General features: G+C 46.3%; 48 protein-coding genes, 1 tRNA gene, 1 rRNA gene, 1 pseudogene and 1 riboswitch. Of the genes and pseudogenes, 27 read left to right on the top strand and 24 right to left on the bottom strand.

Translation table 11 applies throughout. The features are described 5' to 3' along the window. The 4 genes from rrf to L5M51_RS21495 all read left to right on the top strand — a co-directional run. Window positions 1–85: ribosomal RNA gene (gene rrf / locus L5M51_RS21510) — 5S ribosomal RNA — on the top strand; the annotation flags it as partial. A 36-nt stretch (window positions 86–121) separates the two neighbouring features. Beyond that, window positions 122–198 (top strand) — tRNA-Asp (locus L5M51_RS21505). A 379-nt stretch (window positions 199–577) separates the two neighbouring features. Next, a complete protein-coding gene (locus L5M51_RS21500; RefSeq protein ID WP_063885021.1) occupies window positions 578–1,090 on the top strand; it encodes a DUF1993 family protein in 513 nt (170 codons plus the stop codon). Window positions 1,091–1,501: 411 nt separating this feature from the next. After that, window positions 1,502–1,699, top strand: coding sequence for a hypothetical protein (locus L5M51_RS21495; protein ID WP_006079715.1), 198 nt, complete (start codon window positions 1,502–1,504; stop codon window positions 1,697–1,699). A 97-nt stretch (window positions 1,700–1,796) separates the two neighbouring features. Here the strand turns inward: L5M51_RS21495 and L5M51_RS21490 are convergent, their stop codons facing one another. The 7 genes from L5M51_RS21490 to L5M51_RS21460 all read right to left on the bottom strand — a co-directional run bounded on the left by L5M51_RS21490 (window position 1,797) and on the right by L5M51_RS21460 (window position 6,366). Then, window positions 1,797–2,273, bottom strand: a complete 477-nt coding sequence (locus tag L5M51_RS21490; RefSeq protein ID WP_263174566.1) for a GNAT family N-acetyltransferase — start codon at window positions 2,271–2,273, stop codon at window positions 1,797–1,799. Window positions 2,274–2,372: 99 nt separating this feature from the next. Next, window positions 2,373–3,689 carry a sensor histidine kinase gene (locus tag L5M51_RS21485; protein ID WP_263174565.1) on the bottom strand — a complete coding sequence of 439 codons (1,317 nt, stop codon included), beginning with the start codon at window positions 3,687–3,689 and terminating at the stop codon, window positions 2,373–2,375. Window positions 3,690–3,694: 5 nt separating this feature from the next. Next, window positions 3,695–4,354, bottom strand: a complete 660-nt coding sequence (locus L5M51_RS21480; protein ID WP_173242637.1) for a response regulator transcription factor — start codon at window positions 4,352–4,354, stop codon at window positions 3,695–3,697. Then, entirely contained in the window at window positions 4,354–4,620 is a 267-nt protein-coding gene (locus L5M51_RS21475; RefSeq protein WP_173242639.1) for a PepSY domain-containing protein, read from the bottom strand. The genes L5M51_RS21480 and L5M51_RS21475 overlap by 1 nt, the downstream gene beginning before the upstream one ends. Further along, window positions 4,613–5,176, bottom strand: a complete 564-nt coding sequence (locus tag L5M51_RS21470; protein WP_173242641.1) for a diacylglycerol kinase — start codon at window positions 5,174–5,176, stop codon at window positions 4,613–4,615. The genes L5M51_RS21475 and L5M51_RS21470 overlap by 8 nt, the downstream gene beginning before the upstream one ends. A gap of 102 nt (window positions 5,177–5,278) precedes the next feature. Beyond that, on the bottom strand, window positions 5,279–5,725 hold the full coding sequence (locus L5M51_RS21465) for a DUF1924 domain-containing protein (RefSeq protein ID WP_263174562.1): 447 nt from the start codon (window positions 5,723–5,725) through the stop codon (window positions 5,279–5,281). 53 nt (window positions 5,726–5,778) lie between these two features. Beyond that, entirely contained in the window at window positions 5,779–6,366 is a 588-nt protein-coding gene (locus L5M51_RS21460) for a cytochrome b/b6 domain-containing protein (protein WP_263174560.1), read from the bottom strand. A gap of 216 nt (window positions 6,367–6,582) precedes the next feature. On the opposite strand from L5M51_RS21460, the gene L5M51_RS21455 reads away from it, so the two are divergent. Next, window positions 6,583–7,047: a DUF2809 domain-containing protein gene (locus L5M51_RS21455; RefSeq protein ID WP_263174558.1), complete on the top strand. Its 465-nt coding sequence runs from the start codon at window positions 6,583–6,585 to the stop codon at window positions 7,045–7,047. Window positions 7,048–7,130: 83 nt separating this feature from the next. Next, window positions 7,131–7,634, top strand: a complete 504-nt coding sequence (locus L5M51_RS21450) for a hypothetical protein (RefSeq protein WP_263174556.1) — start codon at window positions 7,131–7,133, stop codon at window positions 7,632–7,634. A gap of 165 nt (window positions 7,635–7,799) precedes the next feature. On the opposite strand, the gene L5M51_RS21445 is transcribed toward L5M51_RS21450, so the two are convergent. Next, on the bottom strand, window positions 7,800–9,320 hold the full coding sequence (locus L5M51_RS21445) for an aldehyde dehydrogenase family protein (RefSeq protein WP_198781395.1): 1,521 nt from the start codon (window positions 9,318–9,320) through the stop codon (window positions 7,800–7,802). Between the two features lie 380 nt (window positions 9,321–9,700). Here L5M51_RS21445 and L5M51_RS21440 point away from each other — a divergent pair, with 380 nt between their 5' ends. The 4 genes from L5M51_RS21440 to L5M51_RS21425 all read left to right on the top strand — a co-directional run bounded on the left by L5M51_RS21440 (window position 9,701) and on the right by L5M51_RS21425 (window position 15,254). Further along, window positions 9,701–11,602: a sigma-54-dependent Fis family transcriptional regulator gene (locus tag L5M51_RS21440; protein ID WP_263174550.1), complete on the top strand. Its 1,902-nt coding sequence runs from the start codon at window positions 9,701–9,703 to the stop codon at window positions 11,600–11,602. A gap of 281 nt (window positions 11,603–11,883) precedes the next feature. Continuing rightward, window positions 11,884–13,404: a catalase gene (locus L5M51_RS21435; protein ID WP_317629958.1), complete on the top strand. Its 1,521-nt coding sequence runs from the start codon at window positions 11,884–11,886 to the stop codon at window positions 13,402–13,404. Between the two features lie 177 nt (window positions 13,405–13,581). Continuing rightward, window positions 13,582–14,097 (top strand): ankyrin repeat domain-containing protein, encoded by a 516-nt coding sequence (locus L5M51_RS21430; protein ID WP_263147890.1) that lies wholly within the window; start codon window positions 13,582–13,584, stop codon window positions 14,095–14,097. A gap of 176 nt (window positions 14,098–14,273) precedes the next feature. Next, window positions 14,274–15,254: an MDR family oxidoreductase gene (locus tag L5M51_RS21425; protein WP_263147886.1), complete on the top strand. Its 981-nt coding sequence runs from the start codon at window positions 14,274–14,276 to the stop codon at window positions 15,252–15,254. Between the two features lie 93 nt (window positions 15,255–15,347). Here L5M51_RS21425 and L5M51_RS21420 read toward each other — a convergent pair whose 3' ends face one another. Both L5M51_RS21420 and L5M51_RS21415 read right to left on the bottom strand, forming a co-directional pair. Further along, a complete protein-coding gene (locus tag L5M51_RS21420) occupies window positions 15,348–16,724 on the bottom strand; it encodes an ATP-binding protein (protein WP_251073464.1) in 1,377 nt (458 codons plus the stop codon). Next, window positions 16,712–17,398, bottom strand: a complete 687-nt coding sequence (locus tag L5M51_RS21415; RefSeq protein ID WP_105251061.1) for a response regulator — start codon at window positions 17,396–17,398, stop codon at window positions 16,712–16,714. Before L5M51_RS21415 ends, L5M51_RS21420 begins: the two co-directional genes overlap by 13 nt. Window positions 17,399–17,682: 284 nt before the next feature. On the opposite strand from L5M51_RS21415, the gene L5M51_RS21410 reads away from it, so the two are divergent. The 4 genes from L5M51_RS21410 to L5M51_RS21395 all read left to right on the top strand — a co-directional run bounded on the left by L5M51_RS21410 (window position 17,683) and on the right by L5M51_RS21395 (window position 20,367). After that, window positions 17,683–18,192, top strand: a complete 510-nt coding sequence (locus L5M51_RS21410) for a Spy/CpxP family protein refolding chaperone (RefSeq protein WP_106648427.1) — start codon at window positions 17,683–17,685, stop codon at window positions 18,190–18,192. Window positions 18,193–18,243: 51 nt separating this feature from the next. Then, window positions 18,244–19,134 (top strand): cation diffusion facilitator family transporter, encoded by an 891-nt coding sequence (locus L5M51_RS21405; RefSeq protein ID WP_105251063.1) that lies wholly within the window; start codon window positions 18,244–18,246, stop codon window positions 19,132–19,134. Window positions 19,135–19,148: 14 nt separating this feature from the next. Beyond that, a complete protein-coding gene (locus L5M51_RS21400) occupies window positions 19,149–19,601 on the top strand; it encodes a hypothetical protein (RefSeq protein ID WP_263174546.1) in 453 nt (150 codons plus the stop codon). Between the two features lie 208 nt (window positions 19,602–19,809). Then, entirely contained in the window at window positions 19,810–20,367 is a 558-nt protein-coding gene (locus L5M51_RS21395; protein WP_263174544.1) for a porin family protein, read from the top strand. A 138-nt stretch (window positions 20,368–20,505) separates the two neighbouring features. Here the strand turns inward: L5M51_RS21395 and glnG are convergent, their stop codons facing one another. The 8 genes from glnG to L5M51_RS21355 all read right to left on the bottom strand — a co-directional run bounded on the left by glnG (window position 20,506) and on the right by L5M51_RS21355 (window position 27,898). Then, a complete protein-coding gene (gene glnG / locus L5M51_RS21390) occupies window positions 20,506–21,918 on the bottom strand; it encodes a nitrogen regulation protein NR(I) (RefSeq protein ID WP_263174542.1) in 1,413 nt (470 codons plus the stop codon). 38 nt (window positions 21,919–21,956) lie between these two features. Continuing rightward, complete coding sequence (glnL, locus tag L5M51_RS21385; protein ID WP_263174541.1) at window positions 21,957–23,003, bottom strand: nitrogen regulation protein NR(II); 1,047 nt, start codon at window positions 23,001–23,003, stop codon at window positions 21,957–21,959. Between the two features lie 153 nt (window positions 23,004–23,156). Beyond that, window positions 23,157–23,663, bottom strand: coding sequence for a DUF4124 domain-containing protein (locus L5M51_RS21380; RefSeq protein ID WP_263174538.1), 507 nt, complete (start codon window positions 23,661–23,663; stop codon window positions 23,157–23,159). A gap of 204 nt (window positions 23,664–23,867) precedes the next feature. Next, the gene (locus L5M51_RS21375) at window positions 23,868–24,494 is read right to left on the bottom strand and encodes a glutathione S-transferase family protein (protein ID WP_263174536.1); all 627 of its coding nucleotides are present in this window, start codon (window positions 24,492–24,494) and stop codon (window positions 23,868–23,870) included. Window positions 24,495–24,627: 133 nt separating this feature from the next. Beyond that, window positions 24,628–25,320, bottom strand: a complete 693-nt coding sequence (locus L5M51_RS21370) for a type 1 glutamine amidotransferase domain-containing protein (protein ID WP_263174535.1) — start codon at window positions 25,318–25,320, stop codon at window positions 24,628–24,630. 59 nt (window positions 25,321–25,379) lie between these two features. Next, window positions 25,380–26,537, bottom strand: coding sequence for an iron-containing alcohol dehydrogenase (locus tag L5M51_RS21365; RefSeq protein ID WP_263174534.1), 1,158 nt, complete (start codon window positions 26,535–26,537; stop codon window positions 25,380–25,382). 173 nt (window positions 26,538–26,710) lie between these two features. Beyond that, complete coding sequence (locus tag L5M51_RS21360) at window positions 26,711–27,307, bottom strand: TetR/AcrR family transcriptional regulator (RefSeq protein WP_263174533.1); 597 nt, start codon at window positions 27,305–27,307, stop codon at window positions 26,711–26,713. A gap of 279 nt (window positions 27,308–27,586) precedes the next feature. After that, the gene (locus L5M51_RS21355; protein WP_219254978.1) at window positions 27,587–27,898 is read right to left on the bottom strand and encodes a pyrimidine/purine nucleoside phosphorylase; all 312 of its coding nucleotides are present in this window, start codon (window positions 27,896–27,898) and stop codon (window positions 27,587–27,589) included. A gap of 358 nt (window positions 27,899–28,256) precedes the next feature. Between L5M51_RS21355 and L5M51_RS21350 the strand changes: the two genes are divergently transcribed. Next, complete coding sequence (locus L5M51_RS21350) at window positions 28,257–30,212, top strand: methyl-accepting chemotaxis protein (protein WP_263174531.1); 1,956 nt, start codon at window positions 28,257–28,259, stop codon at window positions 30,210–30,212. Window positions 30,213–30,353: 141 nt separating this feature from the next. On the opposite strand, the gene ovoA is transcribed toward L5M51_RS21350, so the two are convergent. Then, on the bottom strand, window positions 30,354–32,468 hold the full coding sequence (gene ovoA / locus L5M51_RS21345) for a 5-histidylcysteine sulfoxide synthase (RefSeq protein ID WP_263174529.1): 2,115 nt from the start codon (window positions 32,466–32,468) through the stop codon (window positions 30,354–30,356). Window positions 32,469–32,833: 365 nt separating this feature from the next. Between ovoA and L5M51_RS21340 the strand changes: the two genes are divergently transcribed. After that, on the top strand, window positions 32,834–33,229 hold the full coding sequence (locus tag L5M51_RS21340) for a hypothetical protein (RefSeq protein WP_105251074.1): 396 nt from the start codon (window positions 32,834–32,836) through the stop codon (window positions 33,227–33,229). 39 nt (window positions 33,230–33,268) lie between these two features. Here the strand turns inward: L5M51_RS21340 and L5M51_RS21335 are convergent, their stop codons facing one another. Then, window positions 33,269–33,451: a hypothetical protein gene (locus tag L5M51_RS21335; RefSeq protein ID WP_105251075.1), complete on the bottom strand. Its 183-nt coding sequence runs from the start codon at window positions 33,449–33,451 to the stop codon at window positions 33,269–33,271. 361 nt (window positions 33,452–33,812) lie between these two features. Between L5M51_RS21335 and L5M51_RS21330 the strand changes: the two genes are divergently transcribed. From L5M51_RS21330 to L5M51_RS21315, 4 genes are all read left to right on the top strand, one after another. Beyond that, a complete protein-coding gene (locus L5M51_RS21330; RefSeq protein ID WP_263147868.1) occupies window positions 33,813–34,664 on the top strand; it encodes a PfkB family carbohydrate kinase in 852 nt (283 codons plus the stop codon). A 314-nt stretch (window positions 34,665–34,978) separates the two neighbouring features. Then, entirely contained in the window at window positions 34,979–36,439 is a 1,461-nt protein-coding gene (locus tag L5M51_RS21325; RefSeq protein WP_263174527.1) for a diguanylate cyclase, read from the top strand. A gap of 135 nt (window positions 36,440–36,574) precedes the next feature. Further along, entirely contained in the window at window positions 36,575–37,270 is a 696-nt protein-coding gene (locus L5M51_RS21320; protein ID WP_168826415.1) for an MOSC domain-containing protein, read from the top strand. Window positions 37,271–37,306: 36 nt separating this feature from the next. Beyond that, complete coding sequence (locus L5M51_RS21315; protein WP_105251079.1) at window positions 37,307–37,663, top strand: DUF4870 domain-containing protein; 357 nt, start codon at window positions 37,307–37,309, stop codon at window positions 37,661–37,663. Between the two features lie 76 nt (window positions 37,664–37,739). Here the strand turns inward: L5M51_RS21315 and L5M51_RS21310 are convergent, their stop codons facing one another. Further along, window positions 37,740–39,656 (bottom strand): methyl-accepting chemotaxis protein, encoded by a 1,917-nt coding sequence (locus tag L5M51_RS21310; protein WP_105251080.1) that lies wholly within the window; start codon window positions 39,654–39,656, stop codon window positions 37,740–37,742. A gap of 348 nt (window positions 39,657–40,004) precedes the next feature. Continuing rightward, entirely contained in the window at window positions 40,005–41,654 is a 1,650-nt protein-coding gene (locus L5M51_RS21305; protein ID WP_131525127.1) for an electron transfer flavoprotein-ubiquinone oxidoreductase, read from the bottom strand. 247 nt (window positions 41,655–41,901) lie between these two features. Further along, window positions 41,902–42,035, top strand: a riboswitch (molybdenum cofactor riboswitch). Between L5M51_RS21305 and moaA the strand changes: the two genes are divergently transcribed. From moaA to L5M51_RS21270, 7 genes are all read left to right on the top strand, one after another. Further along, on the top strand, window positions 42,023–43,003 hold the full coding sequence (moaA, locus tag L5M51_RS21300) for a GTP 3',8-cyclase MoaA (protein ID WP_105251082.1): 981 nt from the start codon (window positions 42,023–42,025) through the stop codon (window positions 43,001–43,003). It overlaps the preceding riboswitch by 13 nt. Window positions 43,004–43,099: 96 nt before the next feature. Continuing rightward, the gene (moaC, locus tag L5M51_RS21295; RefSeq protein ID WP_006079755.1) at window positions 43,100–43,576 is read left to right on the top strand and encodes a cyclic pyranopterin monophosphate synthase MoaC; all 477 of its coding nucleotides are present in this window, start codon (window positions 43,100–43,102) and stop codon (window positions 43,574–43,576) included. A gap of 23 nt (window positions 43,577–43,599) precedes the next feature. Continuing rightward, window positions 43,600–43,851: a molybdopterin synthase sulfur carrier subunit gene (gene moaD, locus L5M51_RS21290; protein ID WP_006079756.1), complete on the top strand. Its 252-nt coding sequence runs from the start codon at window positions 43,600–43,602 to the stop codon at window positions 43,849–43,851. 1 nt (window position 43,852) lies between these two features. After that, the gene (gene moaE, locus L5M51_RS21285; RefSeq protein WP_168826423.1) at window positions 43,853–44,320 is read left to right on the top strand and encodes a molybdopterin synthase catalytic subunit MoaE; all 468 of its coding nucleotides are present in this window, start codon (window positions 43,853–43,855) and stop codon (window positions 44,318–44,320) included. A 79-nt stretch (window positions 44,321–44,399) separates the two neighbouring features. Continuing rightward, entirely contained in the window at window positions 44,400–45,203 is an 804-nt protein-coding gene (modA, locus tag L5M51_RS21280; RefSeq protein ID WP_113941348.1) for a molybdate ABC transporter substrate-binding protein, read from the top strand. After that, on the top strand, window positions 45,203–45,883 hold the full coding sequence (gene modB, locus L5M51_RS21275) for a molybdate ABC transporter permease subunit (RefSeq protein ID WP_219255078.1): 681 nt from the start codon (window positions 45,203–45,205) through the stop codon (window positions 45,881–45,883). Before modA ends, modB begins: the two co-directional genes overlap by 1 nt. Next, entirely contained in the window at window positions 45,864–46,967 is a 1,104-nt protein-coding gene (locus tag L5M51_RS21270; protein ID WP_219254995.1) for an ABC transporter ATP-binding protein, read from the top strand. Before modB ends, L5M51_RS21270 begins: the two co-directional genes overlap by 20 nt. Before the next feature lie 40 nt (window positions 46,968–47,007). Here L5M51_RS21270 and L5M51_RS21265 read toward each other — a convergent pair whose 3' ends face one another. After that, window positions 47,008–47,826 carry a response regulator gene (locus L5M51_RS21265; RefSeq protein WP_263174522.1) on the bottom strand — a complete coding sequence of 273 codons (819 nt, stop codon included), beginning with the start codon at window positions 47,824–47,826 and terminating at the stop codon, window positions 47,008–47,010. A gap of 216 nt (window positions 47,827–48,042) precedes the next feature. Beyond that, a pseudogene (locus L5M51_RS21260) lies at window positions 48,043–48,272 on the bottom strand (IS4 family transposase); the annotation flags it as partial.

Here is a 48,272-nt window from a genome sequence, read left to right as displayed (position 1 = left end):
ATCCCATCCCGAACTCAGAAGTGAAACGCAAACGCGCCGATGGTAGTGTGGGGTCTCCCCATGTGAGAGTAGGTCATCGCCAAGCGCCTAATTTAGGTTAACGTGTAGACGTTAACCTAAAGGAGCGGTAGTTCAGTTGGTTAGAATACCGGCCTGTCACGCCGGGGGTCGCGGGTTCGAGTCCCGTCCGCTCCGCCAACATTAAGAGATAAGCCTCATCGAAAGATGAGGCTTTTTTCGTTATGGCGTCGCGGATAATTCGTGTCAGTGACGCACATGCTTCGAGCTCGAAGCACATGGTTATCGTCATACCCAGCCATCCCAATTCCTACGAGTGTACGTTATTGTTATTCGGATCAGTCCGAGATAATTTTAATCTCTTAGCTTGTAGCTGACGCTCTATCCCTACAGGTAACGTCTATCTTTTTCTTGTCCTAATTGACTTAATATCGTTTATATTGAAGTATTTATTATTAAGCAGATACTTAAATTCCAAGAATGATTGAAATTGAGTAATTTGCCCCAAGATCGTCTTAAGTGCTGCAGTTTTGTAGCGTCCATCAATGAGGTCTATGCCATGCTTTATGATTTAACGGTTGTACAATTTAGCAAGATGCTGAAAAATTTAAGCGTTATTCTTGAAAAAGGCGAATGCTTCGCAAACCTCAAGAAAGTTGATATGGCGGTTCTTTTAAACTCACGTTTAGCGCCGGATCAATTCAATCTTATTCGCCAAGTTCAAATTGCCTGCGATACTGCCAAAATTGGCGTAGCACGTTTGACTGATAACTTAGATACAGTGCCAAAGCATGATGATAGCGAGACGACGCTGGCTGAGTTGCAAGCGCGTATTAGCTCAGTTTTGGATTATTTAGCAACGTTTAAAGCGGATGATTTTGCTAATGCGGCCACGATCCATGTCTCACAACCACGATGGGAAGGAAAATATCTTACAGGTTATGAGTTTGCCATTGAGCATGCTATTCCGAACATTTACTTCCATGTAACAACAGCCTACGCGATTTTGCGCCACAACGGTGTTGAAATTGGCAAGAAAGATTACCTCGGCGCTATGCCATATAAGTCGTAAATCTAGGCTAGATGTAGTACTGTTGCGTAGCCTAATTGTTGCGCAGCAGCGTTTTGCCGCTTGAGCTTACCAACCTTTCTGCATTACCACCTGTTCTTTCTCTACCTATGTTATGCCGCTTTGTCGCTGGAAATTTAGGACTCGTTAGGGTTCTGTTACGCTGATGAAGTCAATCAATACTCAGTTTTTCATTTCGACCTTACGTCTCGATTATTTTTATCCTGTTAGCATGTGATTTAATTTTGTTGGCTTAGGTAAATGATATGGGCCGTAAGTTTATGAGTCGCCAAATTATCTATTACTTAAATAGTGAATGGCGAATTGACTCATTATAAAGATGACCTGTTTGTTCGTTTTGAACAGGGATTTACTGGAAGAGCCTATTTAAGGTTCTAATTAAAGGAGTTAGCTATGTCTATCGAATCTCAAGCCGTCGAGAGTCCAACTGATGCAACGACAACTAAGAGCAAGAAAGCAAAAAAAGCCGCCATTACTAGTGGTTTGCGCCTCAAAGACAAGTTGACCCAAGACACTCGCCGCCGAATTGAAATTCTGCACGAGCAACGCCAACTATCCAATCGTTTCGGTGTGGATATTGAAATTGACTAAAGCCATTGGCTTGTCGCTAAGTATTGGATATCACATTTAGATATTTAGCCCGCATGTACAGCTTCACGACGTCCGTCGTGGAGCTTGCTCTCTTAACTTAGTAACTTTGCTGACTCAATTTATACTCCATTATCGTGACCAACTCGCCCTTATAATCTTCCAGTGAAATAATTGACCAACCCAGCGATCGATAAAAATCGGCTTTATCTGCAGTAAATAAATAGATTTTCTGTAAACCAATCGCTCTAGCATGCTCAATGACGGCATTGACTAGCAACTTACCTAATCCTTTATTTCGATGGTCTGCATTCACATACACATTGGCGAGCCACGGGCTTAAGTCAGTTCGGCTGTCCATATCTGCGATGATCAATGAAGATGATCCCATCACTTGATTTGCCTGTTCGCAGATAAACATCTTGGGGATGGCGGCGTCAGTTAAATACTCGTTCATTTCCTCAATCAACGTAGTGACAGAAGCATCCGCAGAACTCAAATGTGCCCATGCTTGATGATGCCACTCCGCCAATTGTGGAATGTGCTGCGGGGCCGATTTTAGGTCGATAACTTTCATATAAATCTCTAGACTGATTGCTGAAAGGGGGAATGGGCAAATTATACCCTCTATTGGCTTGCATGAACTCAGTGGGCACAGGCCGAGTGAGTATACCGTTTAACTCGGGAGCGGCAGAAATACGCTGGCTTTAAGCCCGCCTTGTTTCGCATGGCTAAAACCGAGCTCGCCCTGATAACTGTCGACGATATCTTTGCAGATAGATAATCCTAAACCATGGCCCTGGATGCTTTCATCTAGCCGAATGCCGCGCTCAATGATAACGGACAGCGCGGCATCGGAGACGCCTTCGCCATCATCGCTGACTATGATCCCATAACCTGCGGTGGGAGCCGTTTGATGCACTATACGGATCTCAATGTTCTTGCGGCTATGCTTGCAGGCATTATCCAGCAAGTTGCCTAAGAGTTCGAGTAAGTCATCCCGATCAAACGGCATCACTAAGCCGCTCGCGTAATGGCTATGAATAATGCGGTCTGGGTAAATACGCTGCATTACTTTGATTAGCGGCGCAAGATCGTCATCGAGCACGGTATAACGCCCTGGAGTGGACAGGCCGACAATCTTAGTGCGCTTAAGCTCTCTCTCGATGATGTGGTGCAGGTTTGCGAGCACCTTGCTGCCCTCACTCCGCTGTTCTGGTGGAAGGCTTTCTAGGTAGGACTGCAGCCCTTGTAACGGACGTTTCATTTCGTGGGCTAAGTTACCCAAGGCATTACGGGAGCGTTGTACTCGCTGGCCCAATTGATTGACTAAACGATCTATCTCTTCGATCAGTGGGACTATCTCGCTTGGCACTTGGTCAGGATTGATTTCTTGCCCTTGGGTGCGCATTTGCCGTATAGCTTCTGGCATCTGCTCTAAGGGTTTAAAGCCGCGTTTCAGTAGCTGATACTGCGCCATTAATAGAATAACAATCGTGAGCAACACGGCTGCGCTGGCAAAGGCTAAAAATTGCACTTGGGTTTGTTCGAGCTCGCTGATGTCTTCTGTCACCCACAAAGTAACTAATTGGTCATCTTTGATAACGGCCTGACTGAACATCAGCCAATGTTCTTTGCCGATAAACTCAGTGGCTTGGCGTTGTTCACCAGCGGTCAGCTTAAGCATGTTTACGTTATGGTCGAATAGGGAGCGTGAGCGCAGAGTTTGCTCGCCGATTTGAATCGCAAAATAATGCCCAGAATTAACCCTGTGGTACACATTGGGTAAACGGTCGGTGGTGAGCGCCCATGTGCCATCGGGATTATGATTCAGGGCGGAGATCAGGCTGTCGGCATCGTGTTGTAGACGCGAAGCGACAAAGTCTTGGGTTAATACTTGGATACCTTGGTACAGAAAATACAGTAACAACACCATGGCAAAGGTGAGCGTGATCAGCAGATTGCGCGTCAGATAACCCTTGAGTGAATACACGCCTTTTACTCCTTGAGTCGATAACCTTGGCCGCGGCGGGTTTCGATATAATCCTTGCCTAAGCGCTGGCGCAGGCGGTTGACGTACACTTCGATGACATTGCTGTCTTTGATTTGATCTTCTTCGTAAATGCGTTCACTGAGCTCTGACTTAGAGACGATCTTGCTGGGATTGACCATTAAGTAATGCAGCAGACGATATTCAAGCTTAGTCAGTTCTATCACTTCACCATCAACATTGGTGACGGCTTGTTTGTCGACATCGAGGGAGACGCCTGCATGCTGCAACATATTGTCGGCACGGCCAAAGTGGCGGCGGATCAACACTTCGAGCCTTGCGAGTAGTTCTTCAATGTGAAAAGGCTTGCCGAGGTAATCATCGGCACCCGCCTTGAGGCCATCGACTCGCTCGTGCCAAGCATCGCGGGCGGTGAGGATCAGCACTGGCATGGCTAAGCCTTTTTGTCGCCATTGGCCGAGGACTTGTAGACCGGGTTTGCCGGGTAAACCGAGATCGAGGATCACGGCTTCGAAGTTTTCTTCTTCGCCTAAAAAGGCGCCATCAATACCGTTATCGGCGTGCTCGACGGTATAACCCGCCTTGTTAAGGGCGGGAATGAGGCGCGCGACCAGATCGGTATCATCTTCAATCAATAGCAAGCGCATCAGTCGACCTTTTCCTTTAGCCACTCGCCGGTTTTGGCGTCAATCTTGATTTCATACACTATGCCATCGTCACGAAGGATTTCGAGCTCGTAGATGATCCTTCCATGTTTTTGCTCGACTTCGAGATCGAGCAACCGTCCCTTTAGCCGTGATTCATAGCGTTGCATTATGGTGTCGAAGGGCAAAACTTTGCCCTCCTTAACCCACTCGACCACCTTGCTGGAAAGATCATCGTCGTGGGCATCAGTGCTTGGACTGCTAATCATCCCAGCGGCCAAAACCAGGAATATTAACGGTATCTTCATCGAATATGCCCTTCTCTGCGAGGTTGTGACAATTGCTGCATTGACTGAATGAGCCGACTTTGGGGTTATCTTGCACCATACGTCTGGGGATCTCATCGTGTTTGCCAATAAAAAATGCCTGTTCTGTGATCTTCTGCGGCCCAGAACCTACGAGCAGCGGCGTGCTGTTTTTCATCACCTTACCATTTTGCGCTGCATGTTGAACCAGATATTCCTCAATTCTAGCAGTGACTTGAGTATCTAGGCTGGCGTTGTCACCAAAGTGATTATCAAGATTTGCGGTAATGGCGCGCCACTTGTTGGCGGGGAGTAAATTGGCTGGATAAGCCATGTGGCAGCTACCACATTCTGCCGTGTATTCCGCATTCTGTGGAACGGCGCGGCTGAGCTCGCGGCCATCGTCCGCATAGCCTGTGCCAGTTAAGGTTAGGCTGACACCGATAACGCCAATGGCCAATGCCGCGGCTGTGAGTGATGAACCTAAGATCCAGCTAATAGGGTGTGCTTGTTGAGTCATGACATCTTCCTTTTTGAGCCGTTACCTTCTGTGGAAGGTATTGAAATTAATCGATCTAATTAAATGAGTTATTGAATGAGTGATACGGTCGAAATTTGGCGGTTATTGCAGGCTTAACCAGAGTAAGGCATCGCCTTTTTCCTGCGGCGTGCAGTCGCGTTTAAAGGTCCAGTTACAGTTACGGGTAAACCATTTCTCAATTTTGGCTGAGTCGGTTAACCGATCTGCGGTAATCGACGGCGCCATAGGGTCAATGGGTTTACGGGTATTTTGGTGCATCCCCATGTCAGTGACTTTGGCGGTATGGCAACTGGCGCAGCTGCGGCCGTCCATGTCCTGTAGCCAAAGCTTTTGTCCTGCGGTGGCGGTAAAAGGTCCCGCGCCTTGGGCTTGATAGCGTTGCAGTTGCGTGCCGATGCGCTCGGCGCTAAGTGGCAGGCTTTGCACTTTACTGTTGACGGCGCTAACGCTGAGGCTAGTCAGCAGCAAGGTTGAAATTGCGACAATGGCAAGGCGACTTTTATTCGTGTGTCTGGTTAATCTGTTCATAGGGCATTCCTTTTGGGCTGGATATCTTATTGCTAAGCAAAATGGCTAAGGGATTAATCTTCTTGTTCCACAGGGCGTTGTTTCTTGCCCGTGACCATGGCTCTGACTAAGTTTTCTTTGTGCAACAGGCTGCTGACGATGACGCCGCCAACGTGGATGACCACAAGGAACACTGTGAAGTTGGCAAAGAATTCATGGACTTCTTTTATGGCGCCTTCGGGCCAAGTGGCGAAAAAGCTCGTAGCTAATGGGCCGTGTCCGTCGGTGGCGTACAGCGCCATGCCTGAGAATCCCGCGATGGCTATGCTGGCAATCAAGGCCACTATCATCATTGCCCCAGCGGGGTTATGGCCTATGTAGTCTTTGGCTTTGCCCGTGACGAGTCCTTTGAGGTACACCAGCACTTCTTTAGGGCGAGTGATAAAGTTGCTAAAGCGCGCATTGTGGGTACCCATCACGCCCCAGAGCAGGCGAAACACCAGTAAAATTAAGATGCTATAACCTGCGTAACTGTGGATGGTCATCCACTCGTCTTCGCCTTCAGTGAGGTAGGCTAAGGTAAAAAAGCCGACGAGTGACCAATGGAATATGCGGATCAACAGGTCCCAGACTTTGATGGTTTGCAGTGTGTTTGATGACATGGTGTGACGCTCCTAAGTGGGTTTAGGTGTAGGCTACTTAACCCAAACTTAAACCTCGCTTAAATTTTGAGGCGCGAACATTTATCGAATTGATGGGGGTGAGTGGTGCGCTTACTCATGTGGCGAGTCTTAAATGTCAACGAAAACTCACTTGTTAACCTATTGGTATTACTGTAAATTCTGCCATTTCAACCGAGTGAAGGGATTAACTTATTTATGTCTACCGCCGTTATTCGCGCTTTCATCAGCCGCAATCCGAGTCGTAAATCCTTTTGTATTTATGCCGTTTTATTATTTTTGACTGAAGTCTTAATCGCTTTATATGCACCTGCGGGTTTTATTCGTGGTTTTGTGGGCGATGTATTAGTGGTGATCTTACTGTTTTGCATGGTGCGGGCTGTCGTTCCTATTGCTTATCCGGTAGAAAAAGCCGCAGTAAAAAACACAGGCGATGGCATTAAGCATTTATTTCAAACTCCTTGGCTGGCGTTTGCGGTATTGCTGTTTGCCTTTGCCATCGAGTTTGGCCAGTATTGGGGCTTAGTCGATAAGCTGGGCTTGGGTGGAAATCGCTTGGCGCGGATAGTGATAGGTAGCCATTTTGATCCACTTGATCTCGTGGCATATTTTGTCGGTTACTTGATCTTAGTGGGCTGTTATTGGAAAAGCCGCCAGTCCTAGTATTTGAATCCGCAAGAGCCGCGTGACGTGTGTTTTCGCGGATAAGTAGGCGAGATAGGTAGACGAGATAAGTGGGGTAAGGGATGCAACCGATAACGGGGTTTTCACTGCTAACAGATCATACCGATGGACTTGAGCCTAATCCATTGAAAATGCCTCTGTATTTTAATGGCCAACCTACTCATACCTTTATTGCTGGCTTAGTGATTGAAGGCCAATATCGCTGCGTTTTACCCAATAAAACCTCGGGGTATTTGGTCATCACTTCTTTTGATTGTCCCTTCGAAGAATCGACCGAGTTTAGTCTGCTTGATGAAGGGTTTAAGCTCATTGCGACAACCTCTTTGGCGCAAATGTACGATTCTTTTCTGCTTTATGCCCATAGGCCTATGAAGGATAACCGACTGAGATTGCACTATTACGGTCAGTTTGTGCTGGATTTAGTGATTACAACGGGCAGTTCTTGGTTACCTTTTCAGCCAAAACTTAAACTGGTTGAAGTTATCGATCCCCAAAGCGATCCACAAACAGCCTCATCTCTTGCTGAATTAGCTCAGCGTTTAGCGCGGATTGATAATATAAACTGAGTGAGGTTTGAATTAAATTCAGTTAAAAAAGAAAGGGCTATTCGCCCTTTCATGTTTATCACTTGTATCGATTACTCATGCGGAAAGTTTTATAAGCTTGCTTGCAAAGACGTTTAAAAACCTAATAAAAGCTTCCTCACATCAGCTTGTTTGAACACCAAAACCTTAGAAGAAACCTAAAGGATTCACATCGTAACTCACCAAGAGATTCTTGGTATTTTGATAGTGGTTGAGCATCATCTTATGGGTTTCGCGACCGATGCCGGATTTTTTGTAACCACCAAAGGCGGCATGGGCAGGATAGGCGTGGTAACAGTTAATCCACACGCGGCCAGCTTGAATGCCACGTCCCATACGTTGAGCCGTGTTCATGTCCCGTGTCCACACACCAGCACCTAGGCCGTACTCAGTATCGTTCGCGATCGCTAAGGCTTCGGCTTCATCTTTGAAAGTGGTGACCGAAATCACAGGGCCGAAGATCTCCTCTTGGAAGATACGCATCTTATTGTGGCCTTTCATAATGGTTGGGCTGATGTAGTAGCCTTCACTTTGGCCGCCATCGAGTTGGCAAAGTGTGCCGCCCAGTAGCACTTCTGCACCTTCAGCCTTACCTATGGCTAAGTAGCTTAAGATTTTATCGAACTGTTCTTTAGAGGCTTGAGCGCCAACTTGAGTGTCGGTATCTAAGGGATCGCCTTGCTTAATGGTTTGCGCACGGGCGAGCACTTTTTCGATAAAGCGATCAAAAATCGACTCTTGGATTAACACTCGTGATGGGCAGGTACAGACTTCACCTTGGTTGAAGAAGGCCAGCAACATGCCTTCGACTGCCTTATTTAAATACTCGTCTTCATGGTCCATCACATCGGCAAAAAACACGTTAGGCGACTTACCGCCAAGCTCAACGGTTGATGGAATTAAGGATTCGGCGGCGCATTTTAAAATGTGATAGCCAATTTCGGTGGAGCCCGTAAAGGCCAATTTAGCGATGCGTTTGCTGGTGGCCAAAGCTTGTCCTGCTTCGGCGCCAAAGCCGTTGACTACGTTAAGAATACCCGCGGGTAATAGGTCTTCAATCAGTTCGAGCAAGACCAGAATCGAGACTGGCGTCTGCTCCGCAGGCTTGAGTACCACACAGTTACCCGCCGCTAGCGCAGGTGCGATTTTCCATGCGGCCATTAAGAGTGGAAAGTTCCAAGGAATGATCTGGCCGACCACGCCTAAAGGCTCTGGGAAGTGATAACTGACTGTGTTGCCATCGATATCGGCAGCGCTGCCTTCCTGTGCGCGGATACAACCCGCAAAGTAGCGGAAGTGATCGACGAATAAGGGCAAGTCGGCATTTAAGGTTTCACGCACCGCTTTACCGTTTTCCCAGGTTTCGGCAACGGCTAAGTATTCGAGATTTTGCTCGACGCGATCGGCAATGCGCAGTAACAGGTTTGAGCGCTCGGTGACTGAGGTTTTACCCCATGCTTCTTTCGCTGCGTGAGCGGCATCTAATGCTAATTCAATATCTTGTGCATCGGATCGCGGGATTTGGCAAAAGTTTTGGCCATTCACGGGGGAGCGATTGTCGAAGTATTTGCCATTGACTGGGGCGACCCATTTTCCGCCGATAAAGTTGGCGTATTTTTCTTTGAAGTTAACGATTGCGCCTGCGGTTCCGGGTTGAGCATAAATCATAGAATCATTCCTTCTTGTGGATGGCATGCTGGGCGTTGGCGATTTTTACGCTCTTGGCTTCAGCAAGGGAGTCTTGTTGATGCATCTCTGCTGGATGCCTTTTTAAATATTTTTCGTTTTGCTTTAAGCCAATCCTATTGATTGGTTTAGTGTTCTCTTATGCAACACCTTAGGCTTGCATACCAAGTGAGCATCGCAAGGAGAGTGCCAAACTGGCAGGAGTTGTACACTTGTTGTGCTAACAGTATGATGAAAAGCTAATTTTGCAGATTTGAATAAGTATGGGCACTCAGGGAGAGAAGTGTGTCCTGTGGTTACTTTGTCATTGAGTGGCACACAGCAATTGTGCCGAAACGGAACACAGCTCGGGGGACACGGCTATGACAGTTAAACCGCATTTACCATCGACACAGGCGTGGTTGGCCGATTCGTGGCAGCGCAGCATTGGCGCTGGCTTGTCAGAATTTCAGTTACCCCAGGAACTCAGGCTCGATGCTAGTGAACTAAAGCAGAAACATGAGCAATATCAAATGCTCATCGCATTAGTGCAATCCCATGCCTTGCCTTTGTTCAATCAGTTGATGGCGCATTCTAATAGCCGACTCTTGCTCTCCGATGCCGAGGGTTATGTACTTAGGCATTGGGGCGTGAGCCATTACTCCACAAAACTGGCGGATGTAGCTCTGGATATTGGGGTGAATTGGCTTGAGCAGCATAAGGGCACTAATGCGATAGGGACGGCGCTTACGGCCAAACAAGCGGTATCCGTGGTGGGTGAGCAGCATTTTATTCGCCAGAACCGTTTTATGAGTTGCACTGCTTGCCCGATATTTTCCCCCCAAGGTGAGATGCTCGGGGTGATTGATATCACCAGCGAGCAGCAAAGGCACACCCAGCAGACGCTGATGTTAGTGTCCAGTTTGGCGCAACAGGTCGAGACCGCGCTTTTGTGCCATCTGCCCGATAGTCATTATCGAATCGATTTAGCGGCGCAGCCAAACCTGTTGAATTCGGGTTGGCAGGGTATAGTGATTGCCGATAGCGATGGTCGCATTGTGGGGTGCAATCCCATGGCGAAACAATTGCTTAATCATGCTAAGGTGGGCGATACCGTCGAGCAGTACTTAGGCGATAATTGGAGCCGTGCGGGTGGTTTTAATCAGCATTTAGCCTTGCATCTACAGACTCAATCCTTAAATATTCCCAGCGCTAAGGGTCGAGTTGCGATTAGCAATAAATCGCTCAATCAATTGGGGGTGCGGTTTCGCGATCCTCAACTTGAGCGCGCATGGCAACATGCCAATAAGGTGATCACCAAGCAAATTCCGCTGTTAGTGCTTGGTGAAACTGGCGTCGGTAAAGAGCAGTTTGTTAAAAAACTCCACGCCCAAAGTGCGCGTCGCACCGGGCCTTTAGTGGCAGTGAACTGCGCCGCATTGCCCGCTGAATTAGTCGAATCTGAACTTTTTGGTTATCAGGCAGGCGCTTTTACTGGGGCAAACCGCACTGGATTTATCGGTAAAATTCGCCAAGCCCACGGCGGCTTTTTATTTTTAGATGAGATCGGTGAAATGCCGCTGGCGGCCCAGAGTCGTTTACTCAGAGTATTGCAAGAGCGCGAAGTGGTACCCGTTGGCAGTAATCAAAGTTTTAAAGTCGACATCCAAATCATTGCTGCGACCCATATGGATTTAGAGCTACAAGTGGCGCAGGGGCTGTTTCGGCAGGATTTATTCTATCGGTTAAATGGCTTGCAAGTGCGTTTGCCTGCGCTACGCGAGCGGCTGGATATCGAGCGCATTATCCATAAATTGCACCGTAAACATCGTATCGCTGCGCAGGATATCTGCCCCGAACTGCTAGGGCAAATGATGCAACACGATTGGCCGGGTAATTTGCGTGAGCTCGATAACCTTATGCAAGTCGCTTGCTTGATGGCAGAAGGTGATGACACTTTAACTTGGCAGCATTTACCCGATTATCTGGCGGCCAAACTCACATGCGAGCCGTTAAAAGGAGACCTGTTACAAGCTGCACCCTTATGTGATGAATTTAAAGAGGTAAGCCGTCAACGTTCTGCATCACCCCTGCAAAGTGGTAAGTGCGCTGTGGAGCCGAATGTCACAAAGGTTCAATCGGATTCCTTAAATGAGGCGATTTATAGCAATGTCCTGCAGGCATACCAAGCCTGTAATGGCAATGTGAGCCAATGCGCTAAGCGTTTAGGGATCAGCCGTAATGCCTTGTACCGGCGATTAAAACAGATGGGGCTTAAGGATTAATATTAGCTTATGGCTCTTGTTGTGAAGCTCAATTAATCGCTAAATATCTCTTAATCACCCACGTTTATCCACTTCGCAATAGACTAAAACCGAGAGGTTTTAGTCCACAATCTCTAGCTTCAGTATCTGACAATGTGACTTTTTGTTGTTGCCAATTTATGCCTAATAGGTTTTATTGATTCGTATAATCGATAAAGATCGTTTCTTCTAATTACAAATTCAGAACTATACTGCGGGCAGGCAGAAAAGAGCTTGGCGTTATGCATAGAAGAGGAACTGTTATGCATCTTACTAAAAGCCTTTTAATTATTTCTATGGGTCTGACATTGAATGTACAGGCTCAAACTTTACCAACAAATACCCTGACACGTGACAATGGTGCACCTGTGGGTGATAACCAAAACTCGACCACAGCGGGCAGTAATGGCAGCGTGTTATTGCAAGATGTGCAGCTTATCCAGAAGCTACAACGCTTTGCCCGTGAACGTATTCCTGAGCGTGTCGTCCACGCCAGAGGCACAGGTGTTCATGGTGAGTTTGTATCGAGTGGCGATTTTAGTAACCTAACCCAAGCGGCACCCTTTGCACAAAAAGGTAAAGTGACACCCGTATTTGTGCGCTTTTCTACCGTGATCCACTCGAAAGGTTCGCCAGAAACGCTGCGTGATCCCCGAGGGTTTGCGACCAAATTTTATTCGGACCAAGGTAACTGGGACTTAGTAGGTAATAACTTACCCGTATTCTTCATTCGCGATGCGATCAAGTTTCCTGACATGGTGCATTCACTCAAACCATCGCCAGTGACCAATATGCAAGATCCGAATCGTTTCTTCGATTTTTTCAGTCACGAAGCGGGTTCAACCCATATGTTGACTCAGGTTTACAGTAACTTAGGTGTACCTGCCAGTTATCGTGAAATGGACGGTTTCGGTGTGCATGCGTACAAATTTGTGAATCGAGATAACCAAGTTAAATACGTGAAATTTAACTGGAAGAGTCTGCAAGGTGTTAAAGGCTTACGTCCCGATGAAGTGGTTAAAGTCCAAGGGCAAAACTTTAACCATTTAACTGATGATCTTTATAGTGAGATCAACAAGGGTAACTATCCTAAGTGGGATCTGTACGTTCAATTACTCGACCCGACTGAGCTTAATAAGTTTGATTACAACCCGTTAGACGCCACTAAGGTGTGGCTAGATGTGCCAGAACAAAAAGTGGGCACTATGACGCTGAACCGCATGCCTGCAAACTTCTTCCAAGAGACTGAGCAAGCGGCATTTGCGCCATCGAATTTGATCCCTGGGATTGAGCCTTCGGAAGACAGATTACTGCAAGGCCGCATGTTCTCCTACGCCGATACTCAGCTGTATCGACTCGGCGCGAATTTGTCGCAATTGCCGATTAATAAACCCTTAGTGGCGGTGGCAAACCACAACCAAGAAGGTGCGGGCAATATGGGGCATACCCAGTCCGATGTGAACTATCAACCGAGCGTACATTTAGCCTTGGCCGAAGATAATCGTTATCGTGCGGTAACAACTGCGCTGACGGGGACTGTGCAACAAACGGCTATTAGCAAGCAGGATAACTTTAGCCAAGCGGGCGTCTTTTATCGCAGCTTGAGCAAGCAAGATAGAGCAGATCTGATCACTAACTTGGCCGGTGACTTAGGCAAAGTGAACGATACCAATGTGAAACATCAGATGCTCAGTCACTTTTATCGTGCAGACCCAGAGTTTGGTGAGCGTTTAACCAAGGCCGTAAAGGGTGATCTGGCCGAGGTTAAACAGCGTTCAATCTGATGTCGTTATTTTTAGGACTGTTTTGGTCGCAGAGATTTGCGCGTTAACTGTCCGAATCCAGTAAGTCCCGCAAGACGTAAACAAGCTCTTTTCTGCCCAGTTTAAGAGAGCGTCTTGCGGGCATTTCGTCACGTCTCATTGTTTAAATCTCTATTTTAGCTGTGCTGGGAGCCATTGATGAAACACACTATTGCTATCTTATTATTGATTATTGTGGCCCTGAGTATGTCGGTGGCAATGGGGGCGGGTTCGCTTCAAGCGCCATTGGTTACACCCGCAACTGTCAGTCAAACGGACGAGCCCGATACCGCACAAGTACAATTGCTGGTGGACTACTTTTTTGCTGCAGCGCGTACCGGCGATATCACAGTGCTTGAGCATTTTCTCGATGCAGGCTTCCCTATTGACCAGAGAAATAGTCAAACCTATACCGCGCTAATGGTGGCGGCTTATAACGGCCAAGAGGCTGCAACGGATTTATTGCTTGAGCATGGTGCTAATGCTTGTTTGCAAGATAAGCGTGGTAATACGGCAATGATGGGCGCTGTGATTAAGGCCGAATTCAATATTGTAAAGCGGCTATACGCAAAAGAATGCGATGCGAACCTAACGAATAATGCCGGAATGACCTTGACTGAGTTCGCCCGCTACTGGGGTCAAAGCGGCGCTTTACAGCAGGCGAGTTTAAAGTAATAAAGACGCTAGATCTTGCCATCTCTTGCGCTTGATCACTTTTGGTCATTATCTTTAATCTGTTTAGATCTCAGCATTTACTATTAGCAATAAGTCTGCTTGTTAATGATGTCTATGCCTTTTATGGTAACTTTTTGAATATCGTTTAATACGGTTTGGCCTTCGGAGAGCGATTTATGTTTGATGCCTTACTACTGACGCAAGAAGATAAACGTACGTTTGCTCAAGTTTCACAAATTACAGAAGCTGATTTGCCAGAAGGGGAAGTCTTGGTTGATGTCGCCTATTCCTCGCTGAATTATAAAGATGGTTTAGCTGTGACCGGTGCTGGCAAAATCATTCGTCAGTTTCCTATGGTACCAGGCATCGATTTTGCGGGCGTGGTGCGCGAATCGACGGATGCAAGATACCAAGTTGGCGATCAGGTGATTTTGACGGGCTGGGGTGTGGGCGAAAACCACTGGGGTGGTATGGCGCAAAAAGCGCGAGTTAAAGCCGACTGGCTGGTGCCCATGCCGCAAGGTTGTGATGCCGCTAAAGCAATGATGATAGGCACGGCCGGGCTTACGGCGATGTTGTGCGTGCAAGCGCTGCAGCAGGCTGGGATAACACCGCAAAGTGGGGATATTCTTGTCACAGGTGCCAGTGGTGGTGTGGGTTCTGTGGCGGTGACTTTGCTCGCCAATGCTGGCTATCGTGTGGTCGCCTGCAGTGGTCGGGTTGAACAGAATGCGCCTTTATTGAAGGAGCTTGGTGCCGCAGAAGTGATTGATCGCAGTGAGCTTGAACAAGATGCTAAGCCGCTTGAGGCGCAGCGCTGGGCGGGTGTGGTCGATACCGTTGGCAACAGGATCCTCGCCAAAGCATTAGCGCAAATGCAATACGGTGGCGCAGCCGCTATCTGTGGTTTAGCGGGCGGTTTTGCATTACCAACAACCGTTATGCCGTTTATTTTACGGGGTGTTAGCCTACTGGGAATCGACTCCGTTTCTTGTCCATTCGAGAAACGAAAAGCGGCGTGGGAAGCTGTGATTAAAGCACTACCCGAACATTTTTATCAGCAAGCTTGCCAGCAGATATCATTGGCAGAGGTGCCTGATTTCGCGAATAAAATTATCCAAGGTCAAGTTACCGGACGTGTATTAGTTAAGCTGTAATCCCGTTCCCTACGTTTTAACACGATGGCAACACTGAGGTGTTGCCAATTACGACTAATTAGTTCAGCCTCCTGTACTTGTTCTTCATATCGGCTATTTCGGCAGTGTAATCGTCACTTTAAGGCCCGTTGGTATACGGTTCTCGGCTTTAATCTTACCTTTGTGGGCGGTAATCGCCGCTTCAGTGATTGCCAGCCCAAGTCCCCAGCCTCCACTTTCTCTTTGTCTTGCCGAGTCTGGGCGGTAGAAAGGTTTAAAAATGGCATCGAGTTCGGCGGCATCTATGCCTGGACCATCGTCTTTTATGGTAATTTGTACTTGATCAGCCGTCGCACTCGCCTGCAGGTGAATATCGCTTGCGGCATAACGGATCGCGTTACGCAGCAGATTTTCAATCGCGCGGGAAAGTGATTTAGGAAAATGCGCTAACTCAATTTCTTCATCGATATCGATAGTAATGCTTTTACCTTGCTGTTCTGCTTCAAATTCCGCATCGTCTAAAACTTGGCTCAGGGATTCGGCCAAGCCTAAATGTACTTTGGTTTCGTTAGTACTGAGCTTGACCCGCGAGAGCTCTAACAATTCACTAATAAGCTTTTCGAGTTGCTCAGCTTCATAACCTATGCGTTCCGTTTCGGTGGTCTGCTGACCTTTTTTACGGGCGAGGGCAAGGGATAACTGTAGCCGCGTCAATGGGGTGCGTAGTTCATGGGAAATATCCCCCATGAGCCGCTGCTGATTATTCACCATAGCTTCGATGGAGTCGGCCATGCTATTGAAGGCCTTGGCTAATTGGCCTATTTCATCTTTACGCTGTGTGGTGGACTTATCGACACGGTGACTTAAGTCACCTTCGGCGAGGGCATTCGCACTTTTTTTGAGTGAATTTAATGCTTTACCTAAATGCCACGCGAGCAAGCCACATAATAATCCCGAAAGGAAAATCGCTAGGCTTAAGGTTAATAACTTATTTTCGGCGAAGAAGAAGAACCAAGGCCGTGGATGGTTATCCGGTAGGCGGCCATAAAGTGAATAGGTTTCAGCGCCCAGATTAAATTGATAGGGACCAAACACCAGCTCATCTTTAAACTGATGGCTAATCGGTTGTTTTTCTTCATCTGCCATCAGCATAAAGCTGCGCACACCGCGACTCACCCTGTGGGTGTTGATAACTTGGCCTTGGCTGTTGACAAGATAGACCCGTAGAGGTTTACCTTCCATGTCTCTGTGTCTTTCCCAGCGCCGAAGAAAATCGGATTCCAGTAAGGCGGGGTTTTCTTGAATGCGCTTAGCTATCGTCGATAGGACTTTTTCAAGGTGAGGTGGCAGTGGCGCACGGTCGTGATTTTGTTGCAGCAATGGTAACAGACCCACTAAGGCAATGATTAGCGAGCTGCACAGCCAAAATCCGAGCAATAATTTGATAAATAAACGATTAGGCACAGTCGATACCGCCGTTATGGGAGCCAAATATAACCTTTGCCACGGATGGTTTTCACCCTTGGCCGACCATCGCTACGCTCGGGGAGTTTTTTACGTAGATTCGATAAATGCATGTCTAAGCTGCGATCGAAGGGCATGAGTTTTTTGCCGAGCACTTTCTCGTTTAACTCTTCCTTGTTCATCAACTCTCCAGCGTGCAGTGCTAGGGTGTGCAGCAGAGTGAATTCAGTGCCTGTGAGTATGATTAATTGCTCATTACAGTAAGCTTCTTGGCGCGATGGATCTAAGCGTAGATCGCCAAACTCTTGGGCGGGCGCGGCATGGATTTCTTGGGTTGTTAAGTTCGAACGACGAATAATGGCGCGGATACGGGCGATTAACTCTCTGTCATTAAACGGCTTTGGCAGATAATCATCGGCGCCGATTTCAAGCCCAACTACGCGATCGATTTCATCGCCGCGAGCGGTCAGCATTAATACTGGGGTTTGTTTATGTTGGCGCAGTGCGCGTAGCACTTCAAAACCGTTTAATTTAGGCAGCATGACATCGAGTAGGATCAGATCGTAATCTGCAGTCAGTGCCAGATCTAAACCTTGTTTACCGTCGTAAGCCAAGGTTAATTGAAACCCTTCTAACTCGAGCAGTTGCCCTAGTAGCTCAGATAACCCCAGATCGTCATCGATTAATAATATCCGACTCATACTGTTCCTTAATCTCTGTAATGTGGCCTCGTATGCCTGTTTATCATAGGCACTTTTAGCGCTTTGGCTGAGTATACCTGTTTTGATGTCAATTGCTGTGTAGCAATGTAAGCCAAAGTAAAGAATAGAGTTATTGCCGCAACTTTACAGTGATTTACTCAGGCAACGCCCTCACTTACATATAGGGGTTTAGACTGGAAGGGTCGAAAGTGACTCGGCTTAAAAGGGTCGTCACTGTGTCTTATTACTTGCCATATTAAAGTTGAACCATCGAGGTTAACACTATGAAAACATTATCACCTTTGAAAGCGAGCCTGTTTGCCATTCTAGCGAGTTCTGCGGTTTTCGCGACGGCAGTTAATGCAGCACCTAAGGATGCTGGCTGCGACTTCTCTAAATCTGAATTCCATAAAGGCGACCGCATGGAACATGGCGGCCGACATATGGACCACGGTGGCATGCATCGTATGTTTGAAGGGCTCGATTTAACGGATGCCCAGAAAGCTGACGTCAAAAAGTTGTTTGCCGATCAGAAAGCCACGCGCGCTGATAATCGTCCAACGAAAGAGGAACGCTTGGCCCATCGCACTGAGATGCAGGCCTTAATTACCGCGCCTAGTTTTGATGAAACACAAGCAAAGGCACTGATGAGTGCGCAGCAAGAGCAGCGTCAAATTCAAGCCATTGAACGTATGAAGCTGCATAATCAAATATTTAATCTGCTGACACCAGAGCAGCAAGCTAAGTTTAAAGCGCGATTTGAAGCACAAGCTGGTAAAGAACCTCGCGGTTAAGCGTCTTAGCTGATATACAATAGGGTCATAGCTTCCCAAGATAGATCCCTTATGACTCAAACTTCCCAATACGATTTTTGGGTCAAACTGGCTAGCCGCGCTTCCGTGGCTACCGCTTTGATCCTTATTCTTATCAAGATGTTCGCTTGGCTTTATTCCGGCTCTGCCAGTATGTTGGCATCTTTGACGGATTCCTTTGCCGATGCTCTCGCTTCTATTATCAATTTTATTGCCATTCGTTACGCGCTTGTGCCGCCGGATCATGACCACAGATATGGTCATGGTAAGGCTGAGCCGTTAGCATCTCTAGCGCAATCCGCCTTTATTATGGGCTCCGCATTTTTATTACTGTTCTATGGTGGCGAGCGTCTATTAACACCTGTTCCGGTTGAAAATGCCACCATAGGTGTAGTTGTTTCTATCATAGCGATTGTGATGACGTTAGCTTTAGTCATGTTGCAGAAACGCGCATTAGCGGCGACAAAAAGTACTGTGGTTGAAGCTGATTCGCTGCACTATAAATCAGATTTATTCCTTAATGGTGCGGTATTGTTGGCATTAGTATTAGCGCAATACGGTTGGTGGTGGGCTGACGGTTTATTTGCGGTAATGATTGCATTTTATATTGGTCATCAAGCCTTTGGCTTAGGTTATCGCTCAATTCAAGCCTTGTTAGACAGAGAGCTAGACGAAGAGACTCGCCAGCAAATCACGCAAATCGCGATGGAAGATCCACGGGTGCAAGGATTGCATGATTTGCGCACTCGTCAAGCAGGCAAAACTGTTTTTATTCAATTTCATTTAGAACTCGATGGCAATTTGAGTTTGAATGAAGCCCACAGTATTGCCGATACAACAGGGATAAGAGTCAAAGCCGCCTTCGAAGATGCTGAGGTGATTATTCACCAAGATCCGGTTAAACCTGATATAAACGAAACATAAATTAAGGGCAAGCTATGGCATGGATGCAGAAGCAAAGTCACAGATGGGATCATTCCACTCGATTGATATGCCGCTATCATAGGCTATCGACTCGCTTTGAGTTGATAGCCGAATCTGTGATTTCTGACATTAGCATTCCTATGAGTACAGAAATCACGCTCCTGATGGAACAGAAACCTTCGATAGTAAATCAAGTGGATAGTACCGTATCTCCTGTGATAGCGGGGGCTTGGAGTCAGTTAGTCCTGAGTAAACATCTTTATTACTTACCGCAGAAAATTGATCTCGACATTGCTAACCAAGCTTATCGAGTCCATGTCTGGCCATTATTTCTTTGGCGTACACGTATTACTTGTGTGGCGTCTGGCAGAGTTGTCGTATCCGAATGTTTGGATGTGAGAAGGCGTCGTTCCCTCATCCGTTGGCTATATGCAAGTTTTATAGGATTGTTGCGGGTGCTAAGTTAAAATCGTTAGTTGTTTAAATTTAAAAAATAATACTTACAGTAAATATGGTTTTGTTACATAACGAATAACTATAACTTCCATTTTCCAACTCAAGCTGAATCAATGCTGTATGATTTGTATTTTGATAATTTAAACCATGACACTTCTGAATTGCTTATTGTAATATCCGCGCCGTCTAATACTTTCGTTAAATCATTAGGGAATTATGATGAATAAATTATCAATTGTTGCTATCTCTTTATTATCAGCATTAGCGGCCACTCAAGTCTCTGCAGCAACCGACACTACTGGATTTTATGTGGGTGGTGCATTAAATAGAGTCACAGCTGATGCTTTTGATGGTTCAGAAACCGGTACTGGTGTAGGCGTATACGGTGGCTATAACTTCAATGAGTGGTTTGGTTTAGAAGCTAACCTGTTTGCCACTGGTGACTTAGGCGATAAGGATGTTGATATTAGTGCAGGTGCATTAAGCTTCACACCTAAATTTACTGCACAAATTAATGATATTTTTTCTGCCTATGCCAAAGTGGGTATCGCATCTATGGCGGCGAATGTTGATGGCTATGGTTACGATGAAGACTTTACTGGTTTTGGTTGGACTTACGGTGTAGGCGTTAATGCCGCCGTAACAGAACACTTAAATATCCGTGTAAGCTATGATGTCACTACGGGCGATTTAGATGCAGACCGTAGCTATTTAGGATTAAAAGATATAGACACTGATATTAAGCAATTCGCTGTAGGTGTGCATTATCAATTCTAATTTTTTAGATTTGGCATATTTAATTCATGCCAATGAAAATTAATTTCAAATAGAAAGGGATGTGAAGATATCCCTTTTTATTGTTTGATATGAATAAGCTTGTATTGATATAACGAGTAGTAACGTTATTTTATCTACTCAATCCATCGACAGTTCTTTTAATTTCCGCGTTAAGGTATTTCGTCCCCAGCCTAAACGTTTCGCCGCTTCCTGTTTATGGCCTTGAGTATGGCGCAGCGCAGTTTCTAGCAGTATGCGCTCGAATGCGGGCTGCACCTCAGTTAACAGATCGCTGTTTCCTTCCGAGAGTTTTTGATCTATCCACTCAGTCAGTGCTGATTGCCAATCTTGGCTGCCTTTCGCCGTGTGGGTGACACTCACAGGGTCTTTCAGTAATTCTGGCGGTAAATCTTGGGGTAAAATTTCTTGCCCCGATGCCATTACGGTTAACCAACGACAGGTGTTTTCGAGTTGTCGGACATTACCGGGCCAAGGTAATTGGGAGAGTTTTATCGCGGTTTCCTTGGTCATGATCTTAGTTTCTACGCCAATTTCCTTCGCTGCCGAGGCGAGGAAATGGGTGGCAAGTTGGGGAATGTCTTCCCGTCTTTGTGAGAGTGGCGGCAAGTGCACGCGGATCACGTTGAGGCGATGGAACAAGTCCTCCCTAAAGCCACCTTTTTGTACTAATAATTCAAGATCTTGGTGGGTCGCCGCTATGATACGTACATCGACTTGTACCGCATTATGACCTCCGACGCGGTAGAACTGGCCATCGGCGAGCACTCTGAGTAACCGTGTTTGTACGTCTAACGGCATATCGCCGATTTCATCTAAAAAGAGCGTGCCACCGTTTGCTTGTTCGAAGCGACCTTGGCGCACATTGGCTGCACCAGTGAAGGCACCTTTTTCGTGGCCGAATAGCTCAGATTCGATCAAATCCTTAGGGATCGCAGCCATGTTCAGCGCGATAAACGGTTTATCTTTACGTGGGCTGTGTTTGTGTAACGCGCCAGCCACTAATTCTTTACCTGTCCCAGATTGGCCATTGATCAGCACGCTGATTGATGATCGTGAAAGCCTGCCTATGGCGCGAAACACTTCCTGCATCGCTGGCGCTTCACCTATTATTTCGGGTGTTTTGACTTGGGCTTCCTGCGCGGGTACTGGGCTCTGTTCAGTGGCATGGGTGAGTGCGCGCTCAACCAGAGAGATCGCCTCATCGATGTCGAAGGGTTTAGGCAGATACTCAAATGCGCCCGCTTGATAGGCGCTGACTGCACTGTCTAAGTCTGAGTGTGCTGTCATAATGATCACGGGAATATGGGGATAATGCACCTGCAATCGTTCGAGTAGGCTTAAACCATCCGTGCCGGGCATACGGATGTCCGACACTATCACGTGCGGTTGCGATATTTCTAATGCCTGCCACAGGGATTCGGCGGCGGCAAAGCTGGCGGTGCTGAGCTTAGCACCTTGCAGTGCCTTTTCGAGTACCCAGCGTATTGAGCTGTCATCGTCGAGGATCCACACTTGTTCACTAATTCGCATCTTGCTTCCTCATACGGTATGGGTAGGTACTGTCGAAATTATTTAGCGCTTAAAATTGGTAATGAAATGATAAATTCTGTGTGCCCTGCGCTGGAGAGGCAATCGATCCTTCCCGAGTGTAAACGGGCAATATTATGGGCAATCGAGAGGCCTAAACCTGAACCTTGCTCACGGCTTGTCACCATCGGATAAAATAATGTGTCCATTAGCTCAGGCGGTATACCGGGGCCGTTGTCGATAATCGATAGGGTTAACACTAGCTTGTGGCGCTGTGAACCTATAGTGACTTGGTGTTGAGTGCGAGTGCGGATCAAAATCTCGCCACCCGAATGCTCAAGCGCCTGCACCGCATTTTGTAAAATGTTCAGCACAGCTTGCTGCATTTGGTCAGGATCCATCTCGATATCGGGAATGGATGGATCGTAATCCCGTTTGAGCTGGATGTTAGCGGGCAGCGCCATTTCAACTAACTTATAGACCTTTTGCACCACTTGATGGATGTTGTGCAGACTGTGCTGTGTCGGTCTTTGCGGGCCGAGCAGACGGTCCACTAAATTACGCAGTCGATCGGCCTGCTCTATGATGAGCGTAGTGAATTCCTTTAGCGCCGGATCATCCAGCTCCCGCGATAATAGCTGCGCCGCACCGCGAAGGCCGCCTAAAGGATTCTTGATTTCATGGGCTAAGTTGCGCACTAAAAACTGTGCCGCTTGCTGCTGTGCATCTTGACTCAGTTGCTGATGAATGCGTCTTTGTTGGTCAACTTGGCGCAGTTCGAGCAGGCTGAGTTCAGCCTCATCATCGAGGGGAATAAGGGTTAAATCAACGGTATGATGTTGGCCATCGAGCGTGACTAGTGCTGCCGTATTGACCGTTAAGCCTTGGCCGGCTGTTACTGCATCCATTAATAGCTTGGCGTCGACACCGAGGATTTGATAATGATCAGGCAAAGTTTGTTCTACGAGTCTATGGCTACCAACACCTAATAATTGCTCTGCTGCTGCGTTGGCATAACAAGGCTTGAGATCCTTATCTATGACAAGTACAGCGGTAACTAAATGATTGAGCAGTGTCTCTTTATCCATCGACCGTTCCTAGAAATAGGGTTGCACCACTATGGTGCACCAATCTGGTGCAAGCTGCAACTTGTCTTCATCAAACGGTTCAGTCAGGAGGAGTTAATCTAACTTCATGTATTTAAAGTTTTTATACTAACTTTTACTATACAAATAGTGACATTAACGCTTAGCTGCTTGATGAAGAAATATCTTTCTTGGTGAACTTGATGCAAAGACTTTGCCGTTTTGAGTCAAAGCGTCAACGACTAAGGTATGTTCACCTCTGTCGATGTTTTTGAGTTTGAAGGTACCGCCAATTTGTGGCTGACCTATGGGGTTGCCATCGAGCTTGAGGGCCATCAAATACTGACTTTTTAGCTCTGGGGTGATAGTCGCAACGACGTCGAAATCGCCATTGTTATCTCTGACGGTTTCCTCTTCGGTCGGAGAGGTAATATTGACTTGATATTGAATAGATTCAATTGCTTGATTTGAGCTGTTTAAGTCTGTTTTGGGCAGAGGAAGGGCAATTTGATTTAAGGTCTTATCTTTTAGCTCAACGACTTGGGCATTTGGCTGCGGCTCATCGGAGTAATGGACTTTGCCATCTTTATCGACCCATTTATAAACAGTCGCTTGCGCTAACATGCTAAATAGCACTAAGCCGATGAGTGTGAGTGAACGCATGCTAAAGTCCCTGTAGCCTTGAGATAGAGTTAATCAAGATTAGTCTCTTTTACATCAAAAATCATGGTGTTTGTTGCGCTAAGTGGTTAAGGATGTCACCACAGAGAAGGTATAAAGTCGACAGAAAATGGGGAGGCAGAAACAGGGGTTAGTTAAAGTGGGTTAAGCTCGGGCACTAACATGTGCCCGAATTCGATCCATCAATTACAGGCTTGCATCGAGTTGTTTCTCGATCTCACTCGCTTTGACCCAAGCGGCATGTTGGGATAATTGAGTGGCATAGCGTTCAATGTGTTCAAATTTCGCGAGATCGCCACTGTTCGCCAGTAGCTCTACGACGAAGGACATCATGATATCCGCACCCGTGAGCTTGTCTGCAACAAGATAGGTTTTATCGGCCAACATATCATTGAAGTAATGGCTTATCTTACTGACTTCTATCGCCGCATAACCTTCAAGGAAATTGGTTTTACAACCGTCCTTTTGCACGAACATACGCAGTAACAAAGGCAGCATGGCTGAGCTTTCGGCAAAGTGTAGCCATTGCAGATAACTGACATAGTCTGGGCTGTCTCTGGCGGGGGCAAAGGTATCCGCCGCATATTTTTCAATCAGATATTCGGTGATCGCCCCCGATTCTGCTATCACTTGACCGTCCATTTCGATAACGGGTGATTTGCCTAACGGATGAATTTGCTTAAGTTCGGGTGGCGCGAGAAAAGTCTGGCTATCACGTTGATAACTCTTAATTTCATAGGGTTGACCGAGCTCCTCTAGCAACCAGATGATGCGTTTAGAGCGTGATTTATTGAGATGGTGCAAGGTGATCATGGGCTTTCCTTTGGACAGTGAGAGTACATTTTGGCTGTCGCACTATTATGGTGCGACAGCTCTTTTTAACGTATTTAGCACACTTGTGCGCCTGTCTTTGTTCATTTCAAGCTGAGCGTCGCGTATTTATCGCTTAGCCTCTCGCATTCAATTGCGCAACTATGGTTTCGGCTACGGCTTCGGATGATCCCGGATTTTGGCCTGTGATCAAATGGCCATCTGCGACGACAAAGCTTGTCCAGTCATCACCTTTGACATAATTGCCACCATTTTTCTGCAGCATGTCTTCAACCAAAAATGGCACGATATGAGTGAGTTGCACGGCTTCTTCTTCAGAGTTGCTGAAACCGGTAACACGCTTGCCGCTGACCAATGGCTTACCATCACTGGTTTTAGGGTGCTGCAATGCAGCAGGCGCATGACATACGAGCCCTAGGGGTTTATTGGCTTGATAAAACTGTTCAATTAAGGCGATAGAATGTTTATCTTCGGCAAGATCCCACAGTGGACCGTGGCCGCCCGGATAGAAAACCGCATCATAATCGGCTGCATTGATTTCACTTAAGCGAGTGGTATTTGCTAGCAGTGCTTGAGCCTCAGGATCTTTGCTAAAGCGCGCAGTGGCTGCGGTCTGAAAGTCTGGCTCATCACTTTTAGGGTCCAACGGTGGTTGACCGCCCAGTGGTGAGGCTAAGGTAATGTCAAAACCTTTATCTTTAAAAACATAAAAAGGTGAGGCGAATTCCTCTAGCCAAAAGCCGGTTTTTAAACCGGTATCACCGAGTTTATCATGCGACGTGAGTACCATTAATATATTCATTTTCATACCTTTACCTTAGTTGCTCACATCAATCTGTGTGAGCTTTGGGTTTAGTTCATTTGACGTTATAGGGCTAAGGTCAAAATGTCACGGCTCATGGCTGGGTCAATATTGCCATGTTCGCCTAGTGCCACCATGCCGTGCAGTTCAAGCTGTTTCACTACAGCATCAACGTGGCTGGCATCGAGATCATAGGCAGATAAATGTGTTGGTATGCCCATGGCTTCGAAGAAAGCCTTGGTTTTTGCGATAGCGGCATCGATGCGTTCGTCATCTCTACCTGTGTTGATGTGCCACACACGGTCGGCGTACTGGAGTAGCTTTTCGCGTTTAGCCTCTTTTGTACATTGCAACAGGGCCGGCAGTACGATTGCCAATGTGCGCGCATGGTCGATATCGTAAAGTGCAGTTAGTTCATGGCCAATCATATGGGTTGCCCAGTCGTGAGGAACACCGACGCCAATCGTGCCGTTGAGTGCCATAGTGGCAACCCACATTAAGTTAGCGCGAATGTCGTAATCTTCTGGTTGAACTAGCACTTGTGGACCAAGCTCAATCAAGGTTTGTAAAAGACCTTCGGCAAATCTGTCCTGCACGGCGGCGTTAACGGGGTAAGTGAGGTATTGCTCTGTGATATGTACAAAAGCATCGACCACACCGTTGGCCACTTGGCGTTCTGGCAGGGTGAAAGTTTTTGTTGGATCGAGTATGGAGAATTGTGGGTAAACCAAATCATTACGGAATGGCAGCTTAGCTTGCAGTGATTTGCGGGTCACTACGCTGGCATTGTTCATTTCGGAACCGGTAGCAGGTAAGGTTAACACTGAGCCAAAAGGCATAGCTTGAGTCACATTGGCGCCCCAGCTAGTGAGAATGTCCCAAGGTTCACCTTCGAATACCGCTGCAGCGGCAACAAATTTAGTGCCATCGATAACCGAACCACCGCCAACCGCGAGGAGGAAGTCGATATTCTGCTCACGCACTTGGGCGACGGCTTTCATTAAGGTTTCATAGGTTGGGTTTGGCTCAATGCCATCGAACTCGACAACGAAACGATTACCCAATGATTGTTTAACTTCGTCTAACGTGCCTGTTTTTCTAGCACTGCTGCCGCCAAAGAGGATCATCACTTTAGCATCGCTCGGTACTAGAGAATCAATTTCGGCGATAGTGTCTTTACCAAAACGGATGCGGGTCGGGTTGTAATAGTTAAAATTTAGCATGGATGATGTTATTCCTATTATTACTTTAAATGAGCAGCGTTAATTGAGCTGCATTAATTAATCGCCTGTTAAATTAGTAGACCAGTCGTCTAATTTTGGGGCGTGAAAATGTATTATTTAAAAAATCTTTGGCTGATCGATATCAGCAAATATTAGTTTTAAGTCGGTTTAGATTAAGGAACCGTTTTGGGTGTTAAAATGGCTTCAGTCGTTACTATTGCACGTTCGAGTGCCGCAGGGCTGTGGCCCAACTTGTTCATTAAGCTGGCGCCTAACCACATGTGATACAACATTTCTGCGGTCGATTGCGGATCTTGCTCGGCGATTGATCTATCGGTTATGCCCACTTGAACACAAGTCGTTAACCTCTCTATGATGCCGGCGGAGCCTTTAAGTAAGGCAACACGCATGGCTTCCGATAAATCGGCCACTTCGGCGCTGAGTTTCACGACCAGACACTTTTGATCTACGCAGCCATCGGCTTGTACGTGCAACCATTGTTGCCAGTATTGCATCAAGCGTTGATGGCCTGTCAGTGTTGAGTCATTGAATAATGCGTCTAAATCTAATTGATATTTTTCAAAATAATCAGTAATAAGCGCTTCGCCAAATTGTTCTTTGGATTTGAAGTAGTGATAAAACGAGCCTTTTGGCACTTCGGCCGCCTGCAGCAGTAGGGATAAGCCGACGCTGGAGAAGCCTTTGCGTACGATCAGCTTGTAGCCGATGTCGAGAATGTGCTGGCGAGTGGATTGAGTTTCAATTTTCATGGGGTTTAGGATAAATCAAATTAGACCGGTCGTCTAGTGTTGTTTTTATCGGCGATTTCAATACATTCGATTTAGTATGCTTTGCATTGTAAGTTTTACGCTGCCTTGAGCCAGGTTAATAAAATTGCCAAATTGATAAATGTCAGACGGATAAGGCATTCTGATGGTGAAATGGTCGGGTGGACAACATACTCACAGTGCTGAGATAAACCGTCACTGTGAGCGTTCGATTAACGATTGATATGAAATATTAATCGCACTGTCACTTAATCGAGATGACTAGAGATAGCTACAGCAATATTCGGCAATGGCAGTATTGCGGATTTTGAAGCTAACATTCGCAGCAAGCTCAAATTGAGTGCCTTCGCTAAACTCCTGCCATACGGAGCTCTCAGGTAACAACACTTCAAACCGGCCACTGGTGACTTCCATTATTTCGCCTTGGGAGGTTGAGAACTCATATTCCCCTGGTAATACAACACCTAAGGTTTGCTTGCTGCCATCGGCAAAAAATACGCTACGGCTAGCCACTTTGCCATCAAAGTAGATGTTGGCTTTTTTAGATACTGACACTTGCTCGAGTAAACTCATTATTAATCCTCTATAAATTGGCTTGGGATGAATTTATATGCATATTTAATAAATTTCAATGCATCATTTGTCGCATGGATGTGCGCATTCAATATAAGTTGATGCTAACGTTCGGTTTATCGCTTGTTTTCTACTATATCATTTTGTGTGAAATGGTCGGTATGGTGTGGCTGTCATTTAAAGTTATTAATCATTTTTCTACTTAAAAATAATGAGTTGTCGGCATTTTAGTGAACTTTTGATGAAAATAGTCGGCACCGCTTTGTTTAGCTGAGATTCTTCTCCTATAGTTTTAAGGCAGGTTTGATTCTGCAAAGATTGAAGGAATGGAATTCGACGCGCGACAAGGAGTCTCACCATGGGTTTTACTCGTAAAATTCAGCTTATCAGTTTATTGATTGTCCTATTACCCCTCATATTTGCCACCGCAATAGTGACTTACATTGCTCGCGATGAATTGTTTGCCGAGGCTCAGTCTCGTTTAGTGGCTGTGCGTGAGATCAAGCAACGGCAGATTGTTGGCATGTTTCAGGACTTTTCCGATAACCTGCAGGCCGTCAGCGCCGTAATTGCCAGCCAAAAAAGCCTCGATACTCTTACTGACATAGATCAAACCTTGCAGTCATTAAATAAATCCCTCGGTTTTTATGACCTATTTATTATTAGTGACGATGGCACCGTTTTATATACAGTGGCGAAGGAGTCTGATTTCGGCACCAATTTGCGTACTGGACCCTTCCATGATTCGGGATTAGCACAGTTATTCAATAAGGCATTGGGATCGGCGGGCACAGTATTACTACAAGATTTTTCCGCATACGCGCCTTCAAATGGTCAACCTGCGGCATTTATTGGCCAGTCGATTCAGTTCAATCAGCAAAGATTGGTGGTGGCGGCTCAAGTATCAATCGATCGCATCAACAGAGTTATGCAAATTCGTGAGGGTATGGGGCAAAGTGGTGAAACTTATCTCATTGGCCCAAATAATCGTATGCGTTCTGATTCTTTTCTCGATCCCATTAATCGAACTGTTACGGCTTCGTTTGCGGGAACGGTAGCTCAGAATGGTGTTGATACGCTGGCGGTAAAGGAGGCGCTGGCTGGTAAATCGGGGGTGATGCAAGTGAATGACTATAACAATAATCCCGTTTTATCCGCTTATTCTCCTGTCGTTGAGCTCGGTTTACGTTGGGGTTTGATGGCTGAAATTGATGTGAGTGAAATTGCTGCTCCCGCCTACCGTATGATGTTTATCGGCTTATCTGTTTGTGTAGCAGCCTTAGTGTTGGCATTCGCTGCCGCTAAGTTAGTTACTGGGTTTGTATTAAAGCCGCTCGGCGGTGAGCCTGAGGACATGTGTAACTTGACCAGTATGATCGCCTCTGGCGATTTAACTCATAATTTACCGCATGTTCAAACGGATAATCACCTGATGAGTTGGTTGGCGCGGATGCAAACTAAGCTCAAAGAAATCATCAGTCAGCTGGTGGGCGTTGGGCATGAACTTGAATCTGCCGCCGAACAAAACTCTGCCGCCATGACACAAGCCGATTGCAGTATTCAGATGCAGGCCAAAGAAACCGATATGTTGGCTACTGCAGTTGAAGAAATGAGTTATGCCGCAGCTGAAATCAGCACGAATACGATGAGATCCTCCGATGAAGTGTCCGCCTGTACCCATTCGAGTGAAATTCTTTCGCAAAACTTGGCCAGTACTCGTAAAAGCTTAAAAGTGACCTTGAGTAGTTTTGCAACTATTCATCAACAGGTGGGCAGTCTTGAGGCGGATAGTCAGAAAATCGGCTCAGTATTGGCGGTGATAAATGCGATTGCGGAACAAACTAATCTCTTGTCTCTTAATGCGGCGATTGAAGCAGCGAGAGCTGGCGAGCATGGTCGTGGATTTGCTGTGGTTGCCGATGAGGTGCGTCAGTTAGCAGTGAAGGTTCAATTAGCAACTCAGGATATTGGGCAAGTGTTAAAAGGTATTCAGCAACAGTCAGGTGTGCTGGCGTTGCATAGTGTGACTTGTTCCACTGAAGCCTCTAAAACCGCAGAAGATGCGGATGGAATGCAGACCGCGGTGGATGATATTGCTTTGCGCTTAGAAACCTTAAAGGCATTAATGATTCAAACTGCAACCGCTGCGGAAGAACAAACAACGGTTTCGGCGACGATTGCGCAGGGGATTGCTGGCTTAAGCGTGGCGGCGGAGGAAAATAGTGCTGCTATCAGCCAAGTGGCAGCGAGTACGCGGAGTCTGTTGGGGTTAGCGAATCAGCTTGGTTTAACAACGGCACAGTTTAAGGTGTAGATATTTTTCGCTGCATTTACAGTGTTCTCACCTTAGTTGGTGCTGTAAATGTGACTGAGCTGGATGTTACACATCCGCCAGAAATGGATTTCTGGCGGATATTTTTATCAGGACTTCAGTTGGTTATCCCATAAGTGAGCATTAACGTTTACGCCAAATTGTCATTTCTGAGATGGAATGTTGGAATTTACGTTTAGTCTCGCGGATCACGAAGGGGATTTCCTTCACTGCGACCAGCTCAAATTGGCCGATCAAGGTTTCGGTCAAACCATCTAAGGTGGTGAAGTTCTCTCCTTTGACTTTAACGCCACCTAACCATTTATCCTTGGGCGTATAATCTTCAAGCCAAGTGTATGGCGAGGCAATCACAAGGTATCCACCTTGATTAATCCGCTGGGCAATACTGGTTAAAAAGTGTTTAGGCTCGTTCAACCTGTCGATAAGATTTGAGGCATAAACCAAATCATAACCTGTGTAGATGGGCTTTAAATTACAGGCATCACCTTGCATAAAGTTGACCTTTTTCGCCTCAAGCTCATATCCCAGTTTCGCGAGACTCGCACTCTTAAATTCCTGTAAGTCGCCTTCGGTACGTATGGTGTAACGTTTTTCACCTTGTTCTGTCAGCGCATAGGCCTGTTGAATAAAGCGCACCGAGAAGTCGATACCATCAACATGATCAAACACTTTTGCCAGTTCGAAACTCGCGCGACCAACGGAGCAGCCGATATCGAGGGCTTTAGCTGTATGAGTCAATTGAATTTCACTCAGCGCTTGCTGCACACCATTGACGCAGAAGTTAGTAACCCCGAAATATTCGGCGCCATAGTGGAATTCAAGGTATTGGGAAATCAGTTCATCCGTTTCGTACACATTAACCTCGGCCATTTGAGCTGGATTTTGGGTGGATTCCACATAGCGAAAGCCCGCGTGTTGATAAAAATGTCGACGAAACGCATAGCGTGATGAAGCTATTGCCTCATTACCCGTAGAGATCCACGAGCCGCCTTTGATGAGATTATGTTTGCCATCGAAGGTTGGGGTGGAGAAATCATCGTAAAGTGGGTGTACGGCGAAGCCGTCAAAACCGTCGATTGCGCTTTCTGTCCATTGCCAAACATTACCGACAATATCGAAAAAGCCATTATGTTCGAAGCGATTCACTGGGCAAGAAGAGGCGTAATAAGCCAAAGCAATATTGCCCGGCACTTCGTGCCAATCGGGTGCATCGGCGGGCACATTCGCGCGTAAGATGTACCACTCAGCTTCAGTTAATAGACGTATATTGCTTTGCTTTTGTTCGGCTTTCCAATTGCAGAAAGCCTTAGCTTCGAGCTGATTCACTTCAACAGGCCAGTTTAATGGCAGCGGGATTTCTTCCGCTAAGTTACGTTGCCACCATTTATCTTGTCTTAAGCGCCAAAAACGCGGCATTTGTGCTTGGGTATAGGCAAGCCAAGCTTGGCCTTCTTCATTCCAAAATTGGGGTGAGCGATAGCCGCCAGCTTCGACGAATGCGAGATACTCTTGATTCGAGACTAAGAATTTAGCCGCCTTAAAGTCGTTAACGTTAAATATTTTATGGCCGTATTCATTGTCCCAACCGTAGGTTTGGTCTTGTTCAGTTTTGCCTAAGGTCACTTTTTGCCCTTTTACAGCCAATAAACTGTTGGTCTCGGCAGGGGCGGTGTCTTGGCACGCAGGCCAGAGGTGGTTGGGCGCGACATATTCCAGCGGCAGTTGGCGGATGATCACCGATGAGGTTTCTAAATGAATACGCTCATGTTCAATGCCCATCAAAATGATCCAAGCTGGACTATTTTGAGTGATTGGTAACGCTAGAGGCATTTCATCGATAACACGATTGACGACAGCATTAACTTGTTGGCGATAGCTTCGCACCTCTGCCACATCCGGCCACGGATAATGTTGTTCGTTCAAATCATCCCAAGACATCTCATCGACACCAATGGCGAACATGGATTCGAAGTTGTCGTTTACCCGTTCATCGAGAAATTTACCGAGTTTGAGTTTGTTGATATAGAAAGTGGCCGTATGGCCAAAGTAAAAGATTAACGGATGGCGCAGCGGCTCGGCTTTGAGGTAATAGGCGCTATCTTCTTGGATCAAATCATACAGAGACTCGTATAAAGCCCATGTCTGATTAAAGTATTGCTTAAGCTCTTGACGCTTTCCGGCCTCAGTTTCACCAATGAGCTTAAGGGTTTGAGGGGGTTGCGTTATGGGCTTATCCATAGACAAGTAAACTCCGTATTTATCGGCCTGCGGTGCAAGCATGGGAAGATTAATCTATCGTGTGTGACTCTATACGCGATTACTGAGCTCAGGATCACTTTGTCAGCTTAATGTGTCGGTTTGAGGCAAAGTGTTTTACAAACTAACAGAAAGGCCAATTGAGTCCAACATCAGTGCTGGAGCTTAAAGTATCTCAGGTATGACCCTTTGGTTTGGGATTATCTTACAAAGAAAGTGATGCGCTCAATTTAGTGATGCTACTCCTTACAGGGATTAAAATTATTTTATCCCTGAAGAGTATTTTCTCTGTCGGGGTTAAGGCAGAATGATCCCGTCCGTAAAATTATTATGCAGGATATAACGGGATGACAATTAACGCATTATGGATACCCGCCTGGTATGAGCTTGATCCGTCGATCGTAGTGGGTGTGACTGAGGAGTTTGTTTTTCACAAGACTGCCGCAAACGAGGCGTTAAAGTTTTACAGCGGTGCAAAGGAAAACGATGCCGTTAAGGCAACCGGAACTATTTCGGCCATTAAGCACAATGTCTTGGGGGACATTGAAAGTGTCGATGCGCAGGGGCTCGATTATACGCTTGTGTTGCAAGATGGACGGCGTTTGTTAGTCAACGCAGAGGAAAACCCTGGCTTGGTTTATGAGTGGGTTGATGACAGTTGGCAGCCTTCAGATATGGTCATTACAGATTGGACATTAGCAGTACAATTTGCGTCTTTATCACCATTGACGCCAATAAAGTAATTGAAGGTTTATCGTGAGTAACTAGATGGCAAAGTGCAGTTAGCGCTCGGGATCCGAGGTTGACTGCACTTTTACTTGTTCAGCAAGTTGTTGGTATTCTTGTTTGATTTCTGCAATATAAACATCGTGAAAATTCAATTCATTAAATTCTTCTATACAGAGCTGATAACGGCGTAGCTGCTCAGATTTTTCTTCGGCGGTATCCCATATTTCCATTAGCATAGCGTTTGATTCCATTCATAAATTTAATATATGTATCCTGCATGCATTTTAACTATGTCTACTGATAATTAATCGAGTCGGCTTCAAAATGGTTACGCTTCATTTTGTCCTGAGACGTTATCTTTTCTATAAATCGATTTTAAACAAAGTGTTAGAGTTAACAGCTATGTTATACCGTATGGGTGTATAACTGTTTTCCTCGTCTTCTTCGGGACAAATGCTTACATCAAGGCGCTGCCATATCCTTATAGTGTTTCTATCTCGATGATTGGATTGTGCCTGTGAGCATTTTGCTCTAGATTGATATTTCTTTGTTTTTATCTTCTGGCCTTGATGCTTTTTTGCCCTTTGGAGCCTTGTAATGGCTAATATTCTGTTAGTTGCCAATCTCAACTGTGATCGGATCTTACTGCTTGATAAACCTTTAAAAACAGGTGGACGTTTCCATTATCAAGATGGCGGCCAAAGGCTCGGCGGCGGTGGGGCAAATACCGGATTAGGTTTAGTCTGGGCTGGGCATAGCGTCGCGCTGGTGAGTCAAGTGGGCCGTGATGACATGGGGGATTGGCTCATTGCAGAAGCCAGTACGCAAGGGCTCGATTGTCGCTTAGTGCAGCGCCGCACCGGCAATACATGCGAAATGCTGCTTGTAATGACGCCAGACGGCGAGCGCACCATTATTCGGCCACAAAGACCCATATTTGAATTATCTGTACCGCCGAAATGGCAGCCATGGGACGCGTTGTATTTTAATACTTCCGCTGAAGGCTCTGTCAGCTGGGCAAAAACAGCTTTAGAACATTGTCTTGTGGTCGCGCAATTAGCCAAGGACGACAGACAGAGACCTTGTCATATTTTATTGGCCTCCATGAGTGATATTCAGGGGCGTTGTGATGGCGCATCTTGGGAATATGGCAAAAGCATTGGTGGCGATTGTCTGCGTTACTTTATTGTCACCGATGGTATCAATGGGGCTAAGGTTTACACGCATGATCAAGTGCAGCATGTTGCTGCTATCCCTGCCACAGTTGTTGATACCACAGGCGCGGGTGATGCCTATGCGGCAGGGTTGATCCACAGTCTCTGCATCGGCCAGTCGATTACTGAGGCCATGGCAGAAGGGGCGATTTGGGCGGCATTTGCGGTGGCAACTGATAGTTCTATTCCGGGTGAGGCACTAAAACAGTATTTAGAGGCGAAGCAAATCGCATGAAAATCTGCGGGCGACCAGTTTGAGTCATCTTTTTGTCATACGTCCTTGCTAGAGTATGTCTTGTGGCGCATAGCTTGTCCCTTAACGTTTTCTTGTACTTTTCTCCCATTTATTGGTTAGTATGTTTTTTGCCTCGTTTCCCCAACGAGGCATTTTTTTGCTCAAAATAAAGTTATTCCATCGTAGAACGCCAATACGACAGAAATCTTGTGCGGCCATGGCACAATTGCGTTAACATTTATTCAACTAAAATAGTTATCGTTAAATTAAAATAATAAGCCACTCAAGGTGTTCTGTAGTCTTTGGAGTTGAGAATGGGCAATAACGCTTGGAATGATAAAAATAAATTTATTTGGCTTCTGTCTGTTTTGCTTTTGGTCGCCTTTTTAGTGACCAGCGGTATCAGTTACAAAGTGGCTCATGATTCACTGAGCCAGCAAATAGAGAGCAATACCTTACCGCTCACAAGTGACAATATTTATTCAGAAATTCAACAGGATTTGTTACGACCCATCTTTATTTCATCCTTGATGGCGCAGGATACCTTTGTTCGGGATTGGACCTTAAGTCATGAGCAAGAGCCCGAAAAACTCATTCGTTACCTTAAGGAAATCCAAGAAAAATACGGTACTGTCACTAGCTTTTTTGTGTCTGAGAAAAGTCGAAATTATTACCATTCCACGGGCATTTTAAAACAAATCCAAGATGTAGAGCCTGACGATGCTTGGTATTTTCGAGTGCGTTCTTTACCTGAATCTGAACATTATGAGGTCAATATTGATGCCGATACGGCAGACCGCAGTAAGACAACCGTATTTGTTAACTATAAAGTTTTTGATTTTGAAGGAAAATTCATTGGTGTTACCGGTGTGGGGTTGGCGGTTGAAAAGGTTAAAGCCTTAATTGAGTTATATCAAAAGCGTTATAACCGCCGAGTGTTCTTTACCGACCGGCAAGGTAATGTCACTTTGCATGGCGATCAATATGACGGTACGGATTCGCTGCAAACGAACGTAGGGCTTGATAATTTGGCTACGCGTATTTTAACCAGCCCAAGTGCCGCCTTCAGCTATCAGAAAAACGGGAAAACGGTTTATCTCAATAGTCGCTTAGTTCCTGAGTTTAAGTGGTATTTAATTGTTGAGCAGGAGGATGCGCCACAAGAGCGGGAACTGTTAAATACGTTTTGGGGTAATTTGGCGTTAAGCCTAATGGTGACTCTAGGTATTTTATTCATCTCAAACATGACCTTAGGTCGTTATCAGCGCAAACTAGAAATTATGGCGTCTACCGATAAGCTCACCGGCGCCGCTAACCGTCAGGTGTTTGATGAGTACTTTAGGCAGGCGTTAGATAAAGCTAAGCTGACACAATCGCCGATTTCAATACTCTTGTTGGATATCGACCACTTTAAAAAAGTGAACGACAGTTATGGGCATGGGATTGGTGACTTAGTATTAAAAACCATGACTAATATGCTGCGTGGTTTACTACAACAACAGGATATTTTATGTCGCTGGGGCGGTGAGGAGTTTTTAATTTTACTCCCTGAGATGGATTTATCCCGAGCGGCAGAACTGGCAGAACAGATCCGTGACCTCATTTCCCAGCGGAAAATTAAAGTGAATGGATTACACATTTCTATTACTGCCAGTATTGGTGTTGCTGAGCATCAAGTGCAAGAGCCCGCGGAGGACCTTATCAAACGTGCCGATCTGGCCTTGTATCAGGCAAAAGAAGCGGGCCGAAATCAAGTGGTGTTAAATCATTCATAGACTCTACTCGGTTCTTCTTGGCAGCAATGTTTAGCCTACCTTTGTGGGTTATGGCGCGGGTTGATTGTGTTATTGGCGTATCGCGGTTTACACTCTGACAGTAATGCGCGATAGGTCATTGATTTGGAGTTGCAGATGTCAAAGTTGTTGATTAATAAGTTGTCTGGATTGTACTTAGGAACCCATCTTCAAGAGATGTCCGGTGTTGCTACGGGGATTGATGGTAAGCAAGCGGCTCAACAACTGTTAGTGCATATCGACCATGTTGAAGGGGACGCGCAGGCCGATCCAAAACACCATGGCGGCCTTGATCGCGTGCTACATCATTTCCCCCGCGAGCACTACGGCCAATATCGTCGTTGGGACTTAATCACCCAGCTCGAAGATGCGCCCAGCATGGGAGAGAACATTAGCACAGTTGGACTGAACGAAACTCAAGTCAATATTGGCGATATCTTGCAAATTGGCGCAGTAAAAGTGCAAGTGACTCAGCCGCGTTCACCTTGTTTTAAATTGAATCTGCAATTTGGTCACAGAGAATTCGCCCTCGCCATGCAGCAAAGCCAATTATGTGGTTGGTTTTATAGAATCTTAACCCCAGGGATTATTCAGTTAAACGATAAGATTGAATTAGTTGAGCGTCGTACTGATATCAGTGTTGCCGAGGCCATGTCACTCTATTTCTCGCCAACGTTTAATGCCAGTGCCTATGATCGTTTAGCTTCCTGCGAGGGATTAGCGCTGAGTTGGGTTAATAGCCTACAACGCCGCTTAGCATTACAGACAGTAGAAGATTGGCAAATGCGTTTATATGGGCCGAGTGGAAAATAAGGCTTTATATTCAAAATGATAAAACAGGGATGACCTATGATTGAACCCGTTACAAAAAGTGATAAAGATTTTGGCTTACTGGTATACGCCTCAAGTTTTATTGGATACTTAGTGCCGTTGGGCTCTATTCTTGGTCCTTTGATCATTTGGCTGATGAAGCGTGAAGAGTCCGCATTTGTCGATCAATGTGGCCGTAGTTGTTTGAACTTTAAATTGAGCCTGTTGATTTATGTGATCATCAGTGGCGTATTAGCTTTGGTCGGAATAGGTTTCATCTTTTTAGCCATACTCGGCATATTCGATCTGGTGTGTACTGTGCTGGCGATTATTAAGGCCAGCGAAGGTAAAGTGTATCGCTATCCATTAACGATTAAATTTATTGCTATGGATTAATTGTCTCTGCGAGTTAAAGAAAAACGCCTTAGATGGAAACATCTAAGGCGTTTTTTATGGCGTAAGTTTTAAGGTCTTACACCTTAAACTTGGCCACTAAGGTATCTAAGCGGTGTGACAGTTGATTCAAGGCTAAACTCGCCTGTGCCGCCGCTTGTGCAGTATTGGCAGTACGTTGAGTAATGTCATTGATTTCAGTGACGTTACGGTTGATGTCCTCCACAACTGTAGATTGTTCTTCCGTTGCCGCAGCAACTTGGATGTTCATGTCGCTGATAAGACCAATGCGATCGCTAATGCCAATTAACGATTTGCTGGCTTCATCGACGGCTACAACGCCTTCGTGGGAGCGGGTACGACTCTGGGCCATCGCATTAACCGCGCGGCTGGCTTCCGATTGCAGCTTGTCGATCATGCCTTGCACTTCATTGGTCGATGCTGCTGTGCGTGAGGCTAAGTTACGTACTTCATCGGCCACGACAGCAAATCCGCGTCCAGCTTCGCCGGCACGTGCTGCTTCAATGGCCGCGTTAAGTGCTAACAAGTTAGTCTGCTCAGAGATAGCGCGGATCACATCTAAAATACCACCGATGGATTTAGTGTGGGTCGCGAGGGACTCAATCACTTCACCCACTTGGCCAACGTCTTTCGACAATTGGTTAATGGTATCGCGGGCACGGGTTACCACAACTTGGCCGCTGCTGGCTTCAGTATCAGCATCTCTGGCGGCAACCGCAGCTTGGGCGGCATTACTGGCAATTTCGTTAACCGTCGCGCCCATTTCATTAATGGCCGTTACCACCATCATAGTGCGATCTTTCTGCTCGTGGCTGTCTTCTAAGGTTTGCTGTGCCTGATTCGACACATCCTTAGCCGAGAAACCAAGCTGTTCGCTGGTTTGTGCCACTTCGATGACAGATTCCTGTATCTTGCTGATAAAGCTGTTAAATCCCTTGGCGAGTTGCGCAATTTCATCTTCACCATTGACAGGTAGACGTTGGCGTAAGTCACCTTCACCTTCGCCTATGTCGTGGAACATGGCGGCAACTTGTGCAATAGGACGACTCACAGAACCTGCCACCACGATGGCGAGTACAATAAAGCCCGCTGCAATGATTAGCGTCCAGATTAAGATCTGATAAGCCGCTTCGGTTAATAGTGCGAATACTTCGGCCTCTGGCACCTGTGCGACTAAGTACCAATCCATAGATGCGATATAACTACTGGCAACCAGCATGTTTTCGCCATTGATTTTGGTATTGATCAGATTGAAATCACTGCGGTTTAATAATGAGCTTGAACTCGCATCCTTGTATAAGTTGCTTAGGCTGCTCTTACCAATTTGGCTCGTATCTGGGTGGAGTTTTACCTCACCTTTAGCATCCACTAAGTAGACTAAACCAGTTTCTTCAATCTTAAACGAGCTCAGCAAACGCACCATGTCATCGAGTGATTTAGCGAGCCCGACTAAGCCGCGACCATTGGGTTGTTGGTAGTTGATGAAGAGTTTGACTTCGCCGTTGGCCTCAGTAAATACGTTCAACATACGTTCTTGGCCACTGTCTCGGTAACCAAAAAACCAGCCGTCCTGCGCAGGAGTGAGCACGCGCAAAAACCCATCCTGAGTGTAGTAGGCGGCAGTTTGTCTGTCGGCGTAGGAAGCTTGCGCTAGCTTATACTGACGAGTGATGTCTTTGAGTTGTGCTACGACTTGGGTTTCTTGGGCCTGTGGTCTACCGTCTTCGAGCCATTGCAGTAACATGCGGCTACTGGCCAATTGTTCTGCAGCATTCATTAAAGTGGAAATGTCGAGATCGATCTTATTGCGAATTTGCATCATTAAGCTCGGTAATTCCGAACCTAACATCCTTTGTTGTACGACATTTTTCGCGCTACGTTGGCTTAATACGCCGACGAGTATGGTCGACAACAGTACTGCAAATGTCACTGTTAACAGAATTTTCTGCTTAATGGTGAGGTTATTAAATATCATAAATATCAATATGCCTGTGTTGGACTATTTTGAGTTATCGGTCAACGCACTCTTGTACGGTAAAAGATTATCGGACAGAAATGTTAAAAGTTAACCTTAGTCTAGGCCGGTTGCCGAATAAAACAGCGTATAGAACACTTATTTGGCCTAACCTGTTGGTCTTGCTGTAGATCTAATTATGTAGAGTATAGATGGAAATGAGATGGTGATTGAAAACGAACTCTTTTTTGTGTGGCAATTGTGGCCAATGTCGCGAGTAAGGGCAAGCAAAAAAAGTGAACTATTCGTGTAAAAGGTGAAAAAAAGGCGCTCCATTGAGCGCCATTATTTACATTTATCATCCAAATGTTACATGTTGGGGTAGTTTGGACCACCACCGCCTTCCGGTGTAACCCAAGTGATGTTTTGGCTCGGATCTTTAATGTCGCAGGTTTTGCAATGAATGCAGTTTTGCGCATTGATTACAAACTTGGGTTGACCCGCCTCTTCGACGATTTCATACACGCCGGCTGGGCAGTAACGCTGTGCTGGCTCATTAAACTGAGTCAAGTTAATGCCCAGTGGAATGCTGCTGTCCTTGAGACGTAAATGGCAGGGTTGATCTTCCTCATGATAAGTGCTCGACAGATACACTGAGGACAGTTTATCAAAGCTAAGCTTGCCATCGGGTTTTGGATAATCAATCTTGCTGTAAGCGCTCACAGGTGCCATTTGCGCATAGTCTGGGTGCTCATCACGCAGTGTGATAGGGAACTTTCCGCCAAACCAGTTTTGATCTATATAGTTGAATGCGCCGCCTAAATAGGTACCAAATTTGTGCATTGCTGGACCAAAGTTGCGGGATTTATGCAATTCTTCGTATAGCCAGCTTTCTTCAAGGTGGGTTTGGTAACAGTCGAGATCTTTACCGCCTTCAACCCCTGCCATCATGGCTTTACCTAAGGTTTCTGCTGCAACAATCCCGCTCTTCATCGCAGTGTGAGTGCCTTTGATTTTAGCAAAGTTCAACGTACCCGCGTTGCAGCCTATGATAAGCCCACCAGGAAAACTCATCTTAGGTAGTGAGTTTAAGCCGCCTTTAGTAATCGCGCGGGCGCCATAACTAAGGCGTTCGCCACCCGTTAAATACTTAGCAATCACAGGGTGGGTTTTATAGCGCTGGAATTCGTCAAATGGGCTCAGATGCGGATTTTTGTAGTTCAGATCAATAATAAGGCCGACCGCAATTTGGTTATCTTCCATGTGATAAAGGAAGCCGCCACCCGATGCGCCCTCGGTTAATGGCCAGCCACCTGTGTGAACGACTTTGCCTTGTTCGTGTTGCTCGGCGGGGACTTTCCAAATTTCTTTGAAGCCTAAACCGTAATGCTGTGGTGTTTTACCATTATCTAAATGGTATTTTTCGATAAGTTGCTTGCCTAAGTGGCCGCGGCAACCCTCGGAGAAAACGGTATATTTAGCATGCAACTCCATGCCTGGCATAAAGCTGTCTTTGGGTTCGCCATCGGCACCCACTCCCATATCGCCAATCAAAATACCTTTAACGCTGTTATCGGCGTTAAATAGCAGTTCACTGGCGGCAAAGCCGGGGAATATTTCGACACCGAGTTCTTCTGCGCGATTGGCAAGCCAGCGGGACAGATTACCGACGCTGATAATAAAATTGCCGTCGTTGTGCATGGTTTTTGGCACAAAAGCATTAGGCATGACTCGGCCGTCGGTGGCTGAGCTGAGTAGGTAGATTTCGTCGTGGGTGACAGCGGTTTTTATTGGGGCACCTTTTTCGCGCCAGTCGCTGAATAGCTCGTCTAGCACTTTTGTCTCGAACACTGCGCCTGACAGAATATGCGCGCCCACTTCTGAGCCTTTTTCTACCACACAGACGGTAATTTCTTTACCTGAATCCTGTGATATTTGCATTAATCGACATGCCGTGGCCAAGCCAGCTGGACCAGCACCGACGATAACAACATCGAATTCCATTGATTCGCGTTCCATCAGTTCACCTCTTCCTTCACGTTTCCCCGATTTTTATCGAGTGTTGTAGTTTGTAAACGGGCGTTTTATTGCTTGCACCACCTTACCTGAAAATAAGATAAGGTCACAGTGGATTAAGCTGCTGTTTAGTCTAATTCAATACAAATCTTTAGGTGAGGACTGTCACAGATTATTCACGCTAGCGTGATCTAGGTTAATAAATACCTGTTTAGGGGTATAGCTAGTGAGTACTTTCGGCCTATAATCACCGACGACGGTTCTCCGAGCTTGCCTGCCTAAGTCGAAAGATATGGAGGTGTAGCCGTGGTAATAATGCCACCGGGGTGGGATAAGAAATGCTCTCACCTCCCACACTTGGAAAGGTGATCATGTCTCAATTACAAGACAGCTTTGGTCGGAAATTTCACTATTTACGGATGTCAGTCACTGACGTTTGTAACTTCAAATGCAGTTACTGCCTTCCTGATGGTTATCATCCTGAAGGTAAACCAAAATTCTTATCTCTCAATGAGATAGAAAACTTAGTCTCCGCATTTAGCCAAGTCGGCACCCAAAAAATCCGCATTACAGGCGGTGAACCTACCCTGCGTAAAGACTTTACCGACATCATTCGTGTCGTCGCTGATAACCCGCGCATTCATACTATTGCGACGACCACTAATGGATATCGACTCGAAAAGCATGCCAAAGAATGGTTCGATGCTGGCTTGCGTCGTATCAATGTGTCCGTGGATAGTTTAGATCCCAAAATGTTTTACCAGATCACCGGCGAAAATAAGTTTGACGAAGTGATGCGGGGGATTGATGCCGCTTTGTCGGCAGGTTTCGAGCGAGTAAAAATCAACGCCGTACTGCTTAAAGGTTTAAACGATAAAGATTTGCCACGTTTTTTACACTGGATTAAACACACGCCAATCGACCTGCGTTTTATCGAGCTGATGGAAACGGGTCTTGGTCGTGAGTATTTTGAAGCCCATCACCTAGCGGGCGCCGACATCAAAGCACAGTTACTGGCAGATGGCTGGCAATTAGATACGCCAAGTGCCTCCGATGGTCCAGCCCAAAATTTCAGCCGCAGCGATTATCAGGGCCGTATCGGCTTGATCATGCCCTATGCCAATAATTTTTGTGCTACCTGTAACCGTTTACGGGTATCTGCTAAGGGTAAATTGCACTTGTGCCTCTTTACGGAATCCGGTGTCGATTTACGTGATCTGCTACAGCATTCTAACCAGCAAGCGGAATTAATTGAGCGTCTGCACGGTCAATTAGCCCAGAAGAAAGAAACCCATTACTTGCATCAAGGCATCACAGGTGTCACTCAGCATCTTGCCTCTATTGGCGGCTAGACCTGATTTTAGGTCTGTTGTCATAGCCAATTTAGCGCGAGTATAAGCACAATTTCCCTTGTACCCTGTTTTGACCTCAATTAAAGGATCGCTCCGATGAGCAATGTATTTACTCATATTAATGCCGATGGCAATGCCCATATGGTCGATGTAACTGAAAAAGCCGTTACCGAGCGCGAAGCCCGTGCAGAAGCTTTTATCGAGATGGCGAGCACGACACTCGAGATGATCATGAGTGGTAGCCACCACAAGGGTGATGTGTTTGCGACCGCGCGTATTGCGGGCATTCAAGCCGCGAAAAAAACCTCAGACCTTATCCCTCTCTGCCATCCGCTGATGCTAACGAAAGTTGAAGTCGATTTAGAGGCACAACCTGAACATAACCGCGTGCGTATTACTAGCCTGTGCAAGTTATCCGGCAAAACGGGCGTAGAGATGGAAGCGTTAACTGCAGCTTCAGTGGCGGCGTTAACTATCTATGACATGTGCAAGGCCGTGCAAAAAGATATGGTGATCTCCCAAGTCCGTCTGTTGGAAAAGCGTGGCGGCAAGTCGGGACATTTTAAGGTTTAGCGTATCAAAAACGAGAGAAGACTATGATTAACGTGTTGTTTTTTGCTCAAGTTCGAGAATTGTTGGGCACAGCTAAATTAAGTCTAGAGGCGAGCGAGCAGACTCAAACTGCCGAAGCGTTACGGGCAACGCTGGCGGCAACCGACGACAAATGGGCTAAAGTATTAACCTCTGACAAATTGCTGGTGGCGGTAAATCAGACCATTAGTCAATGGGATACGCCTGTAAACGATGGTGATGAAGTCGCCTTTTTCCCACCGGTTACAGGAGGTTAATATGCGTTTATTACCCGCAGTTCGAGTGCAAGAGGTCGATTTTAGTGTTTCTGACGAATATCGCCAGCTAGCTCAAGATGATAGCGATGGTGCCGTAGTCACTTTTGTCGGCAAAGTACGTGATTTTAACGATGGGACCGCGGTGACAGACTTAACCTTAGAGCACTATCCGGGTATGACCGAAGCCGTGTTAGAACAAATCGTTGCCGAGGCGCGTAGCCGCTGGCCGCTCAATAAAGTGACGGTTATTCACCGTGTCGGTACTATGGCTCTGGGTGAGCAGATTGTGTTTATCGGCGTAACCAGCGCCCATCGCAAGGCCGCTTTTGCTGCTTGTGAATTCTTAATCGACTTTTTAAAAACCAAAGCGCCATTCTGGAAATTAGAAGCGGGCGAGCAAGGTAAAAGTTGGGTTGAAGCGAAAGATGCCGATGAACAAGCGGCTAAGCTATGGCAACACAAAGACTAGTCGCGTGGCAGAGATACTCGTAGTCGCAACGCAGCTTGCCAGTTTAAGTCCCGCGCGAATATTGCACTAAGGTGACCCAATGCAGAGTTTGACCCGTTTCTTCCATACCTGTGTTTTTGCATTACTCTGGTGCTTGGCGGTCGCGCCATCTAGCAGCCGAGCGGCTGATAATACAGCGATTCCCGCAATTGCCGCTGCCTCAGATTTACGTTTTGCCCTCGATGATATTAGCCAAAAATTTACCAATGAAACTGGGCTAAAAGTAAAAATATCCTATGGGTCATCGGGCAATTTTGCTACTCAAATCCAAAATGGTGCGCCCTATGAATTATTTTTATCTGCGGATGAAAAATATATTCAGCAATTGCATAGTGCTGGCGTTACCCGCGATGTCGGCGTTCTTTATGCCCAAGGGCAACTCGCTATTGTTGTACCGAAAACCGGTCGTTTGTCCGTTGATCCTGAACTTAAGGGGTTAGCCGAAGCACTCGCTGCAGGAAAAATTACCCGTTTTGCTATTGCTAATCCTGATCACGCTCCCTATGGCGAAAAGGCCAAAGAAGCATTGCAGTTTGTGCAGTTGTGGGATGCGATTCAACCTAAATTGATCCTTGGGGAAAATGTGTCCCAAGCAGGGCAGTTTGCGATTAGTGGTTCAACCCAGGGCGGGATTATTGCGCTCTCTTTAGCTATGTCTCCTACTTTTGCCAAACATAGCGATTACGCCATAGTGCCAGCAAAAATGCATAGTCCACTGTTTCAGCGTATGGCATTAATGGCCAAGGCGGGTGAAACTGCTCAGCATTTTTACGATTATTTAAGAGCCGATAGTGCTCGTCGTGTTTTGGCCGATTATGGTTTTTCATTGCCAGAGCAACCATGATGGATTGGCAGGCACTTTGGTTATCGGTCAAGCTGAGTGGCATCACAGTTTTAGTGTTGATTCCTCTAGCTATATTGGCTGGACGGGCATTAGCCTATCGTCAATTTGTCGGCAAATCTTGGGTCGAGGCGCTGATCATGGTGCCCTTAGTATTACCGCCGACTGTGATTGGTTATTACTTGCTGGTGGGGCTTGGCAGTCAAAGTTGGCTCGGACAATGGATTGAGCAAGTCATGGGTCAGCAACTCGTGTTTCACTTTTCAGGTCTGGTTATCGCCTCTGTTTTAGTTAATATTCCCTTCGCTGTGCAGCCGATACAACGCGCCTTTGAAACTGTACCTAATGATGTTCGCGACGCAGCCGCTTGTTGCGGCATGAGTCGACTTAAAATTCTACTTAAAATTGAATTGCCTATGGTGTGGCCGGGTGTGCTAACGGCATTAGTTCTGTGCTTCTCCCATGTGCTTGGGGAGTTTGGCGTTGTGCTGATGATGGGCGGCAATATTGCTGGCGAGACTAAGACGATTTCGATTGCAATTTATGACAGTGTGCAATCATTCGATTTTAATGCCGCTGGCACTATGTCATTAGTCTTATTGCTGTTTGCCGTGACGGCGTTAGCACTAACAACCAGTCTATCGCGGCGTTTAGGAGGTCAGCGTGGTGCAAATTATCGCTGATCTGCAGTGTCAGATCCAAAATCATAAACACATTAAACTCAACGCCGATTTTCGCTGTAAAGCGGGTGAAGTACTTGCTGTGGTCGGGCCGTCTGGCGGTGGAAAAACCACACTGCTACGGATGATCGCTGGGTTGAATCATCCCGATACGGGACAAATCCACTTTGGCGATCGGCCTTGGTTTGATGATAAAGCGCGTATCGCCTTAAGCCCGCAGCAACGCCATATCGGTTATATGCCGCAGCATTTTGGGCTATTTCCGAATCTCACTGCCTTAGAAAATGTAGTCGCTGGGCTTGATCATATTCCCAAGGCGGAACGCATACCGCGCGCGAAAGATTGGCTCGAACGGGTCAATCTACAGGGATTACCCGATCGATTACCGGCGCATTTATCGGGCGGCCAGCGCCAGCGCGTTGCGCTTGCCAGAGCGCTTGCTCGCGAACCGTCGGTTTTGTTGCTGGATGAGCCTTTTTCTGCGGTGGACAGGGAAACTCGCGAGCGATTATACCTTGAGCTTGCGCGCCTCAAAGAGCAGTTACTCTGCCCAGTGATTATGGTCACCCATGACTTAAATGAAGCCTTACTGCTGGCTGATTCGATGATTTTGATCAGCCAAGGCAAGATGCTGCAGCAAGGTGCACCTTTCGAGGTGTTATCGCGGCCACGAAATGAAGCTGTGGCTAGGCAGATGGGGCTAAGAAATATTTTTGATGGTGAAGTGGTATTTCAAGACAGCATTAAAAATCTCACTTGGCTTAAATTTGGTGAGCAGCTAATTGCCTGCGACTATGGCAAAGAGCGCCCTGTGGGAAGTCGAGTCCGTTGGGTTATCCCCAATCAAGGTATTCGTTTTAATTCGATTTCCAAAGGGCGTTTATGCCGCAGTTTTAATAAATTAGATGTCACGATCGACGCTATGCTGGTGATGGGCGAATCCGTTCGGCTTATCTGCTACGTCACTGGCACCCCATTACAACTTAACACCGAAGTCTCGCTGCATTTTGCCCAAAAGCTTGCTCTTACTAAGGGGATGCAAACTACGGTGGCACTCAAATCCGAACAAATTCATATTTTGGAATAGCTTAGTCCACCATGATAACTCTGAGTAAACCAGCCACCATTTAGGTGCGATTTCGCATTATCGCGTCTAGCTCAGTTATCAATTGGGCTATTGTCGTTTGAAATTGAGCCAATTCCGCTTCAGCATTATTATTTCCCTGTTGCCTCATTTTTTCTTCGAGTATCCAAGCGTGCTCTGCTATTGATGTGAGCCCTAACATACTGATAGTTCCTGCACATCTATGGATCTTATCCGCAAGTTGAGGTGTTTTAAGTTGAATATCCTGAAGTGAGGTTTCGAGCTCAGTTTTAAACATTAATAGCATTTTGCTTAATGTCTCTTCCCGACCAAAGGCATCCTCTAATATTTTTATATCGATAAGTGCTGGTTTTGCAGACGGTAGCCATTTCAAAAGCATTTTATACAGCTCATCTAAGTGCAGTGGTTTTGCCAGTAAGTCATCCATCCCAACTGCCATGCACCTTTGCTTCTGCTCATTTAGCACGTTGGCCGTGAGTGCGATGATGGGAATATGTTGCCCCTCGATTTCCTGCGATCTCACTTGTTGGCAAAAAGTGTAGCCATCCATCACTGGCATGCGGCAATCGCATAACACTAAGTCATATTGAGTCTTTTGCATGAGGGCGAGCGCTTGGGCACCGTTATCTGCGATATCGCATGTTAGGCGTAACTGTTTCAGCTGTCGCTGCACCAATATCTGATTAAGTTGATGATCTTCAACTAATAATATTTTGCATTCTGGCCAGTTAAACTTAAATTGAATATCCCTTTGCGGGGTTGAGACTATAGTATCAATCCACCCCATGTTGATGTAACAAATATCCTTCACAGCTTGCGATGTTAAGGGATTTGCATTCAATAAACATTGCTCATTTTGATATCTATAACCCAGTGCTTCATTAAAGTGAGTGCAGAGTATGTGTTGCCGGTCATCCGAAGCATTATCAGTAAACAACAGGTCTGCATTGGCTTTATTCTCTGTTAATACAATGCCTAATGAAGCTAAATGCCAAGATAAAGTGTGGCGTAGTTTTATATCGCCGATGGCGATATATGCCTGTCTCTTGATCAGATCTCATAGCGTTTTTCCGGCTTCAAAAAGGGCTTTGGCTAATCGATAGCCCTTTACTTGAGCCTGAAGATCATCCCATCCTTCCCAAATCGTGGTCCAGCTAGCCATTCCCGTGCGCTTGCTATCATTAAAGCCGCCTAATTTCGCCAGAGACTGATAGGCCCACTTCATATTTGGTGCCTCTTTGCCTTTGTGCGCCCTTGGCTTGTAGAGCGCCATCAGTACTCGCCATT

This window comes from Shewanella sp. SM73 (assembly GCF_025653795.1).
In the GTDB taxonomy this organism is placed as follows: Bacteria; Pseudomonadota; Gammaproteobacteria; order Enterobacterales; family Shewanellaceae; genus Shewanella; species Shewanella oncorhynchi.
This window is presented reverse-complemented; position numbering and strand designations above follow the sequence as displayed.

Coding starts and splice junctions, on each gene's coding strand:
- L5M51_RS21500 (WP_063885021.1), top strand. CDS start 578: ATGCTTTATGATTTAACGGTTGTACAATTTAGCAAGATGCTGAAAAAT.
- L5M51_RS21495 (WP_006079715.1), top strand. CDS start 1,502: ATGTCTATCGAATCTCAAGCCGTCGAGAGTCCAACTGATGCAACGACA.
- L5M51_RS21490 (WP_263174566.1), bottom strand. CDS start 2,273: ATGAAAGTTATCGACCTAAAATCGGCCCCGCAGCACATTCCACAATTG.
- L5M51_RS21480 (WP_173242637.1), bottom strand. CDS start 4,354: ATGCGCTTGCTATTGATTGAAGATGATACCGATCTGGTCGCGCGCCTC.
- L5M51_RS21475 (WP_173242639.1), bottom strand. CDS start 4,620: ATGATTAGCAGTCCAAGCACTGATGCCCACGACGATGATCTTTCCAGC.
- L5M51_RS21470 (WP_173242641.1), bottom strand. CDS start 5,176: ATGACTCAACAAGCACACCCTATTAGCTGGATCTTAGGTTCATCACTC.
- L5M51_RS21465 (WP_263174562.1), bottom strand. CDS start 5,725: ATGAACAGATTAACCAGACACACGAATAAAAGTCGCCTTGCCATTGTC.
- L5M51_RS21460 (WP_263174560.1), bottom strand. CDS start 6,366: ATGTCATCAAACACACTGCAAACCATCAAAGTCTGGGACCTGTTGATC.
- L5M51_RS21455 (WP_263174558.1), top strand. CDS start 6,583: ATGTCTACCGCCGTTATTCGCGCTTTCATCAGCCGCAATCCGAGTCGT.
- L5M51_RS21450 (WP_263174556.1), top strand. CDS start 7,131: ATGCAACCGATAACGGGGTTTTCACTGCTAACAGATCATACCGATGGA.
- L5M51_RS21445 (WP_198781395.1), bottom strand. CDS start 9,320: ATGATTTATGCTCAACCCGGAACCGCAGGCGCAATCGTTAACTTCAAA.
- L5M51_RS21440 (WP_263174550.1), top strand. CDS start 9,701: ATGACAGTTAAACCGCATTTACCATCGACACAGGCGTGGTTGGCCGAT.
- L5M51_RS21435 (WP_317629958.1), top strand. CDS start 11,884: ATGCATCTTACTAAAAGCCTTTTAATTATTTCTATGGGTCTGACATTG.
- L5M51_RS21430 (WP_263147890.1), top strand. CDS start 13,582: ATGAAACACACTATTGCTATCTTATTATTGATTATTGTGGCCCTGAGT.
- L5M51_RS21425 (WP_263147886.1), top strand. CDS start 14,274: ATGTTTGATGCCTTACTACTGACGCAAGAAGATAAACGTACGTTTGCT.
- L5M51_RS21415 (WP_105251061.1), bottom strand. CDS start 17,398: ATGAGTCGGATATTATTAATCGATGACGATCTGGGGTTATCTGAGCTA.
- L5M51_RS21410 (WP_106648427.1), top strand. CDS start 17,683: ATGAAAACATTATCACCTTTGAAAGCGAGCCTGTTTGCCATTCTAGCG.
- L5M51_RS21405 (WP_105251063.1), top strand. CDS start 18,244: ATGACTCAAACTTCCCAATACGATTTTTGGGTCAAACTGGCTAGCCGC.
- L5M51_RS21400 (WP_263174546.1), top strand. CDS start 19,149: ATGGCATGGATGCAGAAGCAAAGTCACAGATGGGATCATTCCACTCGA.
- L5M51_RS21395 (WP_263174544.1), top strand. CDS start 19,810: ATGAATAAATTATCAATTGTTGCTATCTCTTTATTATCAGCATTAGCG.
- glnG (WP_263174542.1), bottom strand. CDS start 21,918: ATGCGAATTAGTGAACAAGTGTGGATCCTCGACGATGACAGCTCAATA.
- glnL (WP_263174541.1), bottom strand. CDS start 23,003: ATGGATAAAGAGACACTGCTCAATCATTTAGTTACCGCTGTACTTGTC.
- L5M51_RS21380 (WP_263174538.1), bottom strand. CDS start 23,663: ATGCGTTCACTCACACTCATCGGCTTAGTGCTATTTAGCATGTTAGCG.
- L5M51_RS21375 (WP_263174536.1), bottom strand. CDS start 24,494: ATGATCACCTTGCACCATCTCAATAAATCACGCTCTAAACGCATCATC.
- L5M51_RS21370 (WP_263174535.1), bottom strand. CDS start 25,320: ATGAAAATGAATATATTAATGGTACTCACGTCGCATGATAAACTCGGT.
- L5M51_RS21365 (WP_263174534.1), bottom strand. CDS start 26,537: ATGCTAAATTTTAACTATTACAACCCGACCCGCATCCGTTTTGGTAAA.
- L5M51_RS21360 (WP_263174533.1), bottom strand. CDS start 27,307: ATGAAAATTGAAACTCAATCCACTCGCCAGCACATTCTCGACATCGGC.
- L5M51_RS21355 (WP_219254978.1), bottom strand. CDS start 27,898: ATGAGTTTACTCGAGCAAGTGTCAGTATCTAAAAAAGCCAACATCTAC.
- L5M51_RS21350 (WP_263174531.1), top strand. CDS start 28,257: ATGGGTTTTACTCGTAAAATTCAGCTTATCAGTTTATTGATTGTCCTA.
- ovoA (WP_263174529.1), bottom strand. CDS start 32,468: ATGGATAAGCCCATAACGCAACCCCCTCAAACCCTTAAGCTCATTGGT.
- L5M51_RS21340 (WP_105251074.1), top strand. CDS start 32,834: ATGACAATTAACGCATTATGGATACCCGCCTGGTATGAGCTTGATCCG.
- L5M51_RS21335 (WP_105251075.1), bottom strand. CDS start 33,451: ATGCTAATGGAAATATGGGATACCGCCGAAGAAAAATCTGAGCAGCTA.
- L5M51_RS21330 (WP_263147868.1), top strand. CDS start 33,813: ATGGCTAATATTCTGTTAGTTGCCAATCTCAACTGTGATCGGATCTTA.
- L5M51_RS21325 (WP_263174527.1), top strand. CDS start 34,979: ATGGGCAATAACGCTTGGAATGATAAAAATAAATTTATTTGGCTTCTG.
- L5M51_RS21320 (WP_168826415.1), top strand. CDS start 36,575: ATGTCAAAGTTGTTGATTAATAAGTTGTCTGGATTGTACTTAGGAACC.
- L5M51_RS21315 (WP_105251079.1), top strand. CDS start 37,307: ATGATTGAACCCGTTACAAAAAGTGATAAAGATTTTGGCTTACTGGTA.
- L5M51_RS21310 (WP_105251080.1), bottom strand. CDS start 39,656: ATGATATTTAATAACCTCACCATTAAGCAGAAAATTCTGTTAACAGTG.
- L5M51_RS21305 (WP_131525127.1), bottom strand. CDS start 41,654: ATGGAACGCGAATCAATGGAATTCGATGTTGTTATCGTCGGTGCTGGT.
- moaA (WP_105251082.1), top strand. CDS start 42,023: ATGTCTCAATTACAAGACAGCTTTGGTCGGAAATTTCACTATTTACGG.
- moaC (WP_006079755.1), top strand. CDS start 43,100: ATGAGCAATGTATTTACTCATATTAATGCCGATGGCAATGCCCATATG.
- moaD (WP_006079756.1), top strand. CDS start 43,600: ATGATTAACGTGTTGTTTTTTGCTCAAGTTCGAGAATTGTTGGGCACA.
- moaE (WP_168826423.1), top strand. CDS start 43,853: ATGCGTTTATTACCCGCAGTTCGAGTGCAAGAGGTCGATTTTAGTGTT.
- modA (WP_113941348.1), top strand. CDS start 44,400: ATGCAGAGTTTGACCCGTTTCTTCCATACCTGTGTTTTTGCATTACTC.
- modB (WP_219255078.1), top strand. CDS start 45,203: ATGGATTGGCAGGCACTTTGGTTATCGGTCAAGCTGAGTGGCATCACA.